At 53.5% G+C, this 57,671-nt stretch carries 49 protein-coding genes and 1 other annotated feature (2 of these 50 cut by a window edge); of the genes, 20 read left to right on the top strand and 29 right to left on the bottom strand.

The window, feature by feature from the left end; genetic code table 11:
• Positions 1-987 carry the 5' portion of an ABC transporter substrate-binding protein gene (locus tag JG725_RS13285; protein ID WP_172290759.1) on the bottom strand. Its footprint begins 150 nt before the window's first position, so 987 of the gene's 1,137 nt are visible here — the first part of the coding sequence; the start codon lies at positions 985-987; the stop codon falls past the left edge of the window.
• 583 nt (positions 988-1,570) lie between these two features.
• Between JG725_RS13285 and JG725_RS13280 the strand changes: the two genes are divergently transcribed.
• The 4 genes from JG725_RS13280 to rluA all read left to right on the top strand — a co-directional run bounded on the left by JG725_RS13280 (position 1,571) and on the right by rluA (position 9,537).
• Positions 1,571-3,148 carry a sensor domain-containing diguanylate cyclase gene (locus JG725_RS13280; protein WP_172290760.1) on the top strand — a complete coding sequence of 526 codons (1,578 nt, stop codon included), beginning with the start codon at positions 1,571-1,573 and terminating at the stop codon, positions 3,146-3,148.
• A 146-nt stretch (positions 3,149-3,294) separates the two neighbouring features.
• Positions 3,295-5,661: a DNA polymerase II gene (locus tag JG725_RS13275; protein ID WP_172290761.1), complete on the top strand. Its 2,367-nt coding sequence runs from the start codon at positions 3,295-3,297 to the stop codon at positions 5,659-5,661.
• 181 nt (positions 5,662-5,842) lie between these two features.
• On the top strand, positions 5,843-8,746 hold the full coding sequence (gene rapA / locus JG725_RS13270; protein WP_172290762.1) for an RNA polymerase-associated protein RapA: 2,904 nt from the start codon (positions 5,843-5,845) through the stop codon (positions 8,744-8,746).
• A gap of 137 nt (positions 8,747-8,883) precedes the next feature.
• On the top strand, positions 8,884-9,537 hold the full coding sequence (gene rluA / locus JG725_RS13265) for a bifunctional tRNA pseudouridine(32) synthase/23S rRNA pseudouridine(746) synthase RluA (protein ID WP_172290763.1): 654 nt from the start codon (positions 8,884-8,886) through the stop codon (positions 9,535-9,537).
• A gap of 95 nt (positions 9,538-9,632) precedes the next feature.
• Here the strand turns inward: rluA and djlA are convergent, their stop codons facing one another.
• Positions 9,633-10,502 carry a co-chaperone DjlA gene (djlA, locus tag JG725_RS13260; protein WP_199378403.1) on the bottom strand — a complete coding sequence of 290 codons (870 nt, stop codon included), beginning with the start codon at positions 10,500-10,502 and terminating at the stop codon, positions 9,633-9,635.
• A gap of 151 nt (positions 10,503-10,653) precedes the next feature.
• Between djlA and lptD the strand changes: the two genes are divergently transcribed.
• From lptD to apaH, 6 genes are all read left to right on the top strand, one after another.
• Positions 10,654-13,044, top strand: a complete 2,391-nt coding sequence (gene lptD, locus JG725_RS13255) for an LPS assembly protein LptD (protein WP_172290765.1) — start codon at positions 10,654-10,656, stop codon at positions 13,042-13,044.
• Positions 13,045-13,136: 92 nt separating this feature from the next.
• On the top strand, positions 13,137-14,432 hold the full coding sequence (gene surA / locus JG725_RS13250; RefSeq protein WP_199378401.1) for a peptidylprolyl isomerase SurA: 1,296 nt from the start codon (positions 13,137-13,139) through the stop codon (positions 14,430-14,432).
• Positions 14,432-15,433, top strand: a complete 1,002-nt coding sequence (gene pdxA / locus JG725_RS13245; protein ID WP_199378399.1) for a 4-hydroxythreonine-4-phosphate dehydrogenase PdxA — start codon at positions 14,432-14,434, stop codon at positions 15,431-15,433. Before surA ends, pdxA begins: the two co-directional genes overlap by 1 nt.
• Positions 15,426-16,244, top strand: coding sequence for a 16S rRNA (adenine(1518)-N(6)/adenine(1519)-N(6))-dimethyltransferase RsmA (gene rsmA, locus JG725_RS13240; protein WP_199378397.1), 819 nt, complete (start codon positions 15,426-15,428; stop codon positions 16,242-16,244). Before pdxA ends, rsmA begins: the two co-directional genes overlap by 8 nt.
• 14 nt (positions 16,245-16,258) lie before the next feature.
• Positions 16,259-16,636 (top strand): Co2+/Mg2+ efflux protein ApaG, encoded by a 378-nt coding sequence (apaG, locus tag JG725_RS13235; protein WP_172290770.1) that lies wholly within the window; start codon positions 16,259-16,261, stop codon positions 16,634-16,636.
• 2 nt (positions 16,637-16,638) lie between these two features.
• On the top strand, positions 16,639-17,475 hold the full coding sequence (apaH, locus tag JG725_RS13230; RefSeq protein ID WP_172290771.1) for a bis(5'-nucleosyl)-tetraphosphatase (symmetrical) ApaH: 837 nt from the start codon (positions 16,639-16,641) through the stop codon (positions 17,473-17,475).
• Between the two features lie 55 nt (positions 17,476-17,530).
• Here apaH and folA read toward each other — a convergent pair whose 3' ends face one another.
• From folA to JG725_RS13215, 3 genes are all read right to left on the bottom strand, one after another.
• Complete coding sequence (gene folA / locus JG725_RS13225) at positions 17,531-18,013, bottom strand: type 3 dihydrofolate reductase (RefSeq protein WP_199378395.1); 483 nt, start codon at positions 18,011-18,013, stop codon at positions 17,531-17,533.
• A gap of 93 nt (positions 18,014-18,106) precedes the next feature.
• On the bottom strand, positions 18,107-18,577 hold the full coding sequence (locus JG725_RS13220; RefSeq protein WP_172290773.1) for a threonine/serine exporter: 471 nt from the start codon (positions 18,575-18,577) through the stop codon (positions 18,107-18,109).
• Positions 18,568-19,344, bottom strand: coding sequence for a threonine/serine exporter ThrE family protein (locus tag JG725_RS13215; protein ID WP_172290774.1), 777 nt, complete (start codon positions 19,342-19,344; stop codon positions 18,568-18,570). The genes JG725_RS13220 and JG725_RS13215 overlap by 10 nt, the downstream gene beginning before the upstream one ends.
• A gap of 160 nt (positions 19,345-19,504) precedes the next feature.
• Here JG725_RS13215 and JG725_RS13210 point away from each other — a divergent pair, with 160 nt between their 5' ends.
• Complete coding sequence (locus tag JG725_RS13210) at positions 19,505-20,119, top strand: LysE family transporter (protein ID WP_172290775.1); 615 nt, start codon at positions 19,505-19,507, stop codon at positions 20,117-20,119.
• A gap of 38 nt (positions 20,120-20,157) precedes the next feature.
• On the opposite strand, the gene JG725_RS13205 is transcribed toward JG725_RS13210, so the two are convergent.
• The 9 genes from JG725_RS13205 to ribF form a co-directional block, all read right to left on the bottom strand.
• Positions 20,158-21,090: an SDR family oxidoreductase gene (locus JG725_RS13205; protein WP_172290776.1), complete on the bottom strand. Its 933-nt coding sequence runs from the start codon at positions 21,088-21,090 to the stop codon at positions 20,158-20,160.
• A 228-nt stretch (positions 21,091-21,318) separates the two neighbouring features.
• Positions 21,319-24,543 (bottom strand): carbamoyl-phosphate synthase large subunit, encoded by a 3,225-nt coding sequence (gene carB, locus JG725_RS13200; protein WP_199378393.1) that lies wholly within the window; start codon positions 24,541-24,543, stop codon positions 21,319-21,321.
• 14 nt (positions 24,544-24,557) lie between these two features.
• Positions 24,558-25,706: a glutamine-hydrolyzing carbamoyl-phosphate synthase small subunit gene (gene carA, locus JG725_RS13195; RefSeq protein ID WP_370541741.1), complete on the bottom strand. Its 1,149-nt coding sequence runs from the start codon at positions 25,704-25,706 to the stop codon at positions 24,558-24,560.
• Between the two features lie 444 nt (positions 25,707-26,150).
• Positions 26,151-26,972 carry a 4-hydroxy-tetrahydrodipicolinate reductase gene (gene dapB, locus JG725_RS13190; protein ID WP_172290779.1) on the bottom strand — a complete coding sequence of 274 codons (822 nt, stop codon included), beginning with the start codon at positions 26,970-26,972 and terminating at the stop codon, positions 26,151-26,153.
• A 290-nt stretch (positions 26,973-27,262) separates the two neighbouring features.
• Positions 27,263-28,213 (bottom strand): 4-hydroxy-3-methylbut-2-enyl diphosphate reductase, encoded by a 951-nt coding sequence (ispH, locus tag JG725_RS13185; RefSeq protein WP_199378392.1) that lies wholly within the window; start codon positions 28,211-28,213, stop codon positions 27,263-27,265.
• Entirely contained in the window at positions 28,194-28,667 is a 474-nt protein-coding gene (gene fkpB / locus JG725_RS13180; protein WP_199378390.1) for an FKBP-type peptidyl-prolyl cis-trans isomerase, read from the bottom strand. Before fkpB ends, ispH begins: the two co-directional genes overlap by 20 nt.
• Complete coding sequence (lspA, locus tag JG725_RS13175; protein ID WP_172290782.1) at positions 28,667-29,176, bottom strand: signal peptidase II; 510 nt, start codon at positions 29,174-29,176, stop codon at positions 28,667-28,669. The genes fkpB and lspA overlap by 1 nt, the downstream gene beginning before the upstream one ends.
• Positions 29,176-31,989, bottom strand: coding sequence for an isoleucine--tRNA ligase (gene ileS, locus JG725_RS13170; RefSeq protein WP_199378388.1), 2,814 nt, complete (start codon positions 31,987-31,989; stop codon positions 29,176-29,178). The genes lspA and ileS overlap by 1 nt, the downstream gene beginning before the upstream one ends.
• Positions 31,990-32,021: 32 nt before the next feature.
• On the bottom strand, positions 32,022-32,963 hold the full coding sequence (gene ribF, locus JG725_RS13165) for a bifunctional riboflavin kinase/FAD synthetase (RefSeq protein WP_172290784.1): 942 nt from the start codon (positions 32,961-32,963) through the stop codon (positions 32,022-32,024).
• 417 nt (positions 32,964-33,380) lie between these two features.
• On the opposite strand from ribF, the gene rpsT reads away from it, so the two are divergent.
• Positions 33,381-33,644, top strand: coding sequence for a 30S ribosomal protein S20 (gene rpsT / locus JG725_RS13160; protein ID WP_009111382.1), 264 nt, complete (start codon positions 33,381-33,383; stop codon positions 33,642-33,644).
• Between the two features lie 78 nt (positions 33,645-33,722).
• Here rpsT and nhaA read toward each other — a convergent pair whose 3' ends face one another.
• The 3 genes from nhaA to dnaK form a co-directional block, all read right to left on the bottom strand.
• On the bottom strand, positions 33,723-34,925 hold the full coding sequence (gene nhaA / locus JG725_RS13155) for a Na+/H+ antiporter NhaA (protein WP_172290785.1): 1,203 nt from the start codon (positions 34,923-34,925) through the stop codon (positions 33,723-33,725).
• Positions 34,926-35,072: 147 nt separating this feature from the next.
• Positions 35,073-36,206, bottom strand: a complete 1,134-nt coding sequence (gene dnaJ / locus JG725_RS13150; RefSeq protein ID WP_172290786.1) for a molecular chaperone DnaJ — start codon at positions 36,204-36,206, stop codon at positions 35,073-35,075.
• A gap of 111 nt (positions 36,207-36,317) precedes the next feature.
• Entirely contained in the window at positions 36,318-38,234 is a 1,917-nt protein-coding gene (dnaK, locus tag JG725_RS13145) for a molecular chaperone DnaK (protein ID WP_172290787.1), read from the bottom strand.
• Between the two features lie 394 nt (positions 38,235-38,628).
• Here dnaK and satP point away from each other — a divergent pair, with 394 nt between their 5' ends.
• The gene (gene satP, locus JG725_RS13140; protein WP_172290788.1) at positions 38,629-39,201 is read left to right on the top strand and encodes an acetate uptake transporter; all 573 of its coding nucleotides are present in this window, start codon (positions 38,629-38,631) and stop codon (positions 39,199-39,201) included.
• Positions 39,202-39,295: 94 nt separating this feature from the next.
• Here satP and JG725_RS13135 read toward each other — a convergent pair whose 3' ends face one another.
• Positions 39,296-40,642 carry an MFS transporter gene (locus JG725_RS13135; protein ID WP_199378386.1) on the bottom strand — a complete coding sequence of 449 codons (1,347 nt, stop codon included), beginning with the start codon at positions 40,640-40,642 and terminating at the stop codon, positions 39,296-39,298.
• Between the two features lie 124 nt (positions 40,643-40,766).
• A complete protein-coding gene (gene mog / locus JG725_RS13130; RefSeq protein WP_172290790.1) occupies positions 40,767-41,354 on the bottom strand; it encodes a molybdopterin adenylyltransferase in 588 nt (195 codons plus the stop codon).
• 674 nt (positions 41,355-42,028) lie between these two features.
• Between mog and JG725_RS13125 the strand changes: the two genes are divergently transcribed.
• Complete coding sequence (locus JG725_RS13125; RefSeq protein WP_233356426.1) at positions 42,029-42,790, top strand: GGDEF domain-containing protein; 762 nt, start codon at positions 42,029-42,031, stop codon at positions 42,788-42,790.
• Between the two features lie 79 nt (positions 42,791-42,869).
• Here JG725_RS13125 and tal read toward each other — a convergent pair whose 3' ends face one another.
• On the bottom strand, positions 42,870-43,823 hold the full coding sequence (gene tal / locus JG725_RS13120; RefSeq protein ID WP_199378381.1) for a transaldolase: 954 nt from the start codon (positions 43,821-43,823) through the stop codon (positions 42,870-42,872).
• 70 nt (positions 43,824-43,893) lie between these two features.
• Between tal and JG725_RS13115 the strand changes: the two genes are divergently transcribed.
• Both JG725_RS13115 and yaaA read left to right on the top strand, forming a co-directional pair.
• Positions 43,894-44,127 carry a hypothetical protein gene (locus JG725_RS13115; RefSeq protein WP_172290793.1) on the top strand — a complete coding sequence of 78 codons (234 nt, stop codon included), beginning with the start codon at positions 43,894-43,896 and terminating at the stop codon, positions 44,125-44,127.
• Positions 44,128-44,197: 70 nt separating this feature from the next.
• Positions 44,198-44,971 carry a peroxide stress protein YaaA gene (gene yaaA / locus JG725_RS13110; protein ID WP_199378379.1) on the top strand — a complete coding sequence of 258 codons (774 nt, stop codon included), beginning with the start codon at positions 44,198-44,200 and terminating at the stop codon, positions 44,969-44,971.
• 40 nt (positions 44,972-45,011) lie between these two features.
• On the opposite strand, the gene thrC is transcribed toward yaaA, so the two are convergent.
• The 5 genes from thrC to JG725_RS13085 form a co-directional block, all read right to left on the bottom strand.
• A complete protein-coding gene (gene thrC / locus JG725_RS13105) occupies positions 45,012-46,301 on the bottom strand; it encodes a threonine synthase (protein ID WP_199378377.1) in 1,290 nt (429 codons plus the stop codon).
• A gap of 3 nt (positions 46,302-46,304) precedes the next feature.
• Entirely contained in the window at positions 46,305-47,234 is a 930-nt protein-coding gene (gene thrB, locus JG725_RS13100) for a homoserine kinase (RefSeq protein ID WP_199378375.1), read from the bottom strand.
• Positions 47,235-47,236: 2 nt separating this feature from the next.
• Entirely contained in the window at positions 47,237-49,696 is a 2,460-nt protein-coding gene (gene thrA, locus JG725_RS13095; protein WP_199378372.1) for a bifunctional aspartate kinase/homoserine dehydrogenase I, read from the bottom strand.
• 27 nt (positions 49,697-49,723) lie between these two features.
• Positions 49,724-49,839 (bottom strand) — a sequence feature (Thr leader region).
• The gene (thrL, locus tag JG725_RS20885; protein ID WP_172290859.1) at positions 49,778-49,846 is read right to left on the bottom strand and encodes a thr operon leader peptide; all 69 of its coding nucleotides are present in this window, start codon (positions 49,844-49,846) and stop codon (positions 49,778-49,780) included. Its footprint overlaps the feature before it by 62 nt.
• Before the next feature lie 196 nt (positions 49,847-50,042).
• On the bottom strand, positions 50,043-50,744 hold the full coding sequence (locus JG725_RS13085) for a tRNA/rRNA methyltransferase (protein WP_172290798.1): 702 nt from the start codon (positions 50,742-50,744) through the stop codon (positions 50,043-50,045).
• A gap of 648 nt (positions 50,745-51,392) precedes the next feature.
• On the opposite strand from JG725_RS13085, the gene arcA reads away from it, so the two are divergent.
• Positions 51,393-52,109 (top strand): two-component system response regulator ArcA, encoded by a 717-nt coding sequence (arcA, locus tag JG725_RS13080; protein WP_172290799.1) that lies wholly within the window; start codon positions 51,393-51,395, stop codon positions 52,107-52,109.
• Positions 52,110-52,173: 64 nt separating this feature from the next.
• Here arcA and creA read toward each other — a convergent pair whose 3' ends face one another.
• Complete coding sequence (gene creA, locus JG725_RS13075) at positions 52,174-52,662, bottom strand: protein CreA (RefSeq protein WP_199378370.1); 489 nt, start codon at positions 52,660-52,662, stop codon at positions 52,174-52,176.
• 179 nt (positions 52,663-52,841) lie between these two features.
• Between creA and robA the strand changes: the two genes are divergently transcribed.
• Positions 52,842-53,723: an MDR efflux pump AcrAB transcriptional activator RobA gene (robA, locus tag JG725_RS13070; protein ID WP_172290801.1), complete on the top strand. Its 882-nt coding sequence runs from the start codon at positions 52,842-52,844 to the stop codon at positions 53,721-53,723.
• Here robA and gpmB read toward each other — a convergent pair.
• A complete protein-coding gene (gpmB, locus tag JG725_RS13065) occupies positions 53,712-54,362 on the bottom strand; it encodes a 2,3-diphosphoglycerate-dependent phosphoglycerate mutase GpmB (RefSeq protein ID WP_172290802.1) in 651 nt (216 codons plus the stop codon). The genes robA and gpmB overlap by 12 nt on opposite strands.
• 51 nt (positions 54,363-54,413) lie before the next feature.
• On the opposite strand from gpmB, the gene yjjX reads away from it, so the two are divergent.
• Positions 54,414-54,950, top strand: a complete 537-nt coding sequence (gene yjjX / locus JG725_RS13060; RefSeq protein ID WP_172290803.1) for an inosine/xanthosine triphosphatase — start codon at positions 54,414-54,416, stop codon at positions 54,948-54,950.
• A 69-nt stretch (positions 54,951-55,019) separates the two neighbouring features.
• Here the strand turns inward: yjjX and JG725_RS13055 are convergent, their stop codons facing one another.
• The gene (locus JG725_RS13055) at positions 55,020-56,039 is read right to left on the bottom strand and encodes a LacI family DNA-binding transcriptional regulator (RefSeq protein ID WP_172290804.1); all 1,020 of its coding nucleotides are present in this window, start codon (positions 56,037-56,039) and stop codon (positions 55,020-55,022) included.
• Positions 56,040-56,472: 433 nt separating this feature from the next.
• On the opposite strand from JG725_RS13055, the gene JG725_RS13050 reads away from it, so the two are divergent.
• Complete coding sequence (locus tag JG725_RS13050; RefSeq protein ID WP_172290805.1) at positions 56,473-57,393, top strand: sugar ABC transporter substrate-binding protein; 921 nt, start codon at positions 56,473-56,475, stop codon at positions 57,391-57,393.
• A 59-nt stretch (positions 57,394-57,452) separates the two neighbouring features.
• Here the strand turns inward: JG725_RS13050 and trpR are convergent, their stop codons facing one another.
• Positions 57,453-57,671: the 3' portion of a trp operon repressor gene (gene trpR / locus JG725_RS13045; RefSeq protein WP_172290806.1), read on the bottom strand. The gene runs 123 nt beyond the window's last position; 219 of the gene's 342 nt are visible here — the last part of the coding sequence; its start codon lies beyond the right edge, outside the window — the gene reads right to left on this strand; the stop codon is at positions 57,453-57,455.

Below are 57,671 nucleotides of genomic sequence, written 5' to 3'. Positions count from 1 at the left end.
ACGGTCTTTAGGATCGCTGCACTGATTCATCCCGTTGACGATCATTTTGTAAGCGTCAGCGGTCATTGCGCCCCAGGTATGGGTCGGTTCTTTATATTTTTCTTCCCAGGCTTTGATAAACGTCTCACCTTCAGGCGTCTGATCTTTGGCATTCGGCGAGTAGTAGTCGGTGGTCATATAACCTTCAACCGCATCCTGTCCCAGCTTGAAGAACACCGGATCGGCCGCCAACCCGTCACCGCCGACAACCGGCACTTTCAGCCCCAGTTGTTTGGCCTGCACCGCGATCAACGCCCCTTCGGTGTAATAGATCGGCATATAAATCATATCGACATTTTTAGCTTTGATGGTGGAAAGCTGGGCTTTGAAATCTTTACTGCCGCCTGGAGCCTGAACTTCGACCGCAATGGTGCCGCCGTTTTTGAGAAACTGGGTGCGGAAGGATTTTGCCAGACCGACGGAATAGTCGTTGCTGCTATCAAACATGATGGCGGCGGTTTTCGCGCCTAAATCGCGCGATGCCAGATTGGCCCCCACCACCCCCTGGAAACTATCGGAAAAGCACACGCGACTGACATACTGGCGATTACGGGTCACACGGTCATTGGTGGCGGTCGGGGAAACCAGCGGCGTTTTGGTGTCTTCAGCCATTTTGGTCATCGCCATGGTGTTGGTTGAAGTCACCTCGCCGATCACCGCATCGACTTTATCACTGGAAACCAGACGCTGCATGGCGTTGGCCGCTTCAACCTTGTCGCTTTTATCGTCAATGATGACAAGTTTGATCGTATCGCCGTTTTTCAGCGTCGGCTCCAGACTATTAATCAGCTCAACGCCTTTTTGAGAAGGTTGTCCATAACCGCTAAGCGCCCCGCTCAGAGGCAGAACCACCCCTATCTTTACTTCAGCCGCCAGCGCGCTGTTGGCACAGATGACGGAGGAAACAAATGCAGCAGCTACCGTTACTCTGACAAAATTGTTATTCATGATCGCCTCTTTTAATAGTGAGAGATTCAAATCCGAGTTGTGGAATAAAGCAGTACATCTGACTGTGAGAGTCTCAAAAGTGCCACAGGGATATATTCTGTTGGCGGAATTAAAATCAGCAATAAATGTGCCAGAACAACGAAATAATTGTTAACACTCTAATAAAAAAAGAAAAAATCCATTACTATCCACCAAGAAAATAACGGTAGAGAAAAGGGATGAAGTGGAATGCACCATTTTGTTTCGCGGTTGCTTTTAAAAAGTGCGTTGAGGTTAATGACGATATTTTATAAGGAAATCAATCTTTCATCGCGGGTGGGCAATACCCTCTTCTTATGAATGTAGGATATTATTTTTATTCAACTCCATGTTACGGAAGCATGATTTTATAGTGATAATTCCTTTAAATATGCCATTTACCACTTTTTATGCTAAAACATAGGGGAAAAGGTTTACTGCATGGGGCGTTGTCAAAAAATTTATAATCCCACCCGATTGGATGACTATACTGACCAGAATTTACAGGCTATAAACCAGTACTTATGATACCGACTATTTTTATCACCGCGCCAATCAACCCACTATGTTGTTAAAACTGTCCAATCGCATCGGATTACGGCGACTTATCCTGCTGCTAGCCGTCACCAGCGCGCTGATTATGTTAGTTAACAGTCTTCATGCCAGTTATCGCGTGCAGCGCCAACTGCTGATCGACAATACACTGGAAGCCAATCGCGTTTACGCCACCAAGCTGGCGGCCATCACCGATGTCTTCTTCAAAACATCGCTGCAACAGTTATCTTACAGCACCAGCACGATCGCGGATCGAATGGATGACAGCGATAGGCTGAACGAGGAAGCCAGACGTATCGGGTCACAGAGCGGTAGTTTTAACACCGTATCGATTGTCGACGAACACGGTGTGGTCAAGGCGACCTTTCCCGACCGACTGCAATTGATGGGAAAAAAGGTGACTACCGCCGGCGTAAGACGGGCCTTGCAGGAAAAGAGCGCGTTGATTAGCTCACCTTACTTTTCCGTAACCGATAACCTGATCGTACTGGTCTCGGCCCCCATATTTACCCGGGACGGACGCTACAAAGGGTTTATCGGCGGCTCTATTCATCTGGAAAAACCCAGTATTCTTAATGCATTGCTTGAGCGTCACTATTATCGGGACGGTTCTTATATCTATGTCACCGACCACTACAGAAAAATTTTGTACCACAAAGATCCCACGCAGATCGGCGTCGTCGTCCGCAATAGCCCGATAATCGATAGCCGCACAGAGCGCAATGGCAGCCGGGAGATGACGGATAGTCAGGGAAGAAAGGCGCTTGTCGGATACGCCGTGGTTCCCGCCAACCGCTGGGAAGTGCTGGTGCTGCGTCCAATAAGCGAAACGTTAAAGCCCCTGGATAGCCTGATGCTTAATGTGTTACAGCATACTCTGCCGTTAGCTATTCTGACGCTATTCTGCGTTTGGCTGCTTGCCCGGCTCATCGCCCAGCCGCTGTGGCTGCTGGCCCGCAGCGCCAATAAAATGGACTCACTCAATGTGTCCGACGACATCAGGAAAATCCACTCCTGGTATTTTGAGGCCACGCAGCTCAAGCAGGCGATGTTGATCGGCATCGAGCTGCTACAGAAAAAAATCGGCAAGCTTCGCTATGAAGCGCAAACCGATCCCATGACCGGGCTGTTCAATCGCCGGGGATTGGAGAGCATCCTGAGATACTGGCTGATCGGCCAGAAAAGTTTCGCCATCGTCGCGCTGGATATCGACCATTTCAAACGCGTCAACGACACCTACGGTCATGATGCCGGCGATAGCGTGATTAAATATCTTGCGCAACTCATTCGCTCCAGCTCCCGTGATACCGATATTTTATGTCGCAGCGGCGGGGAAGAGTTTCTGATTTTATTGCCGGAAACCAATATGAAGACCGCAGTGGATATTGCCGAGCGCCTGCGCAACACCACACAGCAGGCCACGATCCCGACCGTCGGCAAGATCACTATTTCGTTGGGCGTCTCAATGTGGCTGCCGGACACGCAGGAAATCACCATAAAACGCGCCTTTAAAATGGCGGACAAAGCGTTGTATAAAGCCAAACAGCAAGGCCGCAATCGGGTGATCTCCGCCGCTGACGCCGCCTGAATCCGTGGGATAGTTTGTTTTAATCAACCCGCAATTCTCTTTAATCCGGCCACCGGGAGAGGTATGCAAACGACTGGACATCAACTGTATAAATAACCATACTTAATCATCTTTCTCCGGTGATAACCAACGAAAAGGCAGTCTGAGTGACCGAGACGCGTCAGGGCTTTCTCCTTACCCGCCACTGGCATGACACCCCGGCGGGTATGCAGGTGGAATTTTGGCTGGCTACCGATGACGGCCCGCTACAGGCGCGCCTGCCCGCGCAACAGGCCGTGGCGTTTATCCCTGAAGCGCAACAGGCTCAGGCCAGCGTATTATTAAGTCAGGAAAACCAGTGGCGGCTACGGCCGCTGGCGCTGCAAAACTTCCATCACCAGCCGTTGCTGGGACTCTACTGCCCTAAATATCGCCAGCTTCTGAAGCTGGAAAAAATCCTGCGTGAAGGCGGAGTTCAGGTCTATGAAGCGGATATCCGCCCGCCCGACCGTTTCCTGATGGAGCGCTTTATTACCGCCCCCGTCTGGTTAAGCGGCGAACCGGCCTCATCCGGCCTGTTGACTCAGGTACGCATGAAACCCAATCCCGACTATCGTCCCAACCTGAAACTGGTTTCACTGGATATCGAAACCAATCGACACGGTGAGCTGTACTGTATTGGTCTGGAAGGCTGCGGGCAGCGTCAGGTTTATATGCTCGGCCCGGATAACGGTCATGCCGTCGATACGGATAATTTCACCCTAGAGTATGTCGCCAGTCGTCCGCAACTGCTGGAAAAACTGAATCACTGGATGAAACGGCACGATCCTGACGCTATTATCGGCTGGAATCTGGTGCAATTCGACCTGCGGGTGTTGCAAAAACATGCCGAGCGCTACCGTATCCCGCTGCTGCTGGGCCGTGACGGCAACGAACTCGAGTGGCGTGAACACGGCTTCAAACAAGGGCATTTTTTCGCCAGCGCCGCCGGCCGGTTGATTATTGATGGTATTGAAGCGCTGAAATCCGCCACCTGGAATTTCGCTTCCTTCAGTCTGGAATTCGTCGCGCAGGCGTTGCTGGGCGAAGGTAAAGCCATCGATACCCCCTACCAACGGATGGATGAAATCGACCGCCGCTTCGCCGAAGATAAACCGGCCCTCGCTCGCTACAACCTGCAAGACTGCGAGCTGGTGACACGCATCTTCGCCAAAACGGAATTACTGCCTTTTTTACTGGAACGCGCCAGCGTCACCGGTCTGGCCGCCGATCGCAGCGGAGGTTCCGTCGCCGCCTTTACCCATCTCTATCTGCCCCGCATGCACCGGATGGGCTTTGTGGCGCCGAATCTGGGCGAAGTCGCGCCGGAAGCCAGCCCGGGAGGATTTGTGATGGATTCCCGCCCCGGTCTGTACGATTCGGTATTGGTGCTGGATTACAAAAGTCTGTATCCCGCCATCATCCGCACTTTTCTTATCGATCCCGTTGGTCTGGCCGTCGGGATGCTACATCCCGATGAACAGCATTCCGTCCCGGGTTTTCGCGAGGCGTGGTTTTCCCGCGATCGGCATTGCCTGCCGGCCATTGTCGAACACATCTGGCAGGGGCGCGAGGCCGCCAAACGCACCGACAACAAACCGCTGTCGCAGGCGCTGAAGATCATCATGAATGCCTTTTATGGCGTGCTGGGCGCCAGCGGGTGCCGGTTTTTCGATCCCCGACTGGCCTCTTCCATCACCCTGCGCGGCCATGAAATTATGCTCAAAACGCGTGAACTGATTGAAGCGCAAGGGTATCAGGTAATCTATGGCGACACCGACTCCACCTTCGTGTGGCTGACACGTCCGCACACGGAGCAGGAAGCCGCCGTCATCGGTAAAAAGCTGGTACGGCAGGTTAATCAGTGGTGGCAAACGCATTTACGGCAAACGCACGGACTGACCAGCGCGCTGGAACTGGAATTTGAAACCCACTTCCGCCGCTTTTTGATGCCCACCATCCGGGGCGCTGAACAAGGCAGCAAAAAACGCTACGCCGGGATGATCGCCACGCCACAGGGCGAGAAAATGGTGTTTAAAGGGCTGGAAACCGTTAGAACGGACTGGACGCCGCTGGCGCAACAATTTCAGCAGCAGCTTTATCTGCTGATTTTTCAGCAAAAACCTTATCAGGAATGGCTGCGGGAGTATGTCGGTAAAACCTTGAACGGCGAATTTGATGCGCTGCTGATTTACCGCAAGCGGCTGCGCCGCCGGCTCGACGACTATCAGCGCAACGTACCGCCCCATGCACGAGCAGCCAGGATCGCCGATGACTACAACCGCCAACAGGGGCGGCCGCTGCAATATCAGAATGGCGGCTGGATTAGCTACGTCATCACCACCAACGGGCCGGAACCGCTGGAAACCCGGCGCTCGCCGCTGGATTATCAGCACTACGTCGAACGTCAGCTACAACCTGTCGCGGATGCCATTCTTCCTTTTCTTCACGATGATTTTGCTACACTGATTACCGGACAGATGGGATTATTTTAACCCTCGGTATCGATTCACGGCTTTTGAGCAGGTGACGAACGCGCCGCCTTCCATTACCATAACGCCCTTTCTCAATTGACATCAACAACACCATTATCTTATTGGCGCCGGACATACCGCGCCAATAGCAAAGCATAACCTGACACTATCCCGACACAGACAAAAATCGAGCTAAGAATTTATGCCTTTTACACTTGGTCAGCGCTGGATCAGCGACACGGAAAGCGAACTTGGATTGGGTACTGTGGTTGCAGTCGATACCCGCATGATAACCCTGCTTTTCCCTGCCAGCGGTGAAAACCGACTCTATTCCCGCAGCGATGCGCCCATCACCCGGGTGATGTTTAACCCCGGTGATACCGTCACCAGCCATGAAGGCTGGCAGCTTAAGGTGGACAGCGTACGCGATGAGAAGGGTCTGCTGATCTATAGCGGCCAGCGTCTGGATGATGACTCTGCGGCTGAAATGCGTGAAATCCTGCTGGACAGCAAGCTGACTTTCAACAAACCGCAGGATCGCCTGTTTGCCGGTCAGATCGATCGTATGGATCGCTTTGCGCTGCGTTACCGCGCGCGCAAGCACCAAAATGAACAGGCGCTGCAACAGTGGGGCGGACTGCGCGGCATGCGCGCCAGCCTGATCCCGCACCAGTTGCACATTGCCTACGAGGTCGGACAACGCCACGCGCCGCGCGTACTGCTGGCGGACGAGGTCGGGCTGGGCAAAACCATCGAAGCCGGCATGATTATCCACCAGCAACTGCTGGCCGGCCGCGCCGAACGCGTGCTGATCATTGTGCCGGAAACCTTGCAGCACCAATGGCTGGTGGAAATGCTGCGCCGTTTCAACCTGCTGTTCTCGCTGTTTGACGATGAACGCTACGCCGAAGCGAAACTGGACAGCAGCAATCCCTTTGAAACCGAACAACTGGTCATCTGCTCACTGGACTTCGTACGGCGCAATGCGCAACGTTTCGAGCAGTTGGTCAATGCCGACTGGGGCTTACTGGTGGTGGATGAAGCCCATCATCTGGCCTGGAGCGAAGAACAAGCCAGTCCCGAATATCAGGCGATTGAACAACTGGCCGGAAATATTCCAGCCGTGCTGCTGCTGACCGCCACACCGGAACAGTTGGGTCAGCAGAGTCACTTTGCCCGCCTGCGTCTGCTCGATCCCAATCGCTTCCATGACTATCACGAATTCGTCGCCGAACAGCGGCAATACCGTCCGGTTGCCGATGCGGTAACGCTGTTGCTGGCGGGAGAAAAGGCCAGAACGCCGGAGTTGAACGCGCTAAGCGAGCTTCTGGGCGAACAGGATATCGAACCGCTGCTCAAAGCGATCAACAGCGACAGCGAAGACAACCTGCGGGCGCGTCAGGAACTGATCACCATGCTGATGGATCGCCACGGCACCAGCCGTGTGCTGTTCCGTAATACCCGTCAGGGCGTGAAAGGTTTTCCACAGCGTATTCTGCATCAAATCCGTCTACCGTTGCCGGCCCAGTACCAGACGGCGATCAAGGTGTCCGGTATTATGGGCGCCAACAAAACGCCGGAAGCCCGGGCACGCGCGATGCTGTACCCGGAGCAGATTTATCAACAGTTGGAAGGGAACGACGCCACCTGGTGGAATTTTGATCCCCGCGTCGAGTGGTTGCTCGACTATCTGACCGCCAACCGCGACAAAAAAGTGCTGGTGATCTGCGCTCAGGCCGCCACCGCCCTGCAACTGGAACAGGTGCTGCGCACCCGTGAAGCGATTCGCGCCGCCGTTTTTCACGAAGGGCTATCCATTCTTGAGCGCGACCGGGCCGCCGCCTATTTCGCGTCGGAAGAAGAAGGGGCGCAGGTGCTGATTTGCTCGGAGATCGGTTCCGAAGGCCGCAACTTTCAGTTTGCCAGCCATCTGATCATGTTTGATCTGCCGTTCAACCCCGACCTGCTGGAACAGCGTATCGGACGATTGGATCGTATCGGTCAGACACAGCAAATCCAGATTCTGATCCCGTATCTGGAAAATACCGCCCAGGCATTGCTGGTGCGCTGGTATCACGAAGGGCTGGACGCGTTTGAGCATACCTGCCCGACGGGCCGCGCCATTTATGACGCCCACTACGCGCAGTTGATCGAACGCCTGACCATCCCGGGCGAACAGCAGGGTCTGGATGAATTTATCCATATCTGCCGACAGCAGCATGAACAGTTGAAACAGCAGCTTGAGCAAGGCCGCGATCGTCTGCTGGAAATGCATTCAAACGGCGGTGAACAGGCGCAAATTCTGGCGCAGGGGATCGCCGAGCAGGATAACGACATTAATCTGGTCACCTTTGCGCTGAATCTGTTTGATATCGTGGGCATCAATCAGGAAGATCGCAGCGACAATCTGATTATTCTGACGCCGTCCGACCATATGCTGGTGCCCGACTTTCCCGGCTTACCGCAGGACGGCTGCACCATCACTTTCGATCGTGAGCAGGCCTTATCCCGTGAAGACGCGCAGTTTATCAGTTGGGAACATCCGCTCATCCGCAACGGGCTGGACTTGATTTTGTCCGGCGATACCGGCAGTTGCGCCGTGTCGCTGTTGAAAAACAAAGCTTTGCCGGTCGGTACGCTGCTGGCGGAACTCATTTATGTGGTGGAAGCCCAGGCGCCGAAACACTTGCAGCTAACGCGCTTCCTGCCGCCGACGCCGGTTCGTCTGCTGATGGATCGCAAAGGAACCAATCTGGCCGCGCAGGTGGAGTTTGAAAGCTTCAACCGCCAGCTCAGCGCCGTCAACCGCCATACGTCGAGCAAGCTGGTGAATGCGGTGCAGGCCGATGTGCATGCTATGCTGCAACAGGCCGAACCGCTGGTCGCCGAGCAGGCCCGCCAGTTGATTACCGACGCGCAGCAGCAGGCCGACCAGCAGTTGCGCCGTGAACTGGAACGTCTGGAAGCGCTCAAAGCGGTGAACCCCAACATCCGTGAAGATGAATTAAGCGCGTTGGAAAATCAGCGTGAGCAGGTGCTGAGTAATCTTCATCAGGCAAACTGGCGTCTGGACGCCATTCGTCTGGTGGTGGTGACGCATCAGTAAGCGTATGTATTAACCCCGCCCCGGCCTCCCCCTTACGGGGAGAAAAGCGAATATCGCGCGCCGCCTCTGACAAAGGCGAAAGCCGATATCGCCGGCCGGGAAAGGGTTTATCAGCAATCTGAAGAAAGGCACTATCGATGGAACCCTACAACCCCCCAACCGATCCCTGGCTGCACATCCTGTATCAGGATCAACACATCATCGTGGTGAATAAGCCCAGCGGCTTACTTTCCGTTCCCGGCCGCGCCCCGGAGCACAAAGATAGCGTGATGCGTCGTATTCAGGCCGATTATCCCGCCGCCGAGTCCGTCCATCGTTTAGATATGGCCACCAGCGGGGTGATCGTTGTGGCGTTGACCAAAGCCGCCGAGCGGGAGTTAAAGCGTCAATTTCGCGAACGCGAACCCAAAAAATCCTACATCGCCCGCGTCTGGGGATTAATGGAACATGATGAGGGATTGATTGACCTGCCGCTGATTTGCGACTGGCCGAACCGTCCCAAACAGAAAGTCTGTTTTGAGCAGGGGAAAGCCGCGCAGACCGAATACCGGGTCTTGTCCCGCGATCGCGACGGCACCACCCGCGTTAAGCTGATGCCTATCACCGGGCGCTCTCATCAGTTGCGCGTTCATCTGCTGGCGCTGGGACACCCGATTCTGGGCGACGGTTTTTACGCGCCTCCCGACGCCAAAGCGCTGGCGCCCCGTCTGCTGCTCCACGCACAGGAACTGTGCATTCTGCATCCCGCCTTCAAAACGCCGATGCACTTCCGCTGTGAGGCGGACTTTTAAACGCGTTTTTAATCAAGTCGGCATGACGGGCAGAAAAAGGAATGATACGCGGGGGCAAAAACGGGAAAAAAGCGGAAAGGAGCAGATAGATACGGTTATTTCAATTGATTGGCGCTTTTCAGCAATTCATAGGCGGCCTGAATATCCTGCGCTTTTCGCTTAGCCATTTCCATCATTCTGGGCGATAACCCTTTCGCCACCAGCTTATCCGGATGATGCTCGCTCATTAGCTTGCGGTAGGCGCGCTTAATCGTCGCCGCATCGTCGTTGTGACGCACTCCCAGCGTACGGCGGGCGCTTTCCAGCGTCGGCCCGCGCGGCGACGCAGACTGCCGTTGACCGCCGTAAGAATGGCCGTTGGACGACTGACCGCGGCGCTGATAGGACTTCCCGCCCTGTTTGGATCCACCGTGCCCCGACTGATAAGAGGTATTTTCTATATTGCGCAGAAAAAACTCGAACTGCTCGCGGGTTACGCCCAGTTCGTCGGCGATAACATAAAGCAACCGCCTTTCGTTCGGATGCAGCACGCCATCAACAAACGCCACCTGAAGTTGAATTTCCAGAAACATCTTAATTAAATCAAAACGTCCGAAGCAGGCGTCGCGCAGTTTTCGCAGTTTGATACGCAAGGGGAAATGGCTGGCTTTGCCTTCACGAAACGCCTGTTGCGCCGCCGTTCGCGCCTCGCCAAACAGTTCAAGGCGATCCATCATTCTGGTCGCAATCTGGATATCCGCTTCCGTTACCCGCCCTTTGGATTTGGTCAGGTGCCCCATCGCCTGAAAGGTGGTCAGGAAAAACAGCGACTGGCGGGTGGATTGGGCTGAAAAAAAGCTGCGGCGACGCGATGCTCTGGCCCTGTCAATCAAGTGCCCCATCAGCAGTCCCATGATCATTCCCCAGATGCCGCCGCTGGACATAATTCCCAGCACAAGCCCCAGCAACTTTCCCCAATACCGCATATACTCCTCAAATCCTCATGCCGTCGGCTAAAAATTGCTTTATCATACCCGTCATTTATCTTTGCACCTAACGGCAGCGCGTATAAAAACAGCGGGGATTAAACACTGGCGCAACGCTGACGAGTGATATAGTCTCTGACCGTTTGCCGGCATGATGCCTCTGATGACGGAACACCTGATACCGCGTATGAAAAAAAGTTTCCCAACCCTGCTGGCCACCCTGATTTGGTCGGCGCTATACAGTCAGCAATCGCTGGCCGATCTCGCCGAACAGTGCATGCTGGGTGTACCTACGTACAACAGGCCGCTGGTGACAGGCGATCCCGATCAATTGCCGGTACATATTCAGGCCGACAAGAGCGAAGCCAGCTATCCTGACAGCGCCCGATTCACCGGCAACGTTAATATCGAGCAAGGCAATAGCGTGCTTACCGCCGAGCAGGTGGAGCTTAACCAGATTGAATCCGCCACTCAGGGCGCGCCCACACGAACGATTACCGCCACAGGCAATGTGCATTACGATGATAATCAGGTCATTCTGAAAGGCCCGAAAGCCTGGTCGAACCTCAACACCAAAGATACCGACGTGTATCAAGGCGACTATCAGATGGTTGGTCGCCAGGGGCGCGGCGCAGCCGACAAAATGAAAATGCGCGACGGTAATCGCTACACCATTTTGGAAAACGGCACCTTTACCTCCTGCCTGCCGGGAGATAATAGCTGGAGCGTCGTCGGTTCGGAAGTCATTCAAGACCGCGAAGAGCAGGTCGCTGAAATCTGGAACGCACGTTTCAAGATCGGCAACGTTCCCGTTTTCTACAGCCCTTACCTGCAATTGCCCATTGGCGACAAGCGACGTTCAGGCTTCCTGATCCCCAATGCCAAATACAGCAGCAGCAACGGTTTTGAGTTACTCACGCCATACTACTGGAATATCGCGCCGAATTTTGACGCCACCATCACGCCGCATTTGCAAACCCAACGCGGCGTGCAGTGGCAAAACGAATTCCGTTATCTGACCACGCCCGGCACCGGCACGATCCAGCTCGACTGGCTCCCCAGCGACAGCCAATACGCCAAAGACGTACCGCAGGATGATAACAATACCCGGTGGTTATTCTACTGGGGACACAGCGGCGTGATGGATCAAGTCTGGCGCTTCAACGCCGACTACACCAAAGTCAGTGATTCACGCTATTTCACCGATTTGGACTCGGAATACGGTTCAACCACCGATGGTTACGTCACCCAAAAATTCAGCGTGGGTTATGCGAACCAAAACTGGAATACCACGCTGTCCACCAAACAATTCCAGGTATTCTCCACCGCCAACAGCCGGGATGTCTACCGTGCGGAACCTCAGCTCGATATCAACTATTATCAGAACGATATCGGCCCGCTGGATATGCATCTTTATGGTCAGGCGGTAAAATTCACCAACGTTAACGAAAATCGGCCGGAAGCCACGCGTCTGCATATCGAACCGGCATTGAGTCTGCCGCTGTCCAACCGCTGGGGCAGCCTGAACAGCGAAGCCAAGCTGCTGGCGACGCATTATCAACAGGGAAATCTCGATCGCTACCGCGCAGACCCGACGGTCAGCGACAGCTCGAAGAATAATCTGAAAGACTCGGTAAACCGGGTCATGCCGCAATACAAGATCGACGGCAAAATGGTGTTCGAGCGCGAGATGGACTGGTCGCAAGGGTATACCCAAACGCTGGAGCCGCGCGCGCAGTACCTGTATGTGCCTTATCGCAACCAAAGCAGCATCCATACTTACGATTCAACGCTGTTGCAGGCCGACTACTCCGGGCTATTCCGCGACCGCAGCTATGGCGGGCTGGATCGCATTGCTTCCGCCAACCAACTGGCGACAGGGGTAACGTCGCGTATTTATGATGACGCGCTGGTTGAACGTTTTAATGCCTCTGTAGGTCAAATCTATTACTTTGATCGTCCGCGCACCGGCGATAGCAATATGTTGCTCGATCAAAGCGATGATAACGGCAGCATGGTATGGGCCGGCGACACCTACTTGAAGGTCGACGACAACTGGGGCGTGCGCGGAGGATTGCAGTACGATGCCCGTCTCAACGAAGTTGCGCTGGGCGATGCGGTGCTGGAATACCGCAAAGACGCCGAACGTCTGGTACAATTGAACTACCGTTTTGCCAGCCCGGAATATATTCAGGCCATGTTGCCGAACGTGCAGAATCCCGGCTTCCAACAGGGTATTTCACAGGTCGGCATCACGGCAAGCTGGCCGATTGTTGATCGTTGGGCCGTCGTCGGCGCCTACTACTATGACACCAAAGCCAATCAGCCCGCTAGCCAGTTGATTGGCGTGCAATACAACACCTGCTGCTGGGCCGCCAGCATCGGTTATGAACGTAAGATCACCGATTGGGAAAACGGCAGCAGCGTATATGACAATAAAGTGTCGTTTAATATTGAATTACGTGGTTTAAGCAATAATTACAGTCTGGGCTCCGAAAAAATGCTGCGTTCAGGTATTTTGCCTTACCAGCGCGCGTTCTGACCTAGCGTACGGAATGCAGCAACCAATGCGGCAGACAGACTGTGTCAATGAAACTTCTAACCCGCCTTGCGGATGAGATAAATGGGAAAGGTATGAACAACTGGAGAACGCTTATTCTCGGATTGGCACTGAGTGCTCCTGCCGTATTCGCAGCGCCGCAGGTGGTTGATAAAGTCGCAGCCGTGGTAGATAACAGCGTCGTACTGGATAGTGATGTAAACGGCCTTTTGCAGTCGGTTAAATTGAACGCTCAACAGGCAGGTCAGCAATTGCCGGATGACGCCACGTTACGTCATCAGATTATCGATCGTCTGATTATGGATAACATTATCCTGCAAATGGCGCAAAAAATGGGCATCCAGGTAACGGATGAACAATTGAATCAGGCTATTGCCAATATCGCCGCTCAGAACCGTATCTCGCTCGATCAGTTAAGAAGTCAGTTGGCTTATGAAGGCCTTGACTACAACACCTACCGCAACCAGATTCGCAAAGAGATGCTGATCGCCGAGGTTCGCAACAACGAAGTACGCCGCCGCGTCAGCGTACTGCCTCAGGAAGTCGAAGCGCTGGCAAAACAGATTGCCAACCAGACCGGTGAAAACGACGAACTGAATTTAAGCCATATCCTTATTCCCTTGCCGGAAAACCCAAGCCAGCAGCAGGTTGACGAGGCCGAAAATCTGGCGAACTCGCTGGTGAAACAAATCAGCGAAGGCGCTGATTTCGGCAAACTGGCCATCACCTATTCCGCCGACCCGCAGGCATTGCAAGGGGGGCAAATGGGATGGGGCAAATTGCAGGAGATCCCGACCCTGTTTGCTGAAAGGCTGACTCAGTCCCAGAAAGGACAGATCGTCGGCCCTATCCGTTCCGGCGTCGGTTTTCATATTCTGCGCGTCAACGATATTCGCGGCGGCGACAAAACCGTATCCGTCACCGAAACCCACGCCCGTCATATTCTTCTAAAACCTTCCGTGGTGATGACGGACAGTCAGGCGCGAGCCAAACTGGAAGAGGTTTCGCAGCAGATCAAGAGCGGCGCGACGGATTTCGCGGCGCAGGCCAAACAGCTGTCGCAGGATCCCGGTTCAGCCAATCAGGGCGGCGATCTGGGTTGGGCTTCCCCTGACATGTACGATCCGGCCTTCCGCGACGCGCTGTTGAAACTGAAAAAAGGCGAAATCAGTCAACCGATCCACTCCGCTTTCGGCTGGCATTTGATTCAGTTGCTGGATACCCGTCAGGTTGATAAAACCGACGCCGCGCAGAAAGAACAAGCATACCGTATGCTGTTCAACCGGAAATTCGCCGAAGAAGCGCAAACCTGGATGCAGGAACAGCGGGCGGCGGCTTACGTCAAAATCGTCAATGGCGCGGATAATTAATGCAAACGGAAAACGGTACGCAGCGTGTCGCGATCACGCCCGGCGAACCGGCCGGGATCGGTCCCGACCTGCTGATTGCGCTGGCGCAGCAGTCATGGCCGGTTGAACTGGTGGTTTGCGCCGATCCCGACCTGCTGATGAGCCGGGCGCTGCAACTCCGTTTACCGCTGACGTTGCAAAACTACCAGCCAGCGCTGCCCGCTCAGCCGCAACGGGCCGGCACCTTAACGGTGCTGCCGCTCGCCACGGCGGCGACCGTGGTGGCGGGCCGGCTGAACGTCAGCAACAGCGCCTATGTGGTTGATACGCTGGCGCGGGCTTGCGATGGCTGTCTGAGCGGCGAATTTGCCGCGCTGATCACCGGCCCGGTACACAAAGGCATCATTAACGATGCCGGCGTTCCGTTCAGCGGACATACCGAATTTTTCGCCGATCGCAGCCACTGCAAACGCGTGGTCATGATGCTGGCGACGGAAGAATTACGGGTGGCGTTAGCCACCACGCATCTACCGCTTTCTGACGTTTCAGCGGCGATAACCCGCAATAGTCTGCATGAGGTCATCACGATTCTGCATCGCGATCTCCAGACCAAGTTCGGTATCGAACGGCCGCAAATTTATGTTTGCGGTTTAAATCCCCACGCCGGTGAAAGCGGCCATATGGGCCGTGAAGAGCTGGATATCATCATCCCCGCGCTGGATGAACTGCGTCAGCAAGGCATCGCCCTTATTGGTCCGCTGCCCGCCGATACGCTGTTCCAACCGAAATATCTGCAACATGCGGATGCGGTGCTGGCGATGTATCACGATCAGGGCCTGCCGGTTCTGAAATATCAGGGATTTGGCCGGGCGGTGAACATCACGCTGGGATTGCCCTTTATCCGAACCTCGGTCGACCACGGCACGGCATTAGAGCTGGCCGCCACCGGCGGCGCCGATCCCGGCAGTTTTACTACGGCATTGAATCTTGCCATTAAAATGACAACACACCTTAATGAATAATCGAGTACACCAGGGTCACTTCGCCCGTAAGCGCTTTGGGCAAAACTTTTTAAGCGATCATTTCGTGATCGATAGCATCGTTTCGGCCATTCATCCGCAGCCCGGACAGGCTATCGTGGAGATCGGCCCCGGACTGGGGGCGCTGACCGCGCCAGTCGGCGAACGCATGGATCGCTTTACCGTGATCGAGCTGGATCGCGATCTGGCCGCACGGCTGGAAACGCATCCCACGCTGAAAGATAAACTGACTATTATTCAGCAGGACGCCATGACGGTGGATTTCTCGGCGTTGGCCGAGCAGGCCGGGCAATCTCTGCGGGTCTTTGGTAATCTGCCCTATAATATTTCAACACCGCTGATGTTCCACTTGTTCAGCTATACTCATGCTATCCGCGACATGCACTTTATGTTGCAAAAAGAAGTAGTTAACCGTCTGGTTGCCGGCCCCGACAATAAAGCCTACGGCCGCTTGAGCGTGATGGCTCAGTATTACTGTCAGGTGATCCCGGTGCTGGAAGTACCGCCAACGGCGTTTAAACCGGCGCCGAAAGTCGATTCCGCCGTTGTCCGTCTGGTTCCTCACACCCAGGTTCCGTATCCGGTGAATGACATCCGTATATTAAGCCGGATTACCACCGAAGCGTTCAATCAGCGTCGTAAGACGCTTCGCAACAGTTTGGGTAATCTCTTTACCCTGGAACAGCTGGCTGAACTGGGGATCGACGCAGGCTGCCGGGCTGAAAATGTGACGGTTGAGCAATACTGCCGGTTGGCGAACTGGCTGACCGAGCATCCTACAGCACAGGAATAACTGGAGTTGTCGTGATGATTAATGCGCCCCGTGTTTGTGTACAGGTTCAGAGTTTCTACGTCGAGTCTCAGTCACAGCCTGATGACGAGCGTTTCGTATTCGCTTATACGATCACTGTCCGCAACCTGGGACGGCATGAAGTGCAACTCCTGGGGCGTTACTGGCTGATTACCAATGCTAACGGACGTCAGACTGAAGTGCAGGGAGAAGGCGTCGTCGGAGAACAGCCGCTGATCCAGCCCGGAAGTGAATTTCAGTACACCAGCGGCACCGTATTGGAAACCCCGTTAGGCACGATGGAAGGGCATTACCAGATGGTCGATCATCAGGGAAATGCTTTTCAGGTCAGTATTCCCGTATTCCGCCTGGCAATCCCCTCACTGATACATTAACTATGTCTACTTATTTAATTGGCGATGTTCACGGCTGTTTAGTTGAACTCAAGGCGCTATTGGCGCAGGTTTCCTTTAATCCCGAGCAAGACACCGTGTGGCTGACCGGCGATCTGGTGGCCCGCGGGCCGGATTCGCTTCAGGTGCTGCGTTTTGTCCGCTCTCTCGGCGCATCCGTGCGAATGGTGTTAGGTAATCACGATCTGCATTTGCTGGCGGTTTATGCCGGGATCGGCCGTAACAAGCCCAAAGATCGCCTTAATGACTTACTGAACGCCCCCGATGTGGATGATCTGATCAACTGGCTGCGCCGTCAGCCGCTTTTACAGGTTGATGACCATCTGAAGCTGGTGATGGCGCATGCCGGCATTACGCCGCAGTGGGATCTGGAAACGGCAAAAATGTGCGCCCGGGAGGTCGAATCCATTCTGGCCAGTGATAGCTATCCGCTGTTTCTCGATACGATGTACGGCGACATGCCGAATCACTGGAGCCCCGAACTCAGCGGACTTCCCCGTTTACGTTTCAGCACCAACGTCTTTACGCGTATGCGCTACTGCTTCTCCGGCGGCCAGTTGGATATGATCTGCAAGGAGCCGCCGACTCAGGCGCCGTCATTGCTGAAACCGTGGTTCGAATTACCGAGTCAGATCACCGACGAATACGCCATTGCCTTCGGACATTGGGCGTCGCTGGACGGACAAGGCACGCCGGAGAATATCTACGCATTGGATACCGGCTGCTGCTGGGGCGGGAAACTGACCATGCTGCGGTGGGACGACAAACGCTACTTCACGCAAAAATCCCTTTCGCGGGTTGATAAAGGTAAAACCGGGTAATCCATTTCAAGCATGGCAAGGCGCAGTATTTACACTGCGCCTTAGACCAAAGACGCTAATTTCTTTCCAGAATTTCAAAGCAATAGCTATGCGAGTTACGCTCATCCGCATCATGAAACTCGCTGAAAGTGGACGACCACTCATCAGGCTCATAATCCGGGAAATGCGTATCGCCTTCAACTTCCGCATCTATGTGGGTCAGATACAAACGGTCGGCCTTGGGCAACATCTGCTGGTAAATGCTCCCCCCGCCAATCACCATCACTTCTTCCACATCGCCGGCGGCGGCCAACGCATCCTCCAGTGAGGAAACCCAGGTAACGCGGTCATCATCACCGGGGTGACTGCTGACGACAATATTAAGCCTGCCCGGCAATGGCTGACCGATAGAGCGAAAAGTGTTACGCCCCATGACGATCGGTTTATTTAATGTATTTCGTTTAAACCACGCCAAATCCGCCGGTAAATGCCACGGCATGGCATTCTCCATGCCGATAACCCGATCCACAGCCAATGCGGCAATCAAACTAATAACCATGGTGAAACCCTGTAGGCCATAAAATTGCTGACACTATACGGAAAGGCCCTGCGTGCGTCGATATAGATACCTCTTATAGAAGAATATTTACCATCACACGCTGGGGCGCTTACGATACAGCCATAATCCCGGCAGCGACAGACCGATGGATAACGCCCCGACAATAAAGCTGGCCTTCAGGAAATTGGTCACCATGACGCTCATCAATTCTTCGCTATAGCCAAGATGAGAAATTTCCACCACGGAAATCATCGCCGTATAGGCCGAAATCCCCGGGAACATGGGAATAACCGCCGCAACGGTAAACACTTTGGGATGCGCCAATAGCCAGCGCGACCAGCGAATACCGAGGATCCCGATGGTGATCGCCGCCAGAAACGAAGCCCATTCGATATTCAAACCAAAATGCATCGTGATGAACCGCACGCCATGTCCCAGCGCCCCCAACGCGGCGCAATAGCGCAGCGCTCTGACCGGAACGTTGAATACCATTGCAAACCCTAACGCCGGCACGGCCGCCAATGCCATATCCTGTAACAGCGCCCACAGCAGATTCAAGCCCATCCGCGTAACCCCCACAGCGCCAGCGCCATCACGATGCCGATACAGGTCGCCAGCGTCAGCAGGCTGGCGACCGTCCAACGAGCCAGCCCGGTATTAACATGCCCTTTAAACATATCGGCCACCGCGTTAATCAGCGGAAAACCGGGAACCAGCAACAGCACACTGGCCGCCATCGCCACGGTTGAAGTCTGCTGAAAAACAGACAGCTTCATTAATATCCCCGAGGCCGACGTCGCCACGAATGCGGTAATACAAAAGTTAATCAAGGGATTAAGGTGGCGAGCGGTAAGCACCTGCCGGACATACATCGCCAGCCCACTGGCAAGCATCGTCACGATAAAGGCGTCCCACCCTCCCCCATTCAACCGGCTGAAGCAGCCGCAGGACAGCGCCACGATGGAAACCATCAGCCAGCGCGGATAGCGCAGCGGCTTGATGTGGGCAAAACGTTTTTTCACGCCGGCCACATCCAGCAGTTTATGTTCCGCCATAATCACCGCGTGCTGCACCTCGGTAACCACATGCATATTGATGCCGCGATCGACATTCTTACGCGTGGATGTCAGGCAATGTCCCTGCATGATCGTGGTCAGGACAATGGCATTCGCCGAGATTGAACTCTCAACGCTGTCAGCCCCCAATGCCACGCCAAGCCTGGAAGACAACTGTTCAACAACCATACTTTCCGCGCCATGCTGTAACAGCAAAAGCGCACACTGAATACACAGCCGGGTAATCTCCCTTTGCTGCGTTGTTTCACTGACCATGTTTTATCCCGACCCTGCCATGGAAAATAACAGTAAATAAAGCAAGGAGACTTGTTAACATATTGCAGGCCAATAGCCAATATAGGTGATGCGAATTAATGACTCTGGCGCTATTATTTTAGCGGTTTTGTATTTCTCTTTTCTCAACTTGGAACACATCATGTTCGAAACGTCGCTGTTTGTCGCCACCATTGCCACGCTGGGAATGCTTTCCCCCGGCCCTGATTTTTTTCTGGTCATCAAAAATGCAGCGCGCTACCCACGAGTCGCCGCGTTGATGACGGCATTGGGGGTGATTTGCGGCGTTGCTACTCATATGGCGTATTGTGTCGCCGGGCTGGCCGTGGTGATTACCACCACGCCGTGGTTGTTCAATTTGCTGAAATACGCCGGGGCCGCTTATCTGATATGGGTGGGGATCCAGGCGCTGCTGTCGCGCGGTGAAAGCAAAATGGATGTTGCTGATTTGGCTCCGCAAGGCGTCAGCCTGAAAAAAGCGTTTTTGCAAGGCTATTTATGCAATCTGCTTAACCCCAAAGCGACCTTGTTCTTCCTTGCCGTCTTCACTCAGGTGCTGAGTATCGACTCCGGCATCGGCGAGAAGTTGTGGTATGCGATGATTATCTGGGTGCTGTCTGTCATCTGGTGGCCGCTGCTGGTGGTGCTTTTCCAAAGCGGCCCGGTACGTCGTGGTCTGCAAAAAGCGCAAAAACGGGTGGATAAACTGCTGGGAACCGTTTTGATTGCGCTGGGCATCAAGGTGGCGCTGGGATAACCGGTTTCAGGGCCCGCCAGGCGGGCCTTGCGTTTTGGTTAAACCGTCCCGGTTCCGCCATCTGAACACCATACCTGTCCCGAGGTAAAGCTGCTCTCCGCCGATGCCAGCGTCACATACAAAGGCGCGATCTCCACCGGCTGGCCGGGGCGGCCCATCGGCGCATCCGCGGCAAACTCCATGACTTTATCCATCGGCTGCCCGCCGCTCGGCTGTAACGGCGTCCAATAAGGCCCCGGCGCCACCGCGTTAACCCGGATGCCTTTGCTCGCAACCTGCTGGGCGAGTGCTTTGGTAAAGGCAACATTACAGGCTTTGGTCTGGGCGTAATCCAGCAGGATCGCGCTGGGCTTGAATGCCTGTACCGATGAAGTATTAATAATCACCGAACCCGCCTTTAAATGGGCCATCGCCGCTTTCGAGATCCAAAATGGCGCATACACATTGGTTTTAAACGTCGCGTCAAAGGCTTCCGTCGAAAGATCGTCAATGGACTCAACATACCGCTGCCGACCCGCGTTGTTCACCAGAATATCCAGCCCACCCAGCTTTTCAGCCGCTTCCTTAACCAGATGCTTACAGAAATCCTCGGTGCGAATATCGCCCGGGATCGCCACCGCAATACGCCCTTCGGCACGGATCAGCGCAATGACTTCCTTTGCATCCGATTCCTCTTCCGGCAGATAATTAATCGCCACATCGGCCCCTTCTCTGGCATAAGCGATGGCAACAGCGCGCCCGATCCCCGAATCGCCCCCGGTGATCAGCGCTTTACGACCATTTAACCGCCCGCTGCCCCGATAACTTTTTTCGCCATGATCGGGAATGGGTTTCATTTTGCTGGCAAGTCCCGGCGGGTTCTGCGGCTGGCTTTCAAAAGGGGGGCGCGGATAGGCCTGCGCCGGGTTTTTTCCCGTCAGTGATGATAATGCGTCGTTGGTTAAGTTCGGATCCTGCTGGTTAGCACTCATACTCACCTCTTATATTGCTAAAAATATTGTTTACGGCATAAAACTTCAAACAATATCCATAAGGATAGACGATTATCCGGGGTTGTTTATAAAGGCCGATGAATCCGAGCCTAAAGGAACGGGAAGTGGAGGATTTCAGGGGAAAATATTATTTGAGGCGGAGCTTTCGCTAAAGAAAAGTAAAGCCAGCGTTCATCACGAACGCTGGCACGCTGTGTTGTGGCCGGACTAGCCTTTAATCAAGGCGTGCATTTCCTGCACCGAAATGACTTTCTCGGTCGGATCCGCGTTTAACGCCATCGCCGTGGCAAACCCGCCGTTCATGGTCGTATCGTAATGCACCTTGTATTGCAGCGCACTGCGGCGAATCAGCTTGGAATCCTCAATAGCCTGACGTCCCGCCGTGGTATTGACAATATAGGTGTATTCACCGTTTTTGATACGATCCTGAATGTGCGGACGGCCTTCATGCACCTTGTTCACCAGACGAGGGTTAATTCCCGCTTCGCCCAGTTCGATGGCGGTGCCGTGCGTCGCATCCAGCTCAAAGCCGTGTTTCAGCAGCTTGGCCGCCAGATCCACCACCCGGGCCTTATCGCCTTCGCGAACCGACAACAGCGCACGGCCGGATTTCTTCATCGGCGAACTACTCCCCAGCATGGCTTTGGCGAAGGCTTCCGCGAATGTCCGGCCCACGCCCATCACCTCGCCGGTGGAACGCATTTCCGGCCCCAGAATCGGGTCGACGCCGGGGAACTTGTTAAACGGCAACACCACTTCCTTCACCGAGTAATAAGGCGGAATGACTTCTTGCGTCACGCCTTGCTGAGCCAGCGTCTGACCGGCCATCACCCGGGCGGCCACTTTCGCCAGCGGCACACCGGTCGCTTTGGAAACAAACGGCACGGTACGCGCCGCGCGCGGGTTAACTTCGATCAGATAGACTTCGTTGTTCTTGACGGCGAACTGCACGTTCATCAGGCCGCGAACGCCAAGTTCGAACGCCAGTTTCTCTACCTGCTGGCGCATCACGTTCTGAATCTCTTTGCTCAGCGTATAAGCCGGCAGCGAACAGGCCGAATCGCCGGAGTGAACGCCCGCCTGCTCGATATGCTCCATGATGCCGCCAATCAGCACACGCTCGCCATCACAGATGGCATCCACATCGACTTCAATGGCGTCATCCAGAAAACGGTCCAGCAGCACCGGCGCATCGTTGGACACCACCACCGCGTTCTGGAAGTACCGGCGCAGGTCAATTTCGTCATATACGATTTCCATCGCCCGTCCGCCAAGCACATACGAAGGACGAACCACCAGCGGATAGCCGATATCACGCGCCTTTTCCACCGCCTGCTCAATCGCCACCACGGTGGCGTTCGCCGGTTGTTTCAGGCCGAGTCGGTCGACCGCCTGCTGGAAACGCTCGCGGTCTTCCGCGCGATCGATGGCATCCGGGCTGGTGCCGATCACCGGAACGCCCGCGGCTTCCAGCGCCCGCGCCAGCTTCAGCGGGGTCTGGCCGCCGTATTGAACGATAACGCCTTTCGGTTTTTCAATACGTACGATTTCCAGTACGTCTTCCAGCGTCACCGGTTCGAAGTACAGGCGATCGGAGGTATCGTAGTCGGTCGAAACCGTTTCAGGGTTACAGTTCACCATGATGGTTTCATAACCGTCTTCACGCAGCGCCAGCGATGCGTGGACGCAGCAATAGTCAAACTCGATGCCCTGACCGATACGGTTCGGCCCGCCGCCCAGCACGATGATCTTCTCACGATCCTGACTCGGGTTAGCTTCGCACTCATCCTCGTAGGTGGAGTACATATAAGCCGTATCGGTTGCAAATTCCGCCGCACAGGTGTCCACGCGCTTATACACCGGGTGTAGGTCAAACTTATCGCGCAATTTGCGGATTTCACTTTCAGCCACGCCGGCCAGCGTCGCCAGACGCGCATCGGCGAAGCCTTTACGTTTCAATTGACGCAGGAAGTCGGCATCCAGCACGGTAACGCCTTTTTCCGCCACCTGTTCTTCCAGACGAACCAGCTCTTCAATCTGCATCAGGAACCAGCGGTCAATATTCGTGAGGTTAAACACGCCGTCGACGGACATGCCCGCCCGGAACGCATCGGCGATGTACCAGATACGATCGGCGCCGGCGTCTTTCAGCTCACGACGGATTTTGGTCAACGCTTCAGGATCATCCAGATCCACTTGCGGATCGAATCCCGTCGCTCCCACTTCCAGACCGCGCAACGCTTTCTGTAATGACTCCTGCTGAGTCCGGCCGATCGCCATCACCTCGCCCACCGATTTCATCTGCGTGGTCAGACGGTCATTGGCGCCGGCGAATTTTTCGAAGTTAAAGCGTGGAATTTTCGTCACCACATAATCGATGGACGGCTCAAACGACGCCGGCGTGCGGCCGCCGGTAATATCGTTCATCAGTTCATCGAGCGTGTAGCCCACCGCCAGCTTGGCGGCGATTTTGGCGATCGGGAACCCGGTCGCTTTCGATGCCAGCGCGGAAGAGCGGGAAACGCGCGGGTTCATTTCAATCACGATCAGACGGCCGTTTTTCGGGTTCACCGAGAACTGCACGTTCGACCCGCCGGTTTCCACACCGATTTCACGCAGTACCGCCATCGAGGCGTTACGCATGATTTGGTATTCTTTATCGGTCAGCGTTTGCGCGGGCGCAACGGTAATGGAGTCGCCGGTATGAATGCCCATGGCGTCGAAGTTTTCGATGGAGCAGACGATGATGCAGTTGTCGTTTTTGTCGCGCACCACTTCCATTTCATACTCTTTCCAGCCAATCAGCGATTCGTCGATCAACAATTCTTTGGTTGGAGAAAGATCCAGGCCGCGCTCGCAGATTTCTTCAAACTCTTCACGATTATAGGCGATGCCGCCGCCGGTGCCGCCCATGGTAAAGGAAGGACGAATAATACAGGGAAAACCGACATCGGCGGCGACGGCCAGCGCCTCTTCCATCGTATGCGCGATACCGGAACGGGCGGTATCCAAGCCGATTTTCTTCATTGCCTTATCGAAACGCTGGCGATCTTCGGCTTTATCAATCGCATCGGCGGTGGCGCCGATCATCGTCACGCCGAACTCGGCCAACACGCCCTGACGTTCCAGCTCCAGCGCGCAGTTCAGCGCCGTCTGACCGCCCATTGTCGGCAGCACCGCGTCCGGACGCTCTTTCTCGATAATTTTGCGCACCACTTCCCAGTGAATCGGCTCGATATAGGTGGCGTCGGCCATTTCCGGGTCGGTCATGATGGTGGCCGGGTTCGAGTTCACCAGAATGACTCGGTATCCCTCTTCACGCAGCGCTTTACACGCCTGAGCGCCGGAGTAGTCAAATTCACAAGCCTGGCCGATAACAATCGGGCCGGCGCCCAGAATCAGGATGCTTTTAATATCTGTACGTTTTGGCATTTTCTCGCTCCTGATTATTTGGCTGAAGAACGGTAAGTCTTAATCAATTCAATAAAGTGGTCGAAAAACGGGGCCGCATCGTGCGGGCCGGGACTGGCTTCCGGGTGCCCCTGAAAACTGAACGCCGGTTTATCGGTGCGATGAATCCCCTGAACCGTATGATCGAACAGCGAGATATGCGTCACGCGCAGCGTGTCGGGCAGATTATGTTCATCAACCGCAAAGCCGTGGTTCTGTGCGGTGATCATCACGCGGTTGTTATCCAGATCTTTTACCGGATGGTTGCCGCCGTGGTGACCAAGCTTCATTTTGACGGTCTGCGCGCCGCTGGCCAGCGCCAGCAGTTGGTGACCGAGGCAGATGCCGAATACCGGGATATCCGTTTCCAGGAACGTTTTGATCGCCCGGATTGCGTAGTCGCACGGTTCCGGATCGCCGGGGCCGTTGGAGAGGAAAATACCGTCCGGATTGAGTTTCAGGACGTCCTCGGCGGAGGTTTGCGCCGGCACCACCGTCAGGCGGCAGCCGCGGTCTACCAGCATACGCAGAATATTGCGTTTCACGCCGTAGTCATAAGCCACCACATGGTAAGGCAGCGCGCTTTCCTGTTTAGCGACGGGCAAGTCGCCTTCCAGCGTCCAACTGCCTTGCAGCCAGCTATAGCTTTCAGCCGTGGTGACCTCTTTTGCCAAATCCATCCCTTTCAGCCCCGGGAAAGCCTTGGCTTTTTCCAGCGCCAGCGCCGCATCCGGCGCGTCGCCCGCGATAATGCAGCCGTTCTGGGCGCCTTTTTCACGCAGTAAGCGGGTCAACTTACGGGTATCGATATCGGCAATGCCGACGATGTTGTTGCGTTTGAGGTATTCAGACAGGCTTTCTTCACTGCGATAGTTGCTGGCAATCAGCGGCAGGTCGCGAATTACCAGCCCCTGGGCTTGTATCGCGGGCGATTCTTCGTCTGCTTGGTTGGTGCCGACATTACCAATATGGGGATAAGTGAGAGTGACGATCTGGCGGGAATAGGATGGATCAGTAAGGATTTCTTGATATCCGGTCATCGACGTATTGAAGACCACTTCCCCCACTGCCGACCCTTCCGCCCCGATGGCCCGACCGTGGAATTGGGTTCCGTCTTCCAGAACCAATAGCGCTGACTTAATCAAAACACCCTCCAAGGAATAAAAAATCATGTTATTTGCATATTAATTCAGATTAATCGATCTAAATCAACGCAAAAACCACCTTCAAGGTAAATTTTTGGCAAATTGGGCGCATTTTAATGATGGTCGGCTAAATTGTCCACTTCAACCGCACTTTTTCCCTTCTTTCTATGCTTTATGGCATAAATATCTACTCACCATGCTAAAAAAGCATGTTAACTCGGCAAAGTAAACGGTTGCTAACCTACATGGTTAGAATAAGCCTAATAATCGACCAATAGAAGCTGCTTTACCGTTTTAGCGTAAAAAAACCGCCTCAAAAAGCATGAAAACAGAGAATATAAAGAGTTTCTGATAAAAAATATAACAAGAACGGTAAAATAAAAGCAACGATAAAAAATCGCCACTTTTATCATAATATTATATTTATAAAACTCAGATTAATTTTTATAAATCATCCAATCCAAGCACATCTTTCATATCGAAAAGTCCACATTTTCTGGCTTTTACCCAAATTGCAGCCCTGACGGCGCCATTAGCAAAGGTCATACGGCTGGAGGCCTTGTGGCTAATCTCAACGCGCTCGCCGATATCCGCAAACATCGCCGTGTGCTCGCCGACGATATCGCCCGCGCGCACCGTCGCAAAACCAATACTTTTCGGATCGCGCTCGCCGGTATACCCTTCCCGTGCATAGACGGCGCACGTTTTCAGATCGCGTCCCAGCGCGTCGGCGATGGTTTCGCCCATCGCCAGCGCCGTTCCCGAAGGCGCATCCACTTTATGCCGGTGATGAGCCTCGATAATTTCGATATCGGTATAATCCCCCATCACTTTGGCGGCTTTTTCCAGCAGTTTAAGCATCACATTGACGCCAACGCTGAAATTAGCGGCGAAAACAATGCCGATCTCCTGCGCCGCGTCGCGGATAGCCGCTTTTCCCTGCTCATCAAACCCGGTAGTGCCGATAATCATCGCCTTTTGGTGCTGACGACAAAAAGCCAGATGAGCCAGCGTGCCTTCAGGGCGGGTAAAATCGATTAAAATATCAAAATCATCACGGATGGCGTCCAGACTATCGCTCACCGCCACGCCGGATTTCCCCAGCCCGGCCAGTTCACCGGCATCGGCCCCCACCAGAGACGAGCCTTGACGCTCCAGCGCGGCGCCCAGCACCGCGCCTTCAGTCTGCTCAACCGCCGCAATCAGTTGGCGCCCCATGCGGCCGCCCGCACCGGCAACCGCAATACGGATTGATGAATCCTGCATAATGTCTCTCTCTTTGCTACTTCCGCTATGAAATAACGGTAGGTTAACGGGCGTGACGCACTATCGCCAGCGGATTTATGATCAGATTAGAAAATTATGTCAGAAGAAAAATAACATCAGTAAAAGTTGCCTGAGCGCGCCGCCTGCGTCGAGAGATCAATCGCGATAACGCATAAACATGCATTTTTATCAGATTTTTATTAGCGGGTAATCAGGCTGGCACGGACGGGAGATATGATTGGGATAAGACGGTGGGGAACAGGTTCTGCTCCCCACCGGCAATACATCACTTAGTCAATTTGTTTCACTTCGACACGCAGCTCTTTCGGCACTTCAAAAACGATATTTTCTTCGCGCCCCTGCAACTCAAGAGCGACCTCGCCGCCCAGCGCCTTTAAACGCTGAATCACCTGCTGCACCAGAATATCCGGCGCGGACGCCCCGGCCGTCACCCCAACGTGGGTAACGCCGGCCAGCCAGCTCTCCTGAATGTCTTCCGCCGAGTCAATCAGGTAGGCGGCCTTACCCGCCCGCTGGGCCAGTTCGGCCAGGCGATTGGAGTTGGAAGAATTTCTGGAACCGACCACCAGCACCACATCCGCCTCGGCGGCCAGAAAACGCACCGCCTCCTGACGATTGGTGGTGGCGTAGCAAATATCGTCTTTACGCGGGCCGATAATCTGCGGAAAACGTTCGCGCAACGCATCGATCACCGCGGACGTATCATCCACCGACAGCGTGGTTTGCGTCATAAAGCACAGATTGGTTTCGTCCTTCACCTGCAATTGCCAGACATCTTCAGGCGACTCCACCAGATACATCCCGCCGTCCGCATTGCTGTATTGCCCCATCGTGCCTTCCACTTCCGGATGACCGGCGTGGCCGATCAGGATAGCTTCCACACCTTTCCGGCTGGCCCTCGCCACTTCCATATGCACTTTGGTCACCAGCGGACAGGTGGCGTCAAACACCGTTAAATCACGATTTCTGGCCTCAAGACGAACGGCCTGCGAAACGCCATGGGCTGAGAAAATCAGAATCGAGCCGTCCGGCACTTCTTCGATCTGCTCAATAAATATCGCGCCGCGCTCGCGGAGTCCGTTGACCACATAACGGTTATGAACCACCTCGTGACGAACGTAGATCGGTGTGCCATATATCTCCAATGCCCGCTCAACAATGCTGATGGCGCGATCGACTCCGGCACAAAAACCACGTGGGTTAGCCAGCAATATCTGCATGCTGCGCCTCCTGTTGAGAGGGATCGATTTCCAACACTTCCAGATCGAACGTAATAGACCGGCCTGCCAGCGGATGGTTGAAATCCACCGTGACGGACTCTTGCGCAACCTCACGAATAATCCCCGGCATATCATGACCGCCAACGCCGCTGAACAACATGATGGTGCCCACATCCGGCACGCCGGTCTGCGCAAAGTCACGGCGCAGGAAAAACTGGATCAGATCCGGGTTTGCCTGGCCGAAAGCCGATTCCGGCGGCAACGTAAACCGACGTTTGTCGCCGCGTGTCAAGCCCAGCAAATGCTGTTCCAGCGCATCGGACAGGCTGCCATCGCCAAGACGGAACAGCGCGGGTTTACCGCTTTCACGGGTGGACTCCGCCGCTGAACCGTCCTCCAGTGTCAGGATAAAGTGCACCAGCACCGCGCTGTTGCTCTGTACAGTTTCGGACATCAATGACCCTTTTGCTTAACGGCGCCGTCGTGGGGAGTGAAAAAACCTTCCAGTACGATCAGGGCGGCGCCAATACAGATAGCGCTATCGGCCAAATTGAAGGTAGCGAAATGCCAGCTACCGACGTAAAAGTCGATAAAATCCACTACAAAACCATGCCACATCCGGTCAAACAGGTTGCCTAACGCGCCGCCGATAATCAGCGCATAAGCGATGTTATTCAGCTTCTGGCGCGCGCTGCCGCGATACATCATCACCAGCAGGGCGATAACAATGGCGATGGCGATGCCGGCAAAGAACCAACGTTGCCAGCCGCCCTTATCCGCCAGAAAACTGAACGCGGCGCCGTAATTGCGCGCATAGTGCAAATTCAGATAAGGGATCAGGGGCTGCGTATCCCCCAGCGCAAAGTGGGTTAAAATCCACTGTTTGCTGCCGAGGTCAACGACTAACACGACCAGCGCCAGCCAAAGCCAGCGCAATCCGCTCGAACAGATCGATTTATTCATCAGACAAATTTACGCTCTTCGCCTTTGCCGCCGACGTTGGTCGCACAGCGGCCACAAATGTCGGGATAATCGGTATCAGTACCGATATCTGACTCATAATGCCAGCAACGCGGACACTTGTGCCCTTCCGCTTTGCTTAAGGCAATTTTCAATCCGGGTAGTTCAGTGCCCTGCGCATCGGCGGGCGCATTTTCATAACGCTCGACCCGCGCTTTCGAGGTCAACAGGGCGAAATGCAGTTCCTGACGCAACTGATTAAGCTTATCGGCCAGAGCGGCGTCGGCGTACAGCGTGACGGCGGCTTCCAGCGATCCGCCGATGCGCTTGTCGTTACGCGCCTGCTCGATCGTCTTATTCACTTCGCTGCGCACTTTCAGGATATCCGTCCAGAATTCGTCATTCATGGTTTCTGCGCTATCCAGACCGAACAAACCGTCATACCACTCTTCAGTGAACACATACTGCGCGCGTTCGCCCGGCAGGTATGCCCAAACCTCGTCGGCGGTGAATGACAGGATCGGAGCCATCCAGCGAACCAGAGCTTCAGAAATATGATACAGCGCCGTCTGGCAACTGCGGCGGGCGATGCTGTCGCCTTTCGCGGTGTACTGACGATCCTTGATGATATCCAGATAGAACGAACCCATCTCGATAGAGCAGAACTGCATCAGACGCTGTACCACGCGGTGGAAATCATAGCTGTCATAGGCTTCGACGATCTCTTCCTGCGCCGCTTGCGCACAGCCGACCGCCCAGCGATCCAGCACCACCATCTCTTCCGGTTTTACCATGTGCTTCTGCGGATCGAACCCGTTCAGGTTGGCCAGCAGAAAACGCGCGGTGTTGCGGATACGGCGATAGGCATCCGCCGAACGTTTCAGGATCTCATCGGACACCGCGATTTCGCCGGAGTAGTCCGTCGAGCCAATCCACAAACGCAGAATATCGCCGCCCAGTTTGTTCATCACATCCTGCGGGCTGATGGTATTACCGATAGACTTGGACATCTTGCGGCCCTGACCATCCACGGTGAAGCCGTGAGTCAGCACCTGACGGTAAGGGGCCTTGCCTTTGATGGCGGTCGAAATCATCAGCGATGACATGAACCAGCCGCGATGCTGGTCAGAACCTTCCAGATACATATCCGCCGAATGGCCGCCGAATTCAGGGCGCACATCGACCACGGAAGCATGCGTTGACCCTGAGTCAAACCAGACATCCAGCGTATCGGGAACCTTAACGTAATGCTCGGCATCGGCGCCCAGCACCTCTTTCGGATCGAGATCCCACCATGCCTGAATGCCATCCTGCTCAACGCGTTTGGCGACCGCTTCAATCAGTTCGCCGGTGCGGGGATGCAACGCTTCCGTCTCTTTATGCACGAAAAGCGACATCGGTACGCCCCAGGTGCGCTGACGGGAAATACACCAGTCAGGGCGGTTGGCCACCATCGCCTCGATACGCGCCTGCCCCCAGTCGGGGATCCATTGCACGCCTTTAATTTCAGCCAGCGACTGCTTGCGCAGCCCTTTCTGATCCATGCTGATAAACCACTGCGGCGTCGCACGGAAAATGATCGGCGTTTTATGACGCCAGCAGCACGGATAGCTGTGCAGCAGTTTTTCCATATGCAGCAGTGCGCCGCTCGCGCGCAGGATCTCGACGACGGTGTCATTGGCCTTAAAGACAAACTTGCCGTCCAGCTCCGGGTAAGTCCCGGTCAGATAGCAGCCGTTCGGCCCCACCGGATTAGCCACTTCCAGCCCATACTTCTGACCAATGACATAGTCATCCGGGCCATGCCCCGGCGCGGTATGCACCGCGCCGGTACCCGCGTCCAGCGTCACATGGTCGCCCAGAATAGCCGGGACATCAAAGCCCATGAACGGATGCTGGAAGCGCAGCAGTTCGAGATCGCGGCCGCTGCATTCACCCAGCACGATCCAATGGCTGACGCCGATGCGCTTCATCACGCTTTCAACCAGATCGGCAGCCAGGATTAACGCCCGGCCTTCAACCTGCACCAGTTGATAAGTGAATTCAGGGTTGAGCGAGATCGCGCGGTTAGCGGGCAGCGTCCACGGGGTGGTGGTCCAGATAACCAGCGAAAGCGGGCCTTCAACCTGACTTACGCCGAATTTCGCGCTCACCGCCGCCGCATCGACGGCGTTAAACGCCACATCGATGGAAGGAGAGGTTTTGTCGTAGTATTCCACTTCGGCTTCCGCCAAAGCGGAACCGCAGTCGGCGCACCAGTGAACCGGCTTGGCCCCCTTATGCAGATGGCCGTTTTCGATAATTTTGCCCAGCGCGCGAATAATGTTGGCTTCAGTCGAGAAGTCCATCGTCAGATACGGATGATCCCAGTCCCCCAATACCCCGAGACGGATAAAGTCCTTCTTCTGACCGGCGACCTGTTCGGCGGCATATTTACGGCATGCCGCACGGAACTCCGCGGCGCTGACTTTCTCACCCGGCTTGCCGATCAGCTGTTCGACTTTCAGCTCGATCGGCAGACCATGACAGTCCCAGCCCGGGATATACGGCGAGTCATAGCCAGACAGCGTTTTAGACTTAACGATAATGTCTTTAAGAATTTTATTAACGGAGTGACCAATATGAATGCTGCCATTCGCATACGGAGGTCCATCGTGCAGAATGAAGGTTTTTTTACCTTTTTTAGCATTGCGAATAATCCCGTACAGATCCTGTTCATACCAACGTTTCAGCATGTCAGGTTCACGCTTGGCCAAATCGCCACGCATCGGGAACCCTGTTTCCGGCAAGTTCAGGGTAGTCTTATAGTCACTCATTAGATTCTCGATTTCGTTTTCGGCTAGAAAAATTAAACCGGTGTCTTTAACCCAAAAAATTTCCGGGCCGTCACCACATCATCGGCGATTTGCTGTTTTAACGCCTCAAGCGAAGCAAAACGCTGTTCATTACGTATCTTTTTGCGCAGTACCACTTCGATATGACGACCATACAAATTCATCGTCGTATCCAGTAAGTGCACCTCAAGCTGCTGGCGCTTGTCTCCGGTTATCGTCGGGCGCGTGCCAATATTGGCGACGCCCGGCAACGGTTCATCCCCCAGGCCGTTAACGCTGACGGCATAAACCCCGCTGACCGGCGACACCTGACGCTTTAGCGGCAGATTCGCGGTGGGAAATCCTATCGTTCGTCCCAGAGCATTACCATGAACCACTCGCCCGGAAATACTGTAGGGGTGCCCCAACAGGCTTTCCGCCAGCGCCAGATCGTCGCGGTAGAGCGCTTCACGTACGGCAGTGCTGCTTACGCGTTTGCCGTCGTCACAGAATGAAGCCGTGCTGATAACGTCAAAACCCGCATCGCGCCCCGCTTGCTGTAATAACAGGAAATCGCCCTGGCGGCCAGCCCCGAAACGGAAGTCATCCCCCACCACCAAAAACCTGACGCCCAGTTTTTCCACCAGCAGCGTCGAAACAAAAGTTTGCGCATGGTTGGCGGCGAAGCGTGCGTCAAATTTAACGCACAGCAGATAATCCACGCCGGCCTTTTTCAGATAATTCACTTTATCGCGCAGGCGAGTCAACCGCGCCGGCGCTTTTTCAACAGAAAACAGCTCCAGCGGCTGCGGTTCAAAAATCATCACCATTACAGGAAGCCCGCGGGAACGACCTTCCTGCTTCAGTCGCTCAAGCAGCATCTGGTGTCCGCGGTGCACGCCGTCAAAATTACCAATAGTGAGCACACAGCCATAATGGTGTGCCCGAAGATTGTGTATACCGCGAATTAGCTGCATGGCTGGCTCAGAACAAATGGGTTAAAATTATGGAAATCGGCGGATTATACCTTGTACAGCGAGTAAGGTTAACCCGCGATTCGCGCCTTTTGCCGTCCGCATTCTGAATACCGGCGGTATTTTTGTTGTTTTGGGACGAATCATCGGCAACGTCCCGGGGCAAAGCGCGGTATACTAACCGGGTTTTAGCGGCGATTAATTGTTTTATCGATGATTAATGCGACAGAGTGAATTTATAAACGCGAAAAGCTGTATTCCACCGCGTGAAGCTGTTAAAATCCTGCGCCATCACAACGTAACAAGCGTCGACGTACAAACGGCGCTTATTTGCACAAATCCATTGACAAACGAAGGCTAAAAGGGCATATTCCTCGGCCTTTGAATTGTCCTCGATAGAATATATTTGGGAGTTGGACCTTGGCTAATATCAAATCAGCTAAGAAACGCGCCGTACAATCTGAGAAGCGCCGCAAGCATAACGCAAGCCGTCGCTCCATGATGCGTACTTTCATTAAGAAAGTATACGCGGCGATCGCTACCGGCGATAAAGAAGCGGCACAGAATGCGTTTAATGATATGCAACCGATCGTGGATCGTCAGGCAAGCAAAGGCCTGATCCACAAAAACAAAGCTGCACGTCATAAATCCAATCTGGTTGCGCGCATCAACGCCATGCAATAATCGCGTTTTCGCGTATTGTTGTTGAAAAAACCGGCTCAGGCCGGTTTTTTTGCGCTTATCGTTCGGCTAATCCCGCGGTTATTGCCGCAGCGTGGAAACCGACACGGCATCACGCGGCGCGGGTAAAACCACGCGCAACACCACATAGCCGGCGATTGCCGCCAGTCCGGACGCCAGCAAAATCCCCAGTTTGGCGTAGGTAATAAATTCAGCATCGCTGTTGGTAAACGCCAGCAACGTAATAAAGATCGACATGGTGAAGCCAATGCCGCACGGCACGGAAACCGCCATAATCTGACCGAAACTGACGCCAGCCGGTAATTTGGCGTACCCCATTCTGATAACCAGCCAACTGCACAGCGTGATCCCCAGCGGCTTACCAATCAGCAAACCCGCCGCAATGCCGAAAATCAGCGGCGAAAAAAGTTTATCCGCTTCAACGCCCTGTAACACAATGCCCGCATTGGCGAAAGCAAACAGCGGAATAATCAGGAAAGAGACCCAAACATGCAGCCCATGCTCCAGCGTTGTCGCGGGGGAAGCGCGTCCATCCGTCGTACGCAGCGGAATAAAGAACCCCACAATCACCCCTGCCAGCGTGGCATGTACGCCGCATTTAAGGATACACACCCAAAGCACCATCCCCACCAGCAAATACGCCGAGGTTTTGGCGACATGCTGACGGTTCATATAAGCCAGCGCCGCAATGCATAGCAACGCCCCCAATAGCGCGGGCCAGAATATCTGCTGGGTATAAAACAACGCGATGATCAGGATGGCGCCCAGATCATCAATAATGGCCAACGCCAGTAAAAAAACCTTTAATCCCGGCGGGACGCGTTTACCCAGCAAAATCAGCACGCCGATCGCGAAGGCAATATCCGTCGCCGTGGGGATCGCCCAGCCGTGGCGAGTCACCTCATCGCCGGCATTGAACAGCAGGAAGATCAACGCTGGAAATACCATTCCGCCGATGGCGGCCACCAGCGGCAGCATCGCCTGACGCCGGCTTGCCAGCGCGCCGATCGCCAGTTCACGCTTGACCTCAAGCCCGATCATCAGAAAGAAAATCGCCATCAGACCGTCATTGATCCACAGCAACAGATTTTTATTAAGTTCCAGCGCCCCAAAGCGGATTTCCACCGGCATCATCAAAAACTGATGATAACCTTCCGAACTAAAAGGCATGTTGGCTAATATCATCGCCAACAATGTGGCGCCGATCAGCATCAGTCCGGCGGCGGCATCCAGGCCGACGAAACGGCGAAGCAGGTTTATCATGTCACTGACTCTCTATTACCGGAATAATTTTTATACGTTGCGCAGCAACGCCGCTAAAGATGGCGGGTAAGAAAAACGCCATAAAAAAACCGGCTGATGATTCGCCAGCCGGTTTTCTGCCTTATCTTGCTAACTATACAACAAATATCAGCGAGTCAGATCGTCAAAAAACTTCTTCACTCCATCGAAAAAGCTTTTAGAACGCGGGCTGTTTCTTTCGCCGGAAGGCCCGCCAAAGCTTTCCGCCAGCTCTTGCAGCAGTTCTCTTTGCCGTTCATTCAGGCTGACCGGCGTTTCCACCACCACCCGGCACAACAGATCGCCCTGGGCGCCGCCGCGCACGGACTTAACGCCTTTGCCGCGCATGCGGAACAGTTTTCCGGTTTGCGTTTCAGCAGGCACTTTCAGCTTTACGCGGCCATCCAGCGTCGGCACTTCAATTTCCCCGCCCAGCGCAGCCATGGCAAAGTTAATCGGCACTTCACAGTACAGATTATTTTCCTCACGTTGGAAAATCGGGTGTGCTTTTACCTGAACCTGAACGTACAAATCTCCGGCCGGCGCACCGTGCTCCCCCGCTTCGCCCTCTCCGGATAAACGAATGCGATCGCCCGTATCCACCCCGGCAGGAATTTTCACCGATAGCGTTTTGCTCTTTTCTACGCGGCCATGCCCATGACATTTATTGCATGGATCTTTAATGATCTTGCCCCGGCCGTGACAGTGCGGACAGGCCTGTTGAACCGTGAAAAAGCCCTGGCGCATTTGTACCTGGCCGTTGCCGTGACAGGTAGGACAAGTGACCGGTGAACTACCCGGCTTCGCTCCGTTGCCATGACAAACGTCGCACTCTTCCAGCGTCGGGATACGGATCTCTTTGGTGACGCCACGGACAGCTTCTTCCAGCGACAGCTCCATGTTATAGCGTAAATCGGCGCCGCGACTCGCGCGTTGGCGACGGCCGCCGCCAAAAATATCGCCGAAAACGTCGCCAAAAATATCACCGAAATCGGCACCGCCGCCGCCAAAACCGCCGCCGCCGCCCATGCCACCTTGTTCAAATGCAGCATGGCCGTACTGATCGTAGGCGGCACGTTTCTGGGAATCAGTGAGAACCTCGTAGGCTTCTTTAATCTCTTTGAATCGTGCTTCAGATTCTTTATCACCAGAATTACGGTCCGGGTGATACTTCATCGCCAAACGCTTATAAGCCTTCTTAATTTCACGCTCATCCGCGCCTTTAGCTACACCTAAAATCTCGTAATAGTCTTGCTTCGCCATTCTTTTTTTCCTGCCCTCAACATGCGTGCACGGGCGCAGAGTTTCCTCAACGCCCGTGCTGGTTGCCAGCAACAGTTAATCGTTACCGCTACTGCGCCCGCTCAAGGGCGATTATTTTTTATCTTTTACTTCTTCAAACTCGGCATCAACGACATCGTCGTCTTTACGCGCGGACGCATCGTCAGCCGCCCCTTCCGCCGCACCAGCCTGAGCCTGCTGCTGAGAAGCTTCCAGCAATTTACCTGAAGCCTGCACCAGCGCCTGGATTTTGGCTTCAATGTCCGCTTTGTCTTCACCTTTCAACGCACTTTCCAATGCTTTCAGCGCGTCGTCAATGGCGGTTTTATCATCAGCGGCCAGGCTATCGCCCACTTCTTCAAGCTGCTTGCGCGTGCTGTGCAACAGATGATCGCCCTGGTTGCGGGTTTGAACCAGCTCTTCAAACTTACGGTCGGATTCCGCGTTCGCCTCGGCATCACGCACCATTTTCTGGATTTCATCCTCGTTCAGACCAGAAGAGGCCTTGATGGTGATTTTCTGCTCGCGGCCGCTGTTTTTATCTTTAGCGGAAACGTGCAGGATACCATCGGCATCGATGTCGAACGTGACTTCGATCTGCGGCATACCGCGCGGCGCAGGCTGAATGCCATCCAGGTTAAACTGCCCCAGTGATTTGTTGTCGCTGGCGCGTTTACGTTCGCCTTGCAGAACATGGATCGTCACCGCGGACTGGTTATCTTCCGCCGTGGAGAACACCTGACTGTGTTTGGTCGGGATGGTGGTGTTCTTGGAGATCAGCGCCGTCATCACGCCGCCCATGGTTTCGATACCCAGCGACAGCGGGGTAACGTCCAGCAGCAGAACGTCTTTCACATCGCCGGATAACACGCCGCCCTGAACAGCGGCGCCGATAGCCACAGCTTCATCCGGGTTGACATCTTTACGCGGCTCTTTACCGAAGAAATCAGCGACTTTTTTCTGTACCAGCGGCATACGGGTCTGACCGCCGACCAGGATCACGTCCTGAATGTCAGAAACGGACAGACCGGCGTCTTTCAGCGCCACCTTCAGCGGCTCCAGCGAACGGTTGACCAGATCTTCAACCAAAGATTCCAGTTTGGCGCGGGTCACCTTGATGTTCAGGTGTTTCGGGCCGCTCGCATCCGCGGTGATGTACGGCAGGTTAACGTCAGTCTGCTGCGCGGAAGAAAGCTCGATTTTGGCTTTTTCCGCCGCTTCTTTCAGACGCTGCATCGCCAGAGGATCGTTACGCAGATCGAAACCCTGTTCTTTCTTAAATTCGTCGACCAGATAGTTGATCATCCGGCTGTCGAAGTCTTCGCCGCCCAGGTGGGTATCCCCATTGGTTGCCAGCACTTCAAACGTTTTTTCGCCATCGACTTCATCGATTTCGATAATGGAAATATCGAAAGTACCGCCGCCCAGGTCATATACGGCAATGGTGCGGTTGCCCACTTCTTTATCCAAACCATACGCCAGCGCGGCGGCGGTAGGTTCGTTAATAATACGTTTCACTTCCAGACCGGCGATACGGCCGGCATCTTTGGTGGCCTGACGCTGCGCATCGTTGAAGTATGCCGGAACGGTAATAACCGCTTCGGTCACCGGTTCGCCCAGATAGTCTTCCGCCGTTTTCTTCATTTTTTTCAGCACTTCCGCTGAAATCTGCGGCGGCGCCATTTTCTGATCTTTGACTTCCAGCCAGGCGTCGCCATTATCAGCCGCGATGATTTTATACGGCATGATGTTGGTGTCGCGCTGAACTTCTTCGTCTTTAAAACGACGGCCGATCAGACGCTTAATCGCAAACAGCGTATTTTTCGGGTTAGTCACCGCCTGACGCTTAGCCGGTTGGCCAACCAGAGTTTCACCGTCTTGCGTATAAGCAATAATTGAAGGCGTCGTACGATCGCCCTCGCTGTTTTCCAGTACTTTAACCTGCGTACCGTCCATAATCGCTACACAAGAGTTGGTTGTACCCAGGTCGATACCAATAATCTTACCCATCTAAACATCTCCACTAAAAAGTCATATCCGGTGTGGTAGTTCAACCTACTATGCGGGCTAAATGTCGTTTTTCAACTACACAACACCCTGTTCCACCTGTTCAGCCCTCATATTGCAAAGGCGCTGCCCAAGTTTAACGACCCGACATAAACCTATTTGATTTGGTCAAACTGTTTTGGTTGAAAATAAGATGGGGCCAACAATCCCATCATCAAGGGGGGGGATGAAAAAAAATGGTCTTTATTCCTTGTTCGATCAAACTATTGTTGATTCGCCGTATTGTGTCCGCTCAAACCGCCCGATATGATGCCGCGCCCGCCGTCATTGGCGGCGCGGCAAAACGACAACTTCATATATGAAGGGAACATTGATTATCTGTCATTGCAGAGGATTTATGCATACGAACACGTTGGCGAATCCCGGTCCGTTAGGGCTGATGGGCTTCGGGATGACCACTATTTTACTGAACCTTCACAACGCAGGCTTTTTCCCGCTTTCTTCCATTATCCTCAGCATGGGCATTTTTTACGGCGGCATCGCCCAGATCCTGGCGGGATTACTGGAATATAAAAAAGGCAATACTTTTGGCGCCACCGCATTCACCTCTTACGGCGCCTTCTGGTTGACGTTAGTCGGCATTATTATGCTGCCGAAAACGGGTCTGGCGGAAGCCAGCGACGCGCGGTTCCTGGGAGTATTCCTCGGGCTGTGGGGCGTATTCACCCTATTTATGTTCTTCGGAACGCTGCGCGCCAACCGCGCATTACAGTTTGTGTTCGCCAGCCTGACCGTTCTGTTTGCCTTACTGGCCGTCGGTAATTTTACCGGCAACCACGCCCTGCTGACCGTTGCCGGTTTCGAAGGCATCATCTGCGGCGCCAGCGCTATTTATCTGGCGATGGCGGAAGTGCTGAACGAACAGTTTGGCCGAAAAGTGCTGCCCATCGGCGAACGCCGCGCCCACTAAGTCTCACGTACGATTCGGTGATAAAAAGGCCTGCGAAAACAGCAGGCTTTTTTTACGGTTACCGCCAATCATCGGTGCCCGACGGCCCCACGCCTTAAATACCGACTGGCGAACGGGACTCCTCTTCTCCTATCTGTTCGCCGCTCTGCTCGCTGTTCAAATCACGCCGCAAATAAATCCCCAACAGCACGCCGACGGCTGACAGCGTAAGCACATAAAATGCCGGAGCCAGCGGCGTTGCCTTCATAATCAATGTGACAAAGATCGGCGTTAACCCGCCAAAAACCGCATACGAAACGTTATAGGAAAATGAGATCCCCGAAAAACGCACCTCCGCCGGGAAAGCGCGCACCATCACATAAGGAACCGCACCGACCACGCCGACGCTTAAGCCGACAATGGCGTAGCCGATAAAAAGCAGACTCGCGTTGCTCGCCGCCGTACTGTAGAAAAACCAACTGCATGCGGCCAGCGACAAACTGCCCAGAATAAACATCTTGCTGGCGCCAAAGCGGTCAACAATCAGGCCGGCGCCGATGCAGCCAACCATCAGCATAATGGTCGCCAGACAGTTTGCCTGTAACGCCAGCGCCGCAGAAACGCCGTGTACTTTTTGCAGGTATGTCGGAGCCATCAAAATCACCACCACAATGCAAGCGGACAGCATCCAGGTCAGCAACATCGAAACCACGATCGCTTTGCGATGGTTCATCACCACCGATTTTAGCGGCAACTCCTCAGCCAGTTTCTTATGGGCCTGCATTTCCATAAAGATCGGCGTTTCCTGTAACCAGCGACGCAGATACATCGCCACCAGCCCAAAGATCCCGCCAATAAAGAACGGCAAACGCCAGCCGCCGCCCGACATCTGCTCAGGAGTGAATACGGTATTCAACAAGGTGGCGACCAGCGATCCCAACAGAATTCCCATAGTCAGCCCCGCGGTCAACGTGCCGCAGGCAAAACCAATCCGTGAACGCGGGACATGCTCGGCGACAAACACCCATGCGCCGGGAACCTCGCCGCCGATCGCCGCGCCCTGTAACACGCGCATCAGCAACAATAATAAAGGCGCGGCGATGCCGATAGACGCATAGGTCGGCAGCATCCCCATCGCCAGCGTGGGCAATGCCATCAGCAAAATGCTCAGGCTGAACATTTTCTTACGTCCGACCAGATCGCCGAAGTGGGCCATAACGATGCCCCCCAGCGGGCGAGCGAGATAGCCGGCGGCAAAGATGCCAAAGGTCTGAACCTGACGCAGCCACTCGGGTATGTCCGCCGGGAAAAAGAGGTCGCCGATGACCGCCGCAAAAAAGACGAAAATGATGAAATCATAGAATTCCAGCGCGCCGCCCAGCGCAGCCAGAGAAAGCGTTTTGTAATCTTGCCGGTTTAGCCGACGTTGCCGCCGATGAGATTGATGATGCTCGTGTGCCATAAATTGCCGCGCAGTGCCAGAGGGGAAAATAAAATCCGCCATCATGTGTAAAGAAAAAATTACTATAGCGGCAAAATTTCAATACACCAGCAAAGCTGAATCTTATATTTAAAATAGTCAAACTTCAGTTTTTTATTTCGCGTACAGCATTTTTAGGACGAAAAGCTGCTACGACATTCGGATCGGTTTCAACATAAGGGCCTTCCAGCAATTGGATGCAATACGGAATACTGGCGAAAATTCCCGCCACAATCACCTTGCCGTCCGCATCCTTCAGCCCTTCCAGCGTCTCTTTAATGGATTTAGGCTGTCCCGGCAGATTAAGAATCAATGCATGTTTACGAATAACCCCTACCTGCCTTGAGAGAATCGCCGTCGGCACGAATTGCAGGCTGATTTGACGCATCTGTTCGCCAAACCCCGGCATTTCGCGATCGGCAACGGCCAGCGTCGCATCGGGGGTGACATCACGACGCGCCGGCCCTGTGCCGCCGGTCGTTAGCACCAGATGACAGCCCCGCTCGTCAACCAGCTCGCACAGCGTTTGTTCAATCAACGGCTGCTCATCAGGCACCAGCCGGGTTTCGATTTCAAAGGGCGTCGTTAACGCCGCCGTCAGCCATGTTTCCAGCGCCGGTATGCCTTTATCCTGATAAACGCCGCCGGACGCCCGATCGGAAACGGATACCAGACCAACATGCAATACGTTCATAAGAGGACTCCAGTAAAATAAAAAATCAATTTTATCAGGATATTGTCTGATTCAAGTATCTATTTAGATCTGAATATAATCATAGTTATTAAATAGCGTCCCAAAAATGAAAAAATTTTCATTTTAATCAGTTCCTCTGAATCGGATCTCGCAAGGTAATACAAACAGCCTGAGTTTGTTGATCCCTTCCGCGCTATATTCAATCATTTGTAAATAAAAACCTTTTAAAAAAACAAAAAAGAACGATGGCGACTATCATTAAAGCTCACCAGACTCCGGGTAATATGTTAAAATTGAGGCATAACTTCACTGCCAAGAATAAGTAAAAAAGCCTCGCCAAGGAAGTATTCATGAAGAGCACTAAGTATAAGATATTAGAGTTTTTTTCCCATCCTATATCCGCATTTTTTCTGTTCGGTTCTATTTCCTTTTTAATCGCCATCGTTGTTATGCATGAGTCAAATAAAAGAACCTGGAAGTTAGAAAAACATAACCTGGACTCAATAATTAAAACTTATGAATCATATAGCTCCGGCGATGTGACCGAGGTCGATACAACAGAAAAAACAGGACGTTATGTTTTCACACGGATAAGAACGCTGGCATTTAATACCCGGGATGCAGGCAGTGAATGTATCAATAGATTATCGTCTTTGGAATTACAGTTTAAGGATATGGCAATTATCCGGGTCTGCCACAATAAACTCCCCTCAATAGGCGAGTACGCGGGGAAAGACACATTAACGATCATTTTTCCTCTGCTGTCGGCGAAAGACGATCTGTTGGGTATTCGGATCAGAACAACGTTAAAAGCCACTCCCCCTTCAGTATTTGATACCTTTTCGTCTCTCACCGCGATCGCCGGTATATCGAGCATTGTATTGCTTTTTGCCGTGCTGGGCAGTTTGCTCTCCATACTCGCCAAAAAGTACCTGATAGAATTGCCGATAACCGCAAGGTATGACGATCTGACCGGCTACCTGAGACGGGACGCGTTTTTTATGACGGCCAATAAAGCGCTGAACATCGCCGATTTTTCCAAACGTCCCGTTTGCGTCATTCTTATCGATATCGATCACTTTAAGATCGTTAATGATACCCTCGGCCATAGCGCCGGGGATGAAGCGCTGAAACTGGTGGCGGAAGTATTTAAAAAGTCATTCCGCCGCGAAGATATTTTTGGCCGGATCGGCGGGGATGAATTCGCCATTGTTTTACCCAATATCGGGCTGGAAGACGCCTACATGGTCGCAGAGCGGGCCAGATTACGGGTTAGCGACGCCAATAGTGAGATGTTCGGCAATGACGTGAACCTGACGGTCAGCATCGGGTTGGTTGAATACCGTATTGAGAAAGAAGATTTAACCGCCGTTATGAAGCGGGCGGATAAAAAGCTTTATGACGCCAAGAAAACGCGAAATGCCGTGGCGAAATAACGCCGCGCGCGCCTGTAACCATAAAGAGGATGGCGCAAATAGCCGGATAGCGATCCCGGCTATTTTTTCGAACCGGCTGTTACAGTAATTCAGCGATCATTTTTTCCAGCTTTTCCTGATCGACGGCAAACTTGCGGATACCGTCGGCCAGTTTATCTACCGCCATCGGATCCTGATTATGCTGCCAGTAGAACTGCGCTTCCGTCATTTTCGCCGGGCGCGCCTTAACATCGCCGGTATAAGACAGCTTACGGACGACGTCGCCTTCGCTTTCCGACAGTTCTTTCAACAGCGCAGGCGCGATGGTTAGACGATCACAGCCCGCCAGCTCGATGATTTCACCCAGGTTACGGAAGCTTGCGCCCATGACCACCGTTTCATAACCGTGTTGTTTGTAATAGTTGTAGATTTCAGTCACTGAAACCACGCCCGGATCTTCGGTAGGGGCAAATTCTTTCTTATCGCCATTGACTTTGTACCAGTCCAGAATACGGCCAACAAACGGTGAAATCAGGAATACGCCCGCTTCGGCGCACGCACGAGCCTGAGCAAAGGAGAACAACAGCGTCAGGTTACAGTTGATGCCGTCTTTTTCCAGCTGTTCTGCGGCACGAATACCCTGCCAGGTAGAGGCCAGTTTAATCAGAATACGTTCGTTGCTGATGCCGGCATCGTTATAAAGCTTGATCAGATGTTTTGCTTTCGCCACGCTGGCTTCAGTGTCATACGAAAGACGCGCATCCACTTCGGTAGAGATACGGCCGGGGATCAGTTTTAAGATCTCAAGACCGATGTTCACCGCCAGCTTGTCGGTCGCATCGACCACCTGCTGCTCGCGGTTATTGCTCTGCTCACGCGCCCAGACAACGGCGTCGTCAATCAGCTTGCGGTATTCGGGGATTTGAGCGGCATTAAGAATCAGTGAAGGGTTAGTGGTGGCGTCTTGCGGTTGATACAATTTCATTGCCGCGATATCGCCGGTATCAGCCACAACCGTCGTCAATTGGCGTAGGGAAGTCAGTTTATCCGTCATGTTGGCATTTCTCATTGTTTATGCGTGAAGTACTCATATATGAATTATTAATGCATGAACTGGTGGCATTATGTTCTCACCTGAATCCGATAATAACACGCGCGAAACCCGGCGCAAGACAGCCTTTTCACCAACGTTTTCCATCTGTGCAACGCCGCGCCTGACGTTTTTCCGCCCATATGGCGAGCGTTCAAATAAAAAGTTTATTAAACAATATATTACAGTTAATTCACTAAATAGAAACACCCGTGCCAATCTGATGATTGCTACTCCCTGTTATAACCATCAGCGTTTTCTTGCCTGATTTCAGCCCGGTTCTTGTTATGTTCTTGCTATAGTAAGGGCATCAAAATCAGCCCGACAGGACATGGCGAATGTTAATAACCCTTTCACCCGCAAAAACCCTTGATTACACCAGTCCTTTGGCGACGCAACGCTATACTCAGCCGGAATTGCTGGGCTATTCCAGCCAGTTGATCTCCCGGTGTAAGAAACTGACGCCGGCGCAGATCGCATCGTTGATGGGCATCAGCGACAAACTGGCCGGCTTGAATGCGGTTCGCTTTAATGACTGGCGCCCCGATTTTACGCCAGACAATGCGCGGCAGGCGCTGCTGGCGTTTAAAGGGGATGTTTATACCGGCCTGAACGCGGAAGATTTCAGCGAGCAAGATTTTGATTTCGCTCAGCAACACCTGCGCATGCTGTCCGGCTTATACGGCGTGTTACGCCCGCTGGATTTGATGCAGCCTTACCGGCTGGAAATGGGCACCAAGCTTGATAACAAGGCGGGCAAGGATCTGTATAGCTTTTGGGGAGATGTCATCACCGAAAAACTGAACCAGGCCCTGCGCGAACAGGGTGACGACATTCTGGTGAATCTGGCTTCGGACGAATACTTCAAAGCGGTGAAGCCGAAAAAACTCCACGCCCGTCTCATCAAACCGGTGTTTCTGGATGAGAAAAACGGCAAGTTTAAAGTCATCAGCTTTTACGCCAAGAAAGCCCGCGGGTTGATGAGCCGTTTTATTATCCAAAACCGCCTGACGCAGCCGGAACAATTAAAAGATTTCGATTTGGAAGGGTATTTCTTTGCCGATGCGGAATCTTCCGCTCAGGAACTGGTGTTTAAACGCCGCGAGCAATGATGGGCGAAGCAAGGGCGGCTAGTTCCGCCCTTGACAACGATTACGCAGGCAACGACATCAGGAACTGACGCAGTCTGGCGAAATCATTCGGGAAGTCATGCGACAGCAAATCCAGATCGGCGCGTTTCGCCAGCGCCTCAGGCAACTCCAGCGTTTTCCCCAGAATGGCTTCCACGCTTTCCTTGAATTTCGCCGGGTGCGCCGTACCCAGGAACAACCCGAACTCGCCGGGCTGTAGCTGATCGCGTAATAAGCGATAGGCTATCGCCGCGTGAGGCTCCGAGGTATAACCCAGCGCATCGAGTTCATGCAGGGTTTCTTTGGTGACGTCATCGCTTACCGCGCCAAAGCCCAGCGTTTTCAACTGCCAGTTTTTACGGCGGAACAGCTCTTCTACGCGCGGCCAGTTATTCGGCTGACTCACATCCATGGCGTTGGACAACGTGGCGACGGTCTTATTCGGTTCCCAGACCCCATTGCTCAGGAAACGCGGCACGGTATCGTTGGCATTGGTCGCGGCGATAAAACGTTTAATCGGCAGACCGAGGGATTTGGCTAACAGGCCGGCGGTCAGATCGCCGAAGTTGCCGCTTGGCACGGAAACCACCAGTTGATTACGCGCTTCCTGCGGCAGTTGCGCCACCGCTTCAAAGTAGTAGCAGATTTGCGCCAGCAACCGGCTGATATTAATGGAGTTGGCCGAATTCAGGCCAATCGCCTTTTTCAGTTCTTCATCATCAAAAGCCTGCTTGACCAGCGCCTGACAGGCATCAAAATCGCTGTCGACGGCGACAGTGTGAATATTGCCGCCCAGCGTGCAGAACAGCTTTTCCTGCAACGGGCTGATTTTACCGCGCGGATAGAGGATCACCACGCGAATGTTTTCCAGACCGTAAAACGCGTGAGCGACCGCCGCACCGGTATCGCCGGAGGTGGCGGTAAGAATAGTGATTTTCCGATCGCCCGCCACTTCCGTCAGCATTTGCGCCATAAAACGGCCGCCGAAATCCTTGAACGCCAGCGTCGGGCCGTGGAACAACTCCAGTGAGGCGATATCTTCCGTTACCGAGACGACAGGCGCCGGGAAAGCAAACGCCTTTTTAACACGCTGATAGACCGTTTCATCGGACAGTTCATCGCCGATATAAGCGGATAAAATACGGCTGCTGCGGGTAACAAAATCCATTTCCAGCAGTTGGTCGATATCTGCCCGGTCAAATTCTGGCAGTTCCAAAGGAAAGAACAGCCCCTGCCGGCTTCCCAACCCTCGTTGAATGGCCTGAGCAAAGTTGACCTGCTCATTGTGATCTTTAAGGTTGTACAGTTTCATGCATTATCCCAGTTGTCGTGCGCCTGTCGTATCCAGACGGCAAATATGAACAAAGCCTTCGTCGTTCTGCAAATAGTTATCCCTTAGCCAGTCAGCCAGGCGCTGAGCGCTGTTTATTTCATTGCAGACCGCAAATAACGTCGGGCCTGAACCCGAAATACCGCAGGCCAGCGCCCCGATATCCTGGGCGGCTTTCCGCGCCTCGGCAAAGCCGGGCAGGAGTTTCGTCCGGTAAGGTTCCGCGATGACATCCTTCATCAGCTTGGCCGCCAGCGAGGCCTGCCCGGTGTGGCAGGCGTGGACAAAGCCCGCCAGATAGCGCCCATGGCTGATGCAATCCTGACGGCGGTATTGAGCAGGCAAAATCGCCCGCGCTTCCGCCGTTGACACTTTGATGCCCGGATAGGCCATCACCCATAGCCAGTCGTCGAACGCCGGCACCGGCTGGCTGATAATGCCCTCTTCTTCCAGCATCAATTGAATGCCGCCGAGAAAACAGGGCGCCACATTATCATAATGTACGCTGCCGGAAATACGCCCTTCCAGCTCGCCCATCAGCGTCAGCAGGCGGGTATCATCCAGCGGTTTGCCGCAGAATTCATTCATCGCCATCAAACCGGCGACCACCGAACAGGCGCTGGAGCCTAACCCCGAGCCAATCGGCATGTTCTTTTCCAGCGTCATGGCGACCGGTACGGTTTGGCCGATTTCCTCACAGAAACGCTCCCAGCACTGATACACAATGTTTTGCTTTGGATCGTCCGGCAGCTTGCTGACGAATCGGCCTTCGCTTTTCAGGCTGAACCGATCGGCGGCGACCACCGAAACGCAGTCCCCCAGCAGCGCGCCATCGATCGGAGAAACAGCGGCGCCCAGCACGTCAAAACCGACGCTGACGTTGCCGATTGACGCAGGCGCATACACCTTAACCATAATTAAGCTCCCAACTTCCATGACAGGGTACGCAGCAAATCTGCAAATACGCCCGCGGCGGTAACGTCATTACCCGCCCCGTAACCCCGTAATACCAATGGCAATGGCTGATAATAACGGCTATAGAACGCCAGCGCATTTTCGCCATCTTTGACTTTAAACAGCGGGTCATTTCCCCCCACTGCGCTAATGTGGACTTTACAGCGACCGTCTTCAATCAGACCGATGTAACGCAGCACTTTGCCTTCATCACGGGCTTGCGCGATGCGGCTGGCGAACGCATCATCCACTGACGGCAAACGACGCATAAAGCTGTCGACATCGCCGGCGGCATCAAAATCGGCCGGCAGGACGGATTCTACATCAATATCCTCCAGCTCCAGCTTATATCCCGCTTCACGCGCCAGGATCAGCAGCTTGCGCGCCACGTCCATACCCGACAGATCGTCGCGCGGATCCGGCTCGGTATAGCCCTTTTCTTTTGCCTGGCGCGTAGCTTCAGACAACGACATACCTTCATCCAGCTTACCGAAAATAAAGGACAGCGAACCAGACAGAATACCGGTAAAGCGAAGCAACTCATCACCGGCGTTCAACAGATTTTGCAGGTTTTCGATAACCGGCAGACCGGCGCCCACGTTGGTGTCATACAAGAACCGGCGGCGCGACGTCGCCGCCGCGCTGCGCAGCTGCTGATAGTAGTTCATCGAACCCGTATTCGCCTTCTTGTTTGGCGTCACGACATGGAAACCGTCGGCCAGGAAATCGGCATACTGATCGGCCACCGCCTGGCTTGAGGTGCAATCCACAATCACCGGGTTCAGCAGGTGATATTCTTTTACCAGACGAATCAACCGTCCCAGGTTAAAAGGTTCACGGGCTTTCGCCAGTTCCTCGCGCCAGCTATCCATCGGAATGCCGTTGATGTTGGTCAGCAACGCTTTGGAGTTGGCGATACCGCACACCCGCAGGTCGATATGCTTCTGCTTCAACCACGGCTGCTGACGGTGAATCTGCTCCAGCAGCGCGCCGCCCACGCCGCCCACGCCGATCACGAACACGTCAATCACCTGATCGGTATTGAACAGCATCTGATGCGCAACCCGCACGCCGGTCGTCGCCACATCATTGCTCACCACCACCGAAATGGAACGCTCGGACGAGCCCTGGGCAATGGCGACAATGTTGATATTGGCGCTCGCCAACGCGGAGAATAAGCGGGCGGACAAGCCACGAAGCGTGCGCATGCCGTCACCGACCACCGAGATAATGGCCAGACGCTGCATCACGTCCAGCGGATCCAAAACGCCTTCTTTCAGTTCCAGATAGAATTCGTCTTCCAGCGTCTTTCTGGCGCGAGCCAGTTCATTTTGCGAGACACAGAAACTGATGCTGTATTCCGAAGACGACTGGGTAATCAGGACGACGGAGATGCCTGAACGCGACATCGCCGCAAATACCCGGGCCGCCATCCCCACCATCCCTTTCATACCGGGGCCGGAGACATTAAACATCGCCATATTATTCAGGTTGGTGATGCCTTTGACCGGATATTGGCTATCGGAGCTGTCCATACCGATTAACGTGCCGGGAGCCTGAGGATTTTCGGTGTTTTTGATAAGGCAGGGAATCTGGAACTGGGCGATGGGAGCGATAGTGCGGGGGTGGAGGACTTTGGCGCCAAAATAGGATAACTCCATCGCCTCCTGATAAGACATCGACTTTAGCAGCCTGGCGTCCGGCACCTGACGTGGGTCGCAGGTATAAACGCCGTCGACATCCGTCCAGATCTCGCAACAGTCGGCGCGCAGACAGGCGGCCAGCACCGCGGCCGAGTAATCCGAACCATTACGGCCCAGCACCACCAGTTCCCCTTTATCATTGCCAGCGGTGAATCCCGCCATCAGGATCACGTGGTCTTTCGGGATGGCGCTTTCCGCGATACGACGGGTTGACTCGGCGATATCGACGGTGGATTCGAGGTAATGGCCCTGAGCCAGCAGTTTTTCCACCGGATTAATCACCGAAACCGCATAGCCGCGCGCCTGGAATACCGCTTCCATAATGGCGATCGACAGTTTTTCGCCGCGGCAGATGATGGAGGCATTCACGCTGTCCGGACACTGCCCCAGCAAAGCGATACCGTGCAGTACCTGTTTTAACTGCGCGAGTTCCTGATCCACCACGACTTTGAGGCGAGCATGATCAAACCCCGGCTGCGCCTGCGCCAAGCCTTGCAGCAAAGAGGAGAATATGGTCTCAGCGTCGTTAAGATGAGGCAGTAAATCCTGTCCGGAGACGGTTTTATCAATCATCGCAACCAGATGGTTGGTAATCTTTGCCGGAGCGGACAGCACGACGGCGACCTGTCCCTGACGCGCATTGCTTTCGATAATGTCGGCAACGCGCAAAAAACGTTCCGCATTTGCTACTGAAGTCCCGCCAAATTTCAACACTCGCATTTTTATTTTTTCTCCTGAATTTCTGTCATAAAAAAAGCCCGCACTGTTCGGTGCGGGCTTTTTTCGATTCTTCTGTATGCGTCAGCCCGCACCGTTACTGGTTGTACCGGTGATGGTAATAATCGTAATGATTAGGCTGATATTGCGCATGCTAAAAATCTTGTCTCGTTAAATGTATATCGGTCTGCCCTATTAGTTAGGGTAATCGCACCGTGAAGTCAATGGATTTCTTTTTTTTATACGCCGCGACAACCTTTCGCCGCGGACGAATAAACTGTAATAAAACCAACAGGCCAGATGATTATTTGTCAAAAATAACAAATCAACATCTTTTGCTGTAAAAAAATCACTTGCCGCTATCTTCTTTGGATATCGCTTTCTCGACGTCATGCAGCAACATATGCAGCATGGCGGTATCCCGTTGCTCTAACCGCCCCAACCGCTGATGGATCCAGTCGCGTAATTTTTCATCATCCTCTACCGCCAGATTAATGAGCAACTTATCCAACCGCTGACGTAACGCCGACAACGGCCCGGACGGCGGCGGAGTGTGCTCGTCAGGTCGGACCTGCATTAATTCCGCCAGTTGATAGCAATAGACCATCACCGCCTGACCAAGATTCAGCGACGGATAATCCGCCTTCATCGGTACGCCGGTTAAAATATCCGCCAGTTCAAGCTCTTCATTGGTTAGCCCGGAATCTTCACGTCCGAAAACCAATGCCGCGGTTCCTATCCAGCGCTGTTTTTCCCGCATCACGCCCAACAATTCGGCGGGCGTACAGTAATAACGGAATCTGGCGCGACTGCGGGCCGTGGTCGCAATAGTAAAATCACTATCCGCCAACGCCTCCGCCAGCGTGGGGAACGTCTTTACCGCATCAAGGACGTCGCCCGAACCGTGAGCCACCCAGCGGGCGGCGGGTTGCTGATGAACCTGACTTGCGACAATACGCAACTCGCCGAATCCCATCGTTTTCATCGCTCTGGCGGCGGCCCCCACATTCTCGGCCCGCGCGGGTTCGACCAAAATAATATGAAACTGCATATCCCTCCTCAGCCGGGTTAAAAATGCGGCTAGCGCGCCTCTCCGTCAGGAGAATAATCAATCATGAATCATTGTGTAAATTAACAATAAAACAACAAAATATTGGACGCCGCGCCGCCACAAAAAATCAACGCGGCGTGACGAAAAAATAGCTGTCTGACGGTGATTACTGCCGATAAAAATAGAATAATGTATTTAACTTCAATGCATTAACGAATATCATCTTACGTTAAGCTTTCAAAGCCCTGTTATCAGCATTTGCTATGCTGAATCGTTCACAAATAATGCTAAATTGTGACTTAAGCTGGCAATCTTGTAAGTGTTTTTCACAAAATAGTTAACGTGCTACAATGAAATTTGATATATGTCAACGTAACCGTAGATTTACCCGCAGGCAAAATCCGTCCTTACTGTTATGTTGCTGTTAATAAGGTTAAACTATGCACCACTTTGAGCTTTGTTAAACTGACTCCGTTATCGCCTGTTTGCCGTATCTCTGGGCAGGTTAATGTGCATCAAGAACGCATTTACGTACTTTAGTCCAATGTTGAGTGAGATGGTGATGATTACCTCTGGCACTCCTATGATAACAGCGACTTATGTACTTCCGATTTTTATTATTTCAGTTGGCAATTTTAGGTAGCAAACATGCAGACCCCGCACATTCTTATTGTTGAAGACGAGTTGGTAACTCGTAATACCCTCAAAAGTATTTTTGAGGCGGAAGGGTACCTTGTTCACGAAGCCACCGATGGCGCAGAGATGCATCACATTTTGTCCGAGAACGACATTAATCTGGTGATTATGGACATCAATCTGCCAGGCAAAAATGGTTTGCTGTTAGCGCGTGAACTGCGTGAGCAAGCCAGCGTCGCTCTGATGTTCCTTACCGGACGCGACAACGAAGTGGACAAGATCCTGGGTTTGGAGATTGGCGCCGATGACTACATCACCAAACCGTTCAATCCCCGCGAGTTAACCATCCGTGCCCGCAATCTGCTGTCGCGCACCATGAATCTGGGAGGCGGAACGGAAGAACGTCGTTTGGTTGAAAGCTATCGTTTTAATGGCTGGGAACTGGACATCAACAGCCGTTCACTGATCAGCCCGGCCGGCGAGCAATACAAACTGCCGCGCAGTGAATTCCGCGCCATGCTGCATTTCTGCGAAAACCCCGGCAAGATCCAATCCCGCGCGGAACTGCTGAAGAAAATGACCGGCCGCGAGCTCAAGCCTCATGACCGTACGGTCGACGTGACGATCCGTCGTATCCGTAAACACTTTGAGTCCACCGCCGATACGCCTGAAATTATCGCCACCATCCACGGTGAAGGTTATCGTTTCTGCGGCGATCTGGAAGAGTGATCCCACTGAGCCGAAGCAGGCTTCTGCTTCGGCTTTTGCGTTGCTACAGCCCGCTCGGTTGCCTTTACTCCGCGCTATCCCGCTTTGCCCATGGCATCACGGGCACCGCACTCAACGCGTTTTTTGGCGAACCTTCAACCAAACGATCGGAATAGGCCAGGTAGATTAAGGCATTGCGTTTGCGATCGTAGAACCGCACCACCTGTAATTTTTTGAACACCAGCGACGTTCGTTTCTGGAATACCACCGCCCCTTTATCGCCGCCGTTTTTAATTTTGTCGTTCAGCGCGATCGGCCCGACCTGCTGGCAAGAAATCGCTGCGTCTGCGGTGTCCTCCGCCAGCCCTAACCCGCCTTTGATGCCGCCGGTTTTCGCCCGGCTGATGTAGCAGGTCACGTTAGCCACATCAGGATCGTCAAACGCCTCCACCACAATTTTGTGGTCCGGCCCCAACAGCTTAAATGTCGTATCAACAGAACCCACCTCTTCAGCCTGAACCGCTCCCGCAAACAACATCAGTAAGCCGGCACTTATCGTGAGCTTTTTATTCATATTCCGATTCTCAGATTATTCTCGTCAATTATTAACATCTGCGAGTGGCAGCGCTCTCTATGTCCTATCGACATGGCCCATTAAACATACTCAAAATCTTAGGCAGTGCCCATGTAAAAAAATTGCTATCATGCAGGCTTTCCACCCTTAGCGCTCAGTGTGTTTGATGAGGAAGATATATGGATCAAGCCAGTATAATACGTGACCTGCTTAACTGGCTGGAAAGCCATCTCGACCAGCCTTTATCACTTGATAATGTGGCGGCCAAAGCAGGCTATTCAAAATGGCATTTACAAAGAATGTTCAAGGATGTAACCGGACATGCCATTGGTTCATACATTCGCGCTCGCCGACTCACCAAAGCCGCCGTGGCGCTCTGCCTGACCAGCCGGCCGATCCTTGATATCGCCCTGCAATACCGCTTCGATTCCCAGCAAACCTTCACTCGCGCATTTAAAAAACAGTTTGCACAAACACCGGCATCCTATCGGCGTTCCGATGACTGGAACACCTTTGGCATCCGCCCGCCTATCCGGTTGGGCGAATTTACGTTGCCGCAGCCGCAATTTGTTACGCTGCCGGAAACTAAACTGGTGGGAATGACGCAAACCTACAACTGTAGCCTGGAGCAGATTTGTAATTTCCGCACGGAGATCCGCATACACTTCTGGCGCCAGTTTCTGGGCGAGGCCAAGACGATTCCACCGGTGCTATACGGCCTGCATCACACTCGCCCCAATAAAGAAAAAGACGATGAGCATGAGATCTTCTACACCACCGCCCTAGAGCCACAGCATTTACCGGAAGGCGTGCAGCCAGGAGACGCCTTCACCCTCCCCGGCGGGGATTATGTGCTGTTTGTCTATGAAGGCCCGACGGATGGATTACAAGACTTTATCATCACCCTGTACGACACCTGTTTGCCAACGTTCAAACTTATTCGTCGCAAAGGGTTCGATACCGAACGTTTCCATCCGCAGATGAGTGAAAAAGACCGACCGCTGGCCAACATTCAATGTGAATACCTGATCCCGATCCGTAATCCAGCGTTATCGTTGTAACTCATCCAGGGCCGGCACATCCAGGTGCGAAGTATCACCCGCGGTTTCAACCACCCATCCCGAGGCCAGCCACGGACTGTGTTGATAATCAATGCGTGACAGGGAACAGTTGCGCAGACGTAAACGCCGTTCGGCGGAGGCGGGTAAACCCAGAATGGTACTGAGCAAACACCCTAATGCCATGCCGTGACTGACCAACAGCGGCCGGCTACCTTCCGGCAGCGTCAGACAACGCGCCAGTACGCCGTGCATACGCGCCGCCAGTTCAGCCATTGACTCCCCTTTAGGGATACGGCCATCGGGCGTACCGTCCACCAGTTGCTTGCGCCATGCTTCCTCTTCCGGGCTCAACGTATCGATATCGCGTTCTTCGAGAATCCCCATATCCAACTCCCGCAGCCCCGGCTCCAGCACGATCTGACAATCCACGCAGACTCTGGCGATGATTTCCGTGGTCTGGCGCGTCCGCCCCAGATCGCTGGTAAAGATATGCGTGATGCCTAATTTTTTGATGCGTTCGGCAACCTGATAAGCCTGCCGCTCGCCTTTGGATGTTAGCACACTGTCAGATTGACCTTGAATACGTCGCGCCACATTCCATTCTGTTTCTCCGTGGCGAACAAGATATACCTGTAACATGGTTGTTTTCCGTTATACTGCGTCAAATTAACTAAAGAGTACGAAACCGTTATGTATCACGTTGTCGCTGCAACTACCAACCCGGCAAAGATCAAGGCTATTACTTTAGCATTCACGGACGTCTTTGGGGCAGAGAATTGCCGCATTGAAGGTGTTGACGTCGACAGCGGCGTTGCGCGTCAGCCGCTTGGTTCGCTTGAAACCCGCACCGGCGCCAGAAACCGGGTGATGATGGCGCGCCAGGTGCGTCCGGAAGCTGACTTTTGGGTCGGCGTTGAAGCCGGTATCGAGGAATGCATGACGTTTGCCTGGATGGTGATTGAAAACACCCACCTGCGCGGTGAATCACGCTCTGCCAGCCTGGTGCTGCCGGAAAGTATATTACACGGCATCCGTGAAGGCCGGGAACTGGGCGATGAGATGGAGCGATTGACCGGTATCCAGAATATTAAACACAAAGGCGGCGCCATTGGCGTCTTCACCGACGGCAAACTATCGCGCACCAGCGTTTATCATCAGGCGCTACTGTTGGCGTTGGTCCCTTTCCATAATGCTATCTATCAAACGCCGGTACAGATCGTCAATTAACCGCCGCCCGGAAGAGAACTGGAACACGGTTGTCAGCCCCGCAGTCATCGTGGCTTGAACGGCGTCTTTTTATAATGGTTTAAGATGAGAGCGCCGAATAGTCAGTTTCCCCGGCAGATAAGTATTATCACCGGGCGCTTTTTCCGCGGTGAGACGTTCAATCGCTTCGCTAACCAGCAAACTGAGCGGTTGGCTAAAGGTGGTTAACGCCCAGGATGGCGAAGCGGCCATCTCGATGTCGTCAAATCCGACAATCCCGATATGTCCATTACGCACGTCCTGACGCAATGCGTCCAGCGCGCCGACAGCCAGAATATCGTTTTCACAGAACAAAGCGTCAATACGCTGTTCCGGCGGCGTCCGGGACAAATACGCACTCATCACGTCGAAAGCGCATTGCCGCTGATAGTCGCTGGCGGCAAGCACCGTGTCGACGGTGTTGCCCAACGTTTGCAGTTTATTGCGATACCCTTGAAAACGCAGCAACGGACAAGTGTCGGTTTGCGGCCCTTTCATGTAACCAAAATGAGTATACCCCTGTTGATGAAGCAGTTCGGCAATCTGACCGCCGGCGGCGTAACCGTCTGTATTCACAACCTGAATATAAGGGTTGTCGTTATTGCGACAAAGCTGGATCAATGGGATCTGATGAATATCCTGCGCCAGCGTAACCAGGTCATCGGTCAACGCAGTGCCTAAAAACAGCAGCCCATCCACCTGAAGCTGGTCGGCAAGGGTCATGACCGCCTCATAATTGGCTTTGGACGTAATATTCAGCAGCAGCGCCATATACCTCTTGCGTTGAAGCTGCTGCGTCACCTCATCCAGCAACGGCATCAGATTGGGGTTCTTAAACTCGTCCGCGACCACGCCGATAATATGGGAATTTTTATCCGACAGGCTGCGCGCCAACAGGTTCGGGCGATAACCGAGCACCTTTGCCGCTTTTAACACATCTTCTTTCGCTTTTTTGGAAATGGACGCGCCCTCGGTAAAGGCGCGGGACACGGTCCACTTAGAGACGCCCGCCCGTTTTGCCACGTCACGAGCCGTTGCCTTGTATGGCTTATTCTTCTTTTTATTTTCCATAGAGTAAGTACGTTCTCCGTCAAAAACCGCTTTGATATACGATAGAACATAGTAGCGAAACCAGTCTGACTCAGACTACGGACAATGACAAGCACGGACAAATGCAACCAGGTGCAATTAATGTTACGGTTTTGTGACCACTTTCGAGAGTTTTGTTTTTTTTCGTTTACTTATTTGTTTATTGTGATTAAAAGTTAAACAGCCTTTCAGGCATTATTCCTTAACATACACGCTGCGATGTGTTGCGTCGCTTTTTGCACCCGAGTGCAGGAAAAGAGATGTTGCGGAAAATAAAGGCGCTTTGTACACCATCAACTATACGGAGTCGCTATGTTAAACGGTAAAAAATCAATTCCACCCCCGCAATGCCGGGCGGTGACCAGTTCAATTGCGGCACTAAAACAAACTATCGGTCAGTAACGGGAAAACAATTATGAAAAAGATCATCTTACTTCTCGCCTTGATTTGCCTGTTGCCGTTCAGCGCTGTCGCCAAAGATATCCGCATTGGCGTAGCTATGGGTTACTTCGATGACAACTTTCGTTCGTTGATACGCCAGACGATCGATAATCGTATCAAACAAGAAACAGGGGTTACCGTACAGTTTGAGGACGCCAAAGGCGATGTGGCGACCCAAATTCAGCAGGTCGAAAATTTTGTTAACCAGGGTATGGACGCCATAATCCTCAATCTGGTCGATACGCAAGCGGTCAGACCGATGATGCAGCAAGCGGAGAGAGCGGGGATCCCGCTGGTGTTTGTCAACCTGCGCCCGGAAGTCCAACTGGGTAAAAATATGGCCTATGTGGGATCCGATACCGAACTGTCCGGCCGGATACAAATGGAAGCGTTGGCAAAAGAGATGGGCGGCAAAGGGAATCTGGCGATACTGATGGGGTCGCTGTCCAGTGAAGCGACCCGCTACCGCACCAAAGGCGTGGAAGAAATCGCCAAGAAGTTTCCTGATATCCGCATCGTGCAGAAACAAAGCGCGATGTTCTTTCGCAAAGAGGCCGTGGATGTGACATCCAACTGGATCTTATCCGGCGATAAAATTGATGCCATTGCCGCAAATAATGATGAAATGGCCATCGGCGCAATCATGGCGCTACAGCAGGCGGGACGCAAAGATGTGCTGGTCGCGGGGATTGACGGCACCCCTGACGCGCTGGAACTGATCAAGCAGGGAAGATTGAATATCAGCGTCTTTCAGGATGCTAAAGGACAAGGCGAAGGCGCGGTGGAAACGGTGCTGAAAATGCTCCGGGGAGAACCTGTGGAAGAGAACGTATTAATACCTTACCAGTTGATTACCAAGGATAATTATCAACAATTCGCCCAAAACACCAACTAATCCGCCATCAATGAACGTCGTCCGGGGAACGTCTATGGTGAGGGCCATCGTAGACGTTCCTACTTCTCTTGTGCTTTATCCGTAGGCAGCAGTTGCGCTTCCAGCCAGATTTTCAGTGCGGGAGGCGCGACTTTCAGACTGTTGGAACCACGAGTAATGGTGGCAATCCCGGCCCCTAACTCATTCTTCAATTCACGCTGGCTCATTTCACCACGCATCAGTTCCTGAATAATACGAACCCGCGTTCCCAGCGCCGCGCGTTCATCGGGCGTCAGAAA

Origin of the sequence: Brenneria sp. L3-3C-1 (genome assembly GCF_016456245.1) — a bacterium.
Lineage (GTDB): Bacteria > Pseudomonadota > Gammaproteobacteria > Enterobacterales > Enterobacteriaceae > Brenneria.
Note: the sequence above shows the minus strand (reverse complement) of the source record. Positions and strands in the feature narration are given on the sequence as shown.

Excerpts from the sequence above, each read along its gene's own strand:
- rluA (WP_172290763.1), top strand. The coding sequence starts at position 8,884 with ATGGAACCCTACAACCCCCCAACCGATCCCTGGCTGCACATCCTGTAT.
- folA (WP_199378395.1), bottom strand. The coding sequence starts at position 18,013 with ATGGTTATTAGTTTGATTGCCGCATTGGCTGTGGATCGGGTTATCGGC.
- djlA (WP_199378403.1), bottom strand. The coding sequence starts at position 10,502 with ATGCGGTATTGGGGAAAGTTGCTGGGGCTTGTGCTGGGAATTATGTCC.
- JG725_RS13280 (WP_172290760.1), top strand. The coding sequence starts at position 1,571 with ATGTTGTTAAAACTGTCCAATCGCATCGGATTACGGCGACTTATCCTG.
- gpmB (WP_172290802.1), bottom strand. The coding sequence starts at position 54,362 with ATGTTACAGGTATATCTTGTTCGCCACGGAGAAACAGAATGGAATGTG.
- surA (WP_199378401.1), top strand. The coding sequence starts at position 13,137 with ATGAACAACTGGAGAACGCTTATTCTCGGATTGGCACTGAGTGCTCCT.
- rapA (WP_172290762.1), top strand. The coding sequence starts at position 5,843 with ATGCCTTTTACACTTGGTCAGCGCTGGATCAGCGACACGGAAAGCGAA.
- arcA (WP_172290799.1), top strand. The coding sequence starts at position 51,393 with ATGCAGACCCCGCACATTCTTATTGTTGAAGACGAGTTGGTAACTCGT.
- dapB (WP_172290779.1), bottom strand. The coding sequence starts at position 26,972 with ATGCAGGATTCATCAATCCGTATTGCGGTTGCCGGTGCGGGCGGCCGC.
- creA (WP_199378370.1), bottom strand. The coding sequence starts at position 52,662 with ATGAATAAAAAGCTCACGATAAGTGCCGGCTTACTGATGTTGTTTGCG.
- JG725_RS13125 (WP_233356426.1), top strand. The coding sequence starts at position 42,029 with ATGGCAATTATCCGGGTCTGCCACAATAAACTCCCCTCAATAGGCGAG.
- dnaK (WP_172290787.1), bottom strand. The coding sequence starts at position 38,234 with ATGGGTAAGATTATTGGTATCGACCTGGGTACAACCAACTCTTGTGTA.
- apaG (WP_172290770.1), top strand. The coding sequence starts at position 16,259 with ATGATTAATGCGCCCCGTGTTTGTGTACAGGTTCAGAGTTTCTACGTC.
- satP (WP_172290788.1), top strand. The coding sequence starts at position 38,629 with ATGCATACGAACACGTTGGCGAATCCCGGTCCGTTAGGGCTGATGGGC.
- lspA (WP_172290782.1), bottom strand. The coding sequence starts at position 29,176 with ATGAATAAATCGATCTGTTCGAGCGGATTGCGCTGGCTTTGGCTGGCG.
- yaaA (WP_199378379.1), top strand. The coding sequence starts at position 44,198 with ATGTTAATAACCCTTTCACCCGCAAAAACCCTTGATTACACCAGTCCT.
- thrB (WP_199378375.1), bottom strand. The coding sequence starts at position 47,234 with ATGGTTAAGGTGTATGCGCCTGCGTCAATCGGCAACGTCAGCGTCGGT.
- robA (WP_172290801.1), top strand. The coding sequence starts at position 52,842 with ATGGATCAAGCCAGTATAATACGTGACCTGCTTAACTGGCTGGAAAGC.
- JG725_RS13215 (WP_172290774.1), bottom strand. The coding sequence starts at position 19,344 with ATGGTCAGTGAAACAACGCAGCAAAGGGAGATTACCCGGCTGTGTATT.
- pdxA (WP_199378399.1), top strand. The coding sequence starts at position 14,432 with ATGCAAACGGAAAACGGTACGCAGCGTGTCGCGATCACGCCCGGCGAA.
- ribF (WP_172290784.1), bottom strand. The coding sequence starts at position 32,963 with ATGCAGCTAATTCGCGGTATACACAATCTTCGGGCACACCATTATGGC.
- thrC (WP_199378377.1), bottom strand. The coding sequence starts at position 46,301 with ATGAAACTGTACAACCTTAAAGATCACAATGAGCAGGTCAACTTTGCT.
- JG725_RS13135 (WP_199378386.1), bottom strand. The coding sequence starts at position 40,642 with ATGGCACACGAGCATCATCAATCTCATCGGCGGCAACGTCGGCTAAAC.
- thrA (WP_199378372.1), bottom strand. The coding sequence starts at position 49,696 with ATGCGAGTGTTGAAATTTGGCGGGACTTCAGTAGCAAATGCGGAACGT.
- JG725_RS13085 (WP_172290798.1), bottom strand. The coding sequence starts at position 50,744 with ATGCAGTTTCATATTATTTTGGTCGAACCCGCGCGGGCCGAGAATGTG.
- tal (WP_199378381.1), bottom strand. The coding sequence starts at position 43,823 with ATGACGGATAAACTGACTTCCCTACGCCAATTGACGACGGTTGTGGCT.
- JG725_RS13210 (WP_172290775.1), top strand. The coding sequence starts at position 19,505 with ATGTTCGAAACGTCGCTGTTTGTCGCCACCATTGCCACGCTGGGAATG.
- mog (WP_172290790.1), bottom strand. The coding sequence starts at position 41,354 with ATGAACGTATTGCATGTTGGTCTGGTATCCGTTTCCGATCGGGCGTCC.
- JG725_RS13220 (WP_172290773.1), bottom strand. The coding sequence starts at position 18,577 with ATGGGCTTGAATCTGCTGTGGGCGCTGTTACAGGATATGGCATTGGCG.
- JG725_RS13055 (WP_172290804.1), bottom strand. The coding sequence starts at position 56,039 with ATGGAAAATAAAAAGAAGAATAAGCCATACAAGGCAACGGCTCGTGAC.
- ileS (WP_199378388.1), bottom strand. The coding sequence starts at position 31,989 with ATGAGTGACTATAAGACTACCCTGAACTTGCCGGAAACAGGGTTCCCG.
- yjjX (WP_172290803.1), top strand. The coding sequence starts at position 54,414 with ATGTATCACGTTGTCGCTGCAACTACCAACCCGGCAAAGATCAAGGCT.
- lptD (WP_172290765.1), top strand. The coding sequence starts at position 10,654 with ATGATGCCTCTGATGACGGAACACCTGATACCGCGTATGAAAAAAAGT.
- ispH (WP_199378392.1), bottom strand. The coding sequence starts at position 28,213 with ATGCAGATATTGCTGGCTAACCCACGTGGTTTTTGTGCCGGAGTCGAT.
- carB (WP_199378393.1), bottom strand. The coding sequence starts at position 24,543 with ATGCCAAAACGTACAGATATTAAAAGCATCCTGATTCTGGGCGCCGGC.
- fkpB (WP_199378390.1), bottom strand. The coding sequence starts at position 28,667 with ATGTCCGAAACTGTACAGAGCAACAGCGCGGTGCTGGTGCACTTTATC.
- rsmA (WP_199378397.1), top strand. The coding sequence starts at position 15,426 with ATGAATAATCGAGTACACCAGGGTCACTTCGCCCGTAAGCGCTTTGGG.
- nhaA (WP_172290785.1), bottom strand. The coding sequence starts at position 34,925 with ATGATAAACCTGCTTCGCCGTTTCGTCGGCCTGGATGCCGCCGCCGGA.
- JG725_RS13115 (WP_172290793.1), top strand. The coding sequence starts at position 43,894 with ATGTTCTCACCTGAATCCGATAATAACACGCGCGAAACCCGGCGCAAG.
- JG725_RS13205 (WP_172290776.1), bottom strand. The coding sequence starts at position 21,090 with ATGAGTGCTAACCAGCAGGATCCGAACTTAACCAACGACGCATTATCA.
- dnaJ (WP_172290786.1), bottom strand. The coding sequence starts at position 36,206 with ATGGCGAAGCAAGACTATTACGAGATTTTAGGTGTAGCTAAAGGCGCG.
- JG725_RS13050 (WP_172290805.1), top strand. The coding sequence starts at position 56,473 with ATGAAAAAGATCATCTTACTTCTCGCCTTGATTTGCCTGTTGCCGTTC.
- apaH (WP_172290771.1), top strand. The coding sequence starts at position 16,639 with ATGTCTACTTATTTAATTGGCGATGTTCACGGCTGTTTAGTTGAACTC.